General features: G+C 58.1%; 58 protein-coding genes and 3 tRNA genes (2 of these 61 cut by a window edge). 38 read left to right on the top strand and 23 right to left on the bottom strand.

The window, feature by feature from the left end:
* Positions 1-496, bottom strand: the 5' end (the start) of a protein-coding gene (gene epmB / locus G6041_RS13600; RefSeq protein WP_012123669.1) for an EF-P beta-lysylation protein EpmB. 533 nt of this gene lie to the left of the window's left edge; 496 of the gene's 1,029 nt are visible here — the first part of the coding sequence; its start codon is at positions 494-496; its stop codon lies beyond the left edge, outside the window.
* Positions 497-536: 40 nt separating this feature from the next.
* Here epmB and efp point away from each other — a divergent pair, with 40 nt between their 5' ends.
* The 3 genes from efp (at position 537) to ecnB (ending at position 1,542) form a co-directional block, all read left to right on the top strand.
* Entirely contained in the window at positions 537-1,103 is a 567-nt protein-coding gene (gene efp / locus G6041_RS13595) for an elongation factor P (RefSeq protein WP_004386068.1), read from the top strand.
* Positions 1,104-1,161: 58 nt separating this feature from the next.
* Positions 1,162-1,293 carry an entericidin A/B family lipoprotein gene (locus G6041_RS13590; RefSeq protein WP_004386069.1) on the top strand — a complete coding sequence of 44 codons (132 nt, stop codon included), beginning with the start codon at positions 1,162-1,164 and terminating at the stop codon, positions 1,291-1,293.
* Between the two features lie 102 nt (positions 1,294-1,395).
* Positions 1,396-1,542: a lipoprotein toxin entericidin B gene (gene ecnB, locus G6041_RS13585; protein WP_004386070.1), complete on the top strand. Its 147-nt coding sequence runs from the start codon at positions 1,396-1,398 to the stop codon at positions 1,540-1,542.
* A 40-nt stretch (positions 1,543-1,582) separates the two neighbouring features.
* Here the strand turns inward: ecnB and G6041_RS13580 are convergent, their stop codons facing one another.
* On the bottom strand, positions 1,583-2,188 hold the full coding sequence (locus G6041_RS13580; RefSeq protein WP_004386071.1) for a response regulator transcription factor: 606 nt from the start codon (positions 2,186-2,188) through the stop codon (positions 1,583-1,585).
* Between the two features lie 277 nt (positions 2,189-2,465).
* Here G6041_RS13580 and sugE point away from each other — a divergent pair, with 277 nt between their 5' ends.
* Positions 2,466-2,783 (top strand): quaternary ammonium compound efflux SMR transporter SugE, encoded by a 318-nt coding sequence (sugE, locus tag G6041_RS13575; RefSeq protein WP_007702160.1) that lies wholly within the window; start codon positions 2,466-2,468, stop codon positions 2,781-2,783.
* Here the strand turns inward: sugE and G6041_RS13570 are convergent.
* The 5 genes from G6041_RS13570 to frdA all read right to left on the bottom strand — a co-directional run bounded on the left by G6041_RS13570 (position 2,780) and on the right by frdA (position 6,730).
* Positions 2,780-3,319, bottom strand: a complete 540-nt coding sequence (locus G6041_RS13570; protein WP_012123671.1) for a lipocalin family protein — start codon at positions 3,317-3,319, stop codon at positions 2,780-2,782. The two genes, sugE and G6041_RS13570, sit on opposite strands and share 4 nt — an antisense overlap.
* Positions 3,320-3,435: 116 nt before the next feature.
* Positions 3,436-3,795, bottom strand: coding sequence for a fumarate reductase subunit FrdD (frdD, locus tag G6041_RS13565; protein WP_012123672.1), 360 nt, complete (start codon positions 3,793-3,795; stop codon positions 3,436-3,438).
* A gap of 10 nt (positions 3,796-3,805) precedes the next feature.
* A complete protein-coding gene (gene frdC / locus G6041_RS13560) occupies positions 3,806-4,201 on the bottom strand; it encodes a fumarate reductase subunit FrdC (RefSeq protein WP_041460362.1) in 396 nt (131 codons plus the stop codon).
* Entirely contained in the window at positions 4,201-4,947 is a 747-nt protein-coding gene (locus G6041_RS13555) for a succinate dehydrogenase/fumarate reductase iron-sulfur subunit (RefSeq protein ID WP_007887512.1), read from the bottom strand. The genes frdC and G6041_RS13555 overlap by 1 nt, the downstream gene beginning before the upstream one ends.
* Positions 4,940-6,730, bottom strand: coding sequence for a fumarate reductase (quinol) flavoprotein subunit (frdA, locus tag G6041_RS13550; protein WP_041460363.1), 1,791 nt, complete (start codon positions 6,728-6,730; stop codon positions 4,940-4,942). The genes G6041_RS13555 and frdA overlap by 8 nt, the downstream gene beginning before the upstream one ends.
* A 302-nt stretch (positions 6,731-7,032) precedes the next feature.
* Between frdA and epmA the strand changes: the two genes are divergently transcribed.
* Entirely contained in the window at positions 7,033-8,010 is a 978-nt protein-coding gene (gene epmA / locus G6041_RS13545) for an elongation factor P--(R)-beta-lysine ligase (protein ID WP_007887508.1), read from the top strand.
* Positions 8,011-8,172: 162 nt separating this feature from the next.
* Here the strand turns inward: epmA and mscM are convergent, their stop codons facing one another.
* The 3 genes from mscM to rsgA form a co-directional block, all read right to left on the bottom strand.
* Entirely contained in the window at positions 8,173-11,505 is a 3,333-nt protein-coding gene (mscM, locus tag G6041_RS13540; RefSeq protein ID WP_012123676.1) for a miniconductance mechanosensitive channel MscM, read from the bottom strand.
* A gap of 16 nt (positions 11,506-11,521) precedes the next feature.
* Complete coding sequence (asd, locus tag G6041_RS13535; protein WP_012123677.1) at positions 11,522-12,484, bottom strand: archaetidylserine decarboxylase; 963 nt, start codon at positions 12,482-12,484, stop codon at positions 11,522-11,524.
* 96 nt (positions 12,485-12,580) lie between these two features.
* Positions 12,581-13,627: a small ribosomal subunit biogenesis GTPase RsgA gene (gene rsgA / locus G6041_RS13530; RefSeq protein ID WP_004385283.1), complete on the bottom strand. Its 1,047-nt coding sequence runs from the start codon at positions 13,625-13,627 to the stop codon at positions 12,581-12,583.
* 111 nt (positions 13,628-13,738) lie between these two features.
* Here rsgA and orn point away from each other — a divergent pair, with 111 nt between their 5' ends.
* The 4 genes from orn to G6041_RS13510 all read left to right on the top strand — a co-directional run bounded on the left by orn (position 13,739) and on the right by G6041_RS13510 (position 14,746).
* Positions 13,739-14,284 (top strand): oligoribonuclease, encoded by a 546-nt coding sequence (gene orn, locus G6041_RS13525; protein WP_004385284.1) that lies wholly within the window; start codon positions 13,739-13,741, stop codon positions 14,282-14,284.
* A gap of 167 nt (positions 14,285-14,451) precedes the next feature.
* Positions 14,452-14,527: transfer RNA gene (locus G6041_RS13520), tRNA-Gly, on the top strand.
* Positions 14,528-14,561: 34 nt separating this feature from the next.
* Positions 14,562-14,637: transfer RNA gene (locus G6041_RS13515), tRNA-Gly, on the top strand.
* A 33-nt stretch (positions 14,638-14,670) separates the two neighbouring features.
* Positions 14,671-14,746 (top strand) — tRNA-Gly (locus G6041_RS13510).
* A gap of 269 nt (positions 14,747-15,015) precedes the next feature.
* Here G6041_RS13510 and queG read toward each other — a convergent pair.
* Complete coding sequence (queG, locus tag G6041_RS13505; RefSeq protein WP_012123682.1) at positions 15,016-16,155, bottom strand: tRNA epoxyqueuosine(34) reductase QueG; 1,140 nt, start codon at positions 16,153-16,155, stop codon at positions 15,016-15,018.
* Between queG and nnr the strand changes: the two genes are divergently transcribed.
* The 18 genes from nnr to G6041_RS13415 all read left to right on the top strand — a co-directional run bounded on the left by nnr (position 16,154) and on the right by G6041_RS13415 (position 36,245).
* Entirely contained in the window at positions 16,154-17,683 is a 1,530-nt protein-coding gene (nnr, locus tag G6041_RS13500) for a bifunctional ADP-dependent NAD(P)H-hydrate dehydratase/NAD(P)H-hydrate epimerase (protein ID WP_012123683.1), read from the top strand. The genes queG and nnr overlap by 2 nt on opposite strands.
* Complete coding sequence (gene tsaE / locus G6041_RS13495) at positions 17,676-18,134, top strand: tRNA (adenosine(37)-N6)-threonylcarbamoyltransferase complex ATPase subunit type 1 TsaE (RefSeq protein ID WP_012123684.1); 459 nt, start codon at positions 17,676-17,678, stop codon at positions 18,132-18,134. Before nnr ends, tsaE begins: the two co-directional genes overlap by 8 nt.
* 16 nt (positions 18,135-18,150) lie before the next feature.
* Positions 18,151-19,497, top strand: a complete 1,347-nt coding sequence (gene amiB / locus G6041_RS13490; RefSeq protein WP_012123685.1) for an N-acetylmuramoyl-L-alanine amidase AmiB — start codon at positions 18,151-18,153, stop codon at positions 19,495-19,497.
* A gap of 9 nt (positions 19,498-19,506) precedes the next feature.
* Positions 19,507-21,414, top strand: coding sequence for a DNA mismatch repair endonuclease MutL (gene mutL, locus G6041_RS13485; RefSeq protein ID WP_012123686.1), 1,908 nt, complete (start codon positions 19,507-19,509; stop codon positions 21,412-21,414).
* Positions 21,407-22,357 carry a tRNA (adenosine(37)-N6)-dimethylallyltransferase MiaA gene (gene miaA, locus G6041_RS13480; RefSeq protein ID WP_012123687.1) on the top strand — a complete coding sequence of 317 codons (951 nt, stop codon included), beginning with the start codon at positions 21,407-21,409 and terminating at the stop codon, positions 22,355-22,357. The genes mutL and miaA overlap by 8 nt, the downstream gene beginning before the upstream one ends.
* 100 nt (positions 22,358-22,457) lie before the next feature.
* Positions 22,458-22,766 carry an RNA chaperone Hfq gene (gene hfq, locus G6041_RS13475; protein WP_004385293.1) on the top strand — a complete coding sequence of 103 codons (309 nt, stop codon included), beginning with the start codon at positions 22,458-22,460 and terminating at the stop codon, positions 22,764-22,766.
* 73 nt (positions 22,767-22,839) lie between these two features.
* The gene (gene hflX, locus G6041_RS13470) at positions 22,840-24,120 is read left to right on the top strand and encodes a ribosome rescue GTPase HflX (RefSeq protein WP_004385294.1); all 1,281 of its coding nucleotides are present in this window, start codon (positions 22,840-22,842) and stop codon (positions 24,118-24,120) included.
* 171 nt (positions 24,121-24,291) lie between these two features.
* Positions 24,292-25,536 carry an FtsH protease activity modulator HflK gene (gene hflK / locus G6041_RS13465; protein ID WP_004385295.1) on the top strand — a complete coding sequence of 415 codons (1,245 nt, stop codon included), beginning with the start codon at positions 24,292-24,294 and terminating at the stop codon, positions 25,534-25,536.
* A gap of 2 nt (positions 25,537-25,538) precedes the next feature.
* On the top strand, positions 25,539-26,543 hold the full coding sequence (hflC, locus tag G6041_RS13460) for a protease modulator HflC (RefSeq protein WP_004385296.1): 1,005 nt from the start codon (positions 25,539-25,541) through the stop codon (positions 26,541-26,543).
* Between the two features lie 62 nt (positions 26,544-26,605).
* Entirely contained in the window at positions 26,606-26,803 is a 198-nt protein-coding gene (locus tag G6041_RS13455; RefSeq protein WP_004385297.1) for a DUF2065 domain-containing protein, read from the top strand.
* A gap of 102 nt (positions 26,804-26,905) precedes the next feature.
* Positions 26,906-28,204 (top strand): adenylosuccinate synthase, encoded by a 1,299-nt coding sequence (locus G6041_RS13450; RefSeq protein WP_012123689.1) that lies wholly within the window; start codon positions 26,906-26,908, stop codon positions 28,202-28,204.
* Positions 28,205-28,358: 154 nt separating this feature from the next.
* Complete coding sequence (nsrR, locus tag G6041_RS13445; RefSeq protein WP_004385299.1) at positions 28,359-28,784, top strand: nitric oxide-sensing transcriptional repressor NsrR; 426 nt, start codon at positions 28,359-28,361, stop codon at positions 28,782-28,784.
* Between the two features lie 36 nt (positions 28,785-28,820).
* Positions 28,821-31,286: a ribonuclease R gene (gene rnr / locus G6041_RS13440; protein WP_012123690.1), complete on the top strand. Its 2,466-nt coding sequence runs from the start codon at positions 28,821-28,823 to the stop codon at positions 31,284-31,286.
* Positions 31,287-31,367: 81 nt separating this feature from the next.
* Positions 31,368-32,099, top strand: a complete 732-nt coding sequence (gene rlmB, locus G6041_RS13435) for a 23S rRNA (guanosine(2251)-2'-O)-methyltransferase RlmB (RefSeq protein ID WP_004385300.1) — start codon at positions 31,368-31,370, stop codon at positions 32,097-32,099.
* 156 nt (positions 32,100-32,255) lie between these two features.
* On the top strand, positions 32,256-32,654 hold the full coding sequence (locus G6041_RS13430; RefSeq protein WP_004385301.1) for a DUF350 domain-containing protein: 399 nt from the start codon (positions 32,256-32,258) through the stop codon (positions 32,652-32,654).
* Between the two features lie 21 nt (positions 32,655-32,675).
* Positions 32,676-33,332, top strand: a complete 657-nt coding sequence (locus G6041_RS13425; protein WP_012123692.1) for a DUF1190 domain-containing protein — start codon at positions 32,676-32,678, stop codon at positions 33,330-33,332.
* Positions 33,333-34,520, top strand: a complete 1,188-nt coding sequence (locus G6041_RS13420) for a glutathionylspermidine synthase family protein (RefSeq protein WP_012123693.1) — start codon at positions 33,333-33,335, stop codon at positions 34,518-34,520.
* Between the two features lie 90 nt (positions 34,521-34,610).
* Complete coding sequence (locus G6041_RS13415; RefSeq protein WP_012123694.1) at positions 34,611-36,245, top strand: isovaleryl-CoA dehydrogenase; 1,635 nt, start codon at positions 34,611-34,613, stop codon at positions 36,243-36,245.
* Here G6041_RS13415 and G6041_RS13410 read toward each other — a convergent pair whose 3' ends face one another.
* The 3 genes from G6041_RS13410 to bsmA form a co-directional block, all read right to left on the bottom strand.
* Positions 36,246-38,177 (bottom strand): methyl-accepting chemotaxis protein, encoded by a 1,932-nt coding sequence (locus G6041_RS13410; protein ID WP_012123695.1) that lies wholly within the window; start codon positions 38,175-38,177, stop codon positions 36,246-36,248.
* A 147-nt stretch (positions 38,178-38,324) separates the two neighbouring features.
* The gene (locus G6041_RS13405) at positions 38,325-38,600 is read right to left on the bottom strand and encodes a DUF1471 domain-containing protein (protein ID WP_004385306.1); all 276 of its coding nucleotides are present in this window, start codon (positions 38,598-38,600) and stop codon (positions 38,325-38,327) included.
* Positions 38,601-38,735: 135 nt separating this feature from the next.
* Positions 38,736-39,044: a biofilm peroxide resistance protein BsmA gene (gene bsmA, locus G6041_RS13400; protein ID WP_007852316.1), complete on the bottom strand. Its 309-nt coding sequence runs from the start codon at positions 39,042-39,044 to the stop codon at positions 38,736-38,738.
* Positions 39,045-39,246: 202 nt separating this feature from the next.
* Between bsmA and yjfP the strand changes: the two genes are divergently transcribed.
* From yjfP to rplI, 5 genes are all read left to right on the top strand, one after another.
* Entirely contained in the window at positions 39,247-39,975 is a 729-nt protein-coding gene (gene yjfP / locus G6041_RS13395; protein WP_014728003.1) for an esterase, read from the top strand.
* A 171-nt stretch (positions 39,976-40,146) separates the two neighbouring features.
* Entirely contained in the window at positions 40,147-40,542 is a 396-nt protein-coding gene (gene rpsF / locus G6041_RS13390) for a 30S ribosomal protein S6 (protein ID WP_001216673.1), read from the top strand.
* A 5-nt stretch (positions 40,543-40,547) separates the two neighbouring features.
* Complete coding sequence (gene priB / locus G6041_RS13385; protein ID WP_004385309.1) at positions 40,548-40,862, top strand: primosomal replication protein N; 315 nt, start codon at positions 40,548-40,550, stop codon at positions 40,860-40,862.
* A 4-nt stretch (positions 40,863-40,866) separates the two neighbouring features.
* Positions 40,867-41,094, top strand: a complete 228-nt coding sequence (gene rpsR, locus G6041_RS13380; protein ID WP_000135199.1) for a 30S ribosomal protein S18 — start codon at positions 40,867-40,869, stop codon at positions 41,092-41,094.
* Between the two features lie 41 nt (positions 41,095-41,135).
* Positions 41,136-41,585, top strand: coding sequence for a 50S ribosomal protein L9 (gene rplI / locus G6041_RS13375; RefSeq protein WP_004385310.1), 450 nt, complete (start codon positions 41,136-41,138; stop codon positions 41,583-41,585).
* Between the two features lie 72 nt (positions 41,586-41,657).
* On the opposite strand, the gene G6041_RS13370 is transcribed toward rplI, so the two are convergent.
* A complete protein-coding gene (locus G6041_RS13370; protein ID WP_012123698.1) occupies positions 41,658-42,236 on the bottom strand; it encodes an OapA family protein in 579 nt (192 codons plus the stop codon).
* Positions 42,237-42,437: 201 nt separating this feature from the next.
* Between G6041_RS13370 and fklB the strand changes: the two genes are divergently transcribed.
* Both fklB and cycA read left to right on the top strand, forming a co-directional pair.
* Positions 42,438-43,058: an FKBP-type peptidyl-prolyl cis-trans isomerase gene (fklB, locus tag G6041_RS13365; RefSeq protein ID WP_007702034.1), complete on the top strand. Its 621-nt coding sequence runs from the start codon at positions 42,438-42,440 to the stop codon at positions 43,056-43,058.
* 289 nt (positions 43,059-43,347) lie between these two features.
* Positions 43,348-44,760 (top strand): D-serine/D-alanine/glycine transporter, encoded by a 1,413-nt coding sequence (gene cycA / locus G6041_RS13360; RefSeq protein WP_004385314.1) that lies wholly within the window; start codon positions 43,348-43,350, stop codon positions 44,758-44,760.
* Positions 44,761-44,829: 69 nt separating this feature from the next.
* On the opposite strand, the gene ytfE is transcribed toward cycA, so the two are convergent.
* The gene (ytfE, locus tag G6041_RS13355; protein ID WP_012123699.1) at positions 44,830-45,495 is read right to left on the bottom strand and encodes an iron-sulfur cluster repair protein YtfE; all 666 of its coding nucleotides are present in this window, start codon (positions 45,493-45,495) and stop codon (positions 44,830-44,832) included.
* Positions 45,496-45,737: 242 nt separating this feature from the next.
* On the opposite strand from ytfE, the gene G6041_RS13350 reads away from it, so the two are divergent.
* Positions 45,738-47,411 (top strand): methyl-accepting chemotaxis protein, encoded by a 1,674-nt coding sequence (locus tag G6041_RS13350; protein ID WP_012123701.1) that lies wholly within the window; start codon positions 45,738-45,740, stop codon positions 47,409-47,411.
* A gap of 31 nt (positions 47,412-47,442) precedes the next feature.
* Here G6041_RS13350 and G6041_RS13345 read toward each other — a convergent pair whose 3' ends face one another.
* The 5 genes from G6041_RS13345 to G6041_RS13325 form a co-directional block, all read right to left on the bottom strand.
* The gene (locus tag G6041_RS13345) at positions 47,443-48,411 is read right to left on the bottom strand and encodes a DMT family transporter (protein WP_041460677.1); all 969 of its coding nucleotides are present in this window, start codon (positions 48,409-48,411) and stop codon (positions 47,443-47,445) included.
* Positions 48,412-48,490: 79 nt separating this feature from the next.
* Positions 48,491-49,072, bottom strand: coding sequence for a DUF1349 domain-containing protein (locus G6041_RS13340; protein WP_012123703.1), 582 nt, complete (start codon positions 49,070-49,072; stop codon positions 48,491-48,493).
* A 12-nt stretch (positions 49,073-49,084) separates the two neighbouring features.
* Positions 49,085-49,942: an AraC family transcriptional regulator gene (locus G6041_RS13335; RefSeq protein ID WP_041460364.1), complete on the bottom strand. Its 858-nt coding sequence runs from the start codon at positions 49,940-49,942 to the stop codon at positions 49,085-49,087.
* Between the two features lie 85 nt (positions 49,943-50,027).
* A complete protein-coding gene (locus G6041_RS13330; RefSeq protein ID WP_004385319.1) occupies positions 50,028-50,399 on the bottom strand; it encodes a lysozyme inhibitor LprI family protein in 372 nt (123 codons plus the stop codon).
* Positions 50,400-50,496: 97 nt separating this feature from the next.
* Positions 50,497-51,351 (bottom strand): SDR family oxidoreductase, encoded by an 855-nt coding sequence (locus tag G6041_RS13325; protein WP_012123706.1) that lies wholly within the window; start codon positions 51,349-51,351, stop codon positions 50,497-50,499.
* Positions 51,352-51,439: 88 nt separating this feature from the next.
* On the opposite strand from G6041_RS13325, the gene G6041_RS13320 reads away from it, so the two are divergent.
* Positions 51,440-51,820, top strand: coding sequence for a winged helix-turn-helix transcriptional regulator (locus tag G6041_RS13320; RefSeq protein ID WP_004385321.1), 381 nt, complete (start codon positions 51,440-51,442; stop codon positions 51,818-51,820).
* A 244-nt stretch (positions 51,821-52,064) separates the two neighbouring features.
* Here G6041_RS13320 and G6041_RS13315 read toward each other — a convergent pair whose 3' ends face one another.
* The gene (locus tag G6041_RS13315) at positions 52,065-54,008 is read right to left on the bottom strand and encodes a bifunctional 2',3'-cyclic-nucleotide 2'-phosphodiesterase/3'-nucleotidase (protein ID WP_012123708.1); all 1,944 of its coding nucleotides are present in this window, start codon (positions 54,006-54,008) and stop codon (positions 52,065-52,067) included.
* 221 nt (positions 54,009-54,229) lie between these two features.
* Here G6041_RS13315 and cysQ point away from each other — a divergent pair, with 221 nt between their 5' ends.
* The gene (gene cysQ / locus G6041_RS13310; RefSeq protein ID WP_004387560.1) at positions 54,230-54,973 is read left to right on the top strand and encodes a 3'(2'),5'-bisphosphate nucleotidase CysQ; all 744 of its coding nucleotides are present in this window, start codon (positions 54,230-54,232) and stop codon (positions 54,971-54,973) included.
* Here the strand turns inward: cysQ and G6041_RS13305 are convergent.
* Complete coding sequence (locus tag G6041_RS13305; protein WP_012123710.1) at positions 54,963-55,520, bottom strand: YtfJ family protein; 558 nt, start codon at positions 55,518-55,520, stop codon at positions 54,963-54,965. The genes cysQ and G6041_RS13305 overlap by 11 nt on opposite strands.
* Positions 55,521-55,847: 327 nt before the next feature.
* Here G6041_RS13305 and G6041_RS13300 point away from each other — a divergent pair, with 327 nt between their 5' ends.
* Positions 55,848-55,936, top strand: partial view of a DUF1107 domain-containing protein gene (locus tag G6041_RS13300; protein WP_004387562.1) — the beginning only. 118 nt of this gene lie beyond the right edge of the window; the window shows 89 of its 207 coding nt (coding positions 1-89); it begins with the start codon at positions 55,848-55,850; its stop codon lies off the right edge, out of view.

Below are 55,936 nucleotides of genomic sequence, written 5' to 3'. Positions count from 1 at the left end.
CGCCGCCGGAGAAAATAATTTCATCCAGCTCCGGGTGCGCGGCGATGTAATCCAGCGCGGCCTGCCAGTTGCGTTTATTCCCCTGGTTATCCGCATACGGGAAATGACGGCGGAAGCAGTAGCGGCAATTCACCGCGCATCCGCCTTTTACCAGCAGCAGCGCGCGATTGTGGTACTTATGAAGGAGGCCTGGCACCACACTGTTTTGCTCTTCCAGCGGATCGGTGGTAAAACCGGGCGCCGCGACAAACTCCTCACGCGCGGTTAATACCTGGCGCAACAGCGGATCCTGCGGGTTACCTTTCTCCATCCGCGCGGCGAACGCGCGCGGTACGCGCAGCGCAAATAACCGGCGCGCGTCGCGACCTGCCAGCAATTCTTCACTGGCGTCTATATTGAGAAGGTGCAGGAGCTCATCGGGATCGGTGATAACATCGGCAAGTTGCGATAACCAATCTTCTCGGGATGGGGTATTTAGGGTTACAATATGCGCCATTTTGTGGCTTAGCTACCAGTTAACAATTTCAGAGGGCCTTATGGCGACTTATTCTAGCAACGATTTTCGTGCCGGTCTTAAAATCATGATGGACGGCGAACCGTACGCCGTTGAATCCAGCGAATTCGTTAAACCGGGTAAAGGTCAGGCGTTCGCGCGCGTTAAGCTGCGCCGTCTGCTGACCGGTTCTCGCGTTGAGAAAACCTTTAAATCCACCGACTCCGCTGAAGGCGCAGACGTTGTGGATATGAACCTGACTTACCTCTACAACGACGGTGAGTTCTGGCACTTCATGAACAACGAAACTTTCGAACAGCTGGCTGCGGATGCCAAAGCCGTTGGCGACAACGCGAAATGGCTGCTGGATCAGGCTGAATGCATCGTGACCCTGTGGAACGGTCAGCCTATCTCCGTTACCCCGCCGAACTTCGTTGAGCTGGAAATCGTGGATACCGATCCGGGCCTGAAAGGCGATACCGCAGGCACCGGCGGCAAACCGGCGACCCTGTCTACCGGCGCTGTGGTAAAAGTACCGCTGTTCGTACAGATCGGCGAAGTCATCAAAGTGGATACCCGCTCTGGTGAATACGTTTCCCGCGTAAAATAATCTCGACTGATATCTGCGGCGTGGTGTCGCCACGCCGCATATTTGCAGAGAACGTCCCATGAAAACCCCGCTGTTACGTCCCCTTTTGATTCTGCTGCTGTGCTCGCTTGTCAGCGCCTGTAATACGGCTCGTGGCTTTGGTGAAGATATTCAGCATCTCGGCGGCGCGATTGAGCGCGCAGTAAAATAGTTCTTCTGTTCCTAAAAATCGTTTCCTTCCGGCAGCTTGTCAGTTTTTGTCTATGCTTAAAAAGCTATACACAAATAACTTAGGCTATAAAAGGAAGAGATTATGGTTAAGAAAACAATTGCGGCGCTCTTTTCAGCACTGGTCCTTTCTTCACTGTTGACGGCCTGTAACACCACGCGTGGTGTAGGCGAAGACATTCAGGACGGCGGTAGCGCAATTTCTGGCGCAGCGACTCGCGCATCGCAGTAAGCTTTGCGACGACGGTACGACCCCTCCCGGTGTCGTACCGTTATCTTGCGCACATCTCTGGCAGCGGCACGAACAGCGAAAAGCGGTTATCGGCACCGAGTTTCATGCGAATGTTGCGTTTATAGGTGTAAACCGTTTTAACGGCGATCCCCATTTTCCGCGCGATTTCTTCATTGCTCATTCCCACGCTCCACCATTCCAGAATGCGTTCTTCACGCAGCGTCAGTAGCGGCGTAATGGTTTTAGGCTCGCCGAACGGCGGACGCGACATCAGCGCTTTACCAATCATCTGGCCAAGCTCGCGCAGTGGAATAGTTTTATCCACGATGCGCCAGGTTATTTGCTGTGAGCAATAATCATTCAGCACGTCTGAACTACCGCTTTGTAATAAAATAAGGCGCGTAGTATTGCCGCAGGCGGCGAAAATCGAGGAGAACTGATTTACGTGGTGAATATCTCCCATAAACCCGTGAAGATCGGCAATCACCATATTGGGTTGCCATTGAATAAGAAGCTCGCGCGCGCGCAGCAAGTGATCGGTTGCCGTCACGTGAAACGGCGCCGCGAAATCTTCAGCGTGGTTAAGCCAGCTTTCGAGCCCGGTACGGCTGAAATGACAGCGGTCAACCAGTAAAATTTTATACATGCTCGGATTCATTATGGAGAGAAAGACGCACCTGCTGACGCCAGCAGGAAAGTGTTTCATCATAGGAAGATTTATCGCTAACTGAACCCGTGATGTACGCGCACAATCGCGGCTATTTCCTGGCTTAACTCACGAGAATCCGTTGGTTTAGGAAAAACCTGGTTGCAAAACGCACACTAAGCAGGGATGATCGCGCTGTTTATCACCTGGCCTTGCGGGACGACCTGCAAGCGCGTCATGTTGAACGGGGACGGCCCCAAATAACCTGGAGCTGAATATGTCCTGGTTCGTTCTGTTTATCGCTGGTCTTCTGGAAGTGGTCTGGGCCGTCGGCCTGAAATATACCCACGGTTTTACGCGTGTTGTGCCAAGTCTCATCACCGTTTCGGCGATGATTGTCAGCATTGTGCTGCTCTCATGGGCGATGAAAAGCCTGCCGACCGGCACGGCTTATGCTGTCTGGACGGGGATCGGCGCGGTGGGCGCGGCCATTACCGGCATTCTGCTGTTAGGTGAGTCCGCAAGCCCCGCGAGGCTGATAAGCCTGGGGCTTATCGTCGCGGGGATTATCGGTCTGAAACTCAGCACGCACTAACCGGCGCGCTGGTTTACCCAAATCAGTTTTTCCACCGCGAAGCCCTGACGGATCGCGGAATCCAGCAGATCCTCTTTCACTTGCTTACTGATGGTTGGCGTGCGGGAGAGGATCCACAGATAGCTGCGATCCGGTCCGCAGATCAGTGCGTGCTGATAATCTTTATCCAGAGCAATAATGTTATACCCGCCGTAGAACGGGCCGAAGAAAGAGACCTTCAGCGCGGCGCGGCGGGTATCGCCGGTGAAATAGGCTTTACCTTCGCTCTGCTGCCATCTGTTACGATCCGGGTTGAAACCGCGGTTAATCACGTTCAGGCCGCCATCGCCACGCAGGCTGTAGGTCGCGGTGACCTGCTCAAGTCCGCGCTCAAAGCGGTGATCGAAGCGGGCGATTTCATACCACGTGCCGAGATAGCGGTTAACGTTAAAATCTTCCACCACTCTGACACCGCTCGGCGGCGTCGGGGTACTGCAGGCGACCAGCAGTGCCGCAGTCGCGACGGTAGCTATAACAGGGAGTAGTCGAATACGCATGGCGGGATCCTTCTGTTTTTACTGCTAAGTGTAGATGCCCGTAGCGGTTTTGTAACATCAGAGAAGGGAAATAGTCAGGAAGAAAAGCGCCGCTTCGTGAGAAGCGGCGACAGGGTTCAGAGTGTAACTACGCCAATCAGCGTCACGACCGTCAGAATGGCGGCCAGACCATAGAACACCCATTTCCCGGCAGGAACGTGGATTTTCAGGTCGTGCATACCGTGATGAATGCGGTGCAGGCCGCACCACAGCGGCAGCACAATCATCAGGAACAGAAACAGACGGCCCACCCAGCTCTGGGCGAACGCCAGCACGCGCTCGTAGCTGAATGCGCCTTCCGGCCCTATGCCGAGCGGCAGCAGAATGCCCACCAGCATGATGATGACCGGCGCGATAATCGCGCACCACATGCCGCCTGCGCCAAACAGGCCCCAGAATACCGGCTCGTCGGAGCGTTTCGGGTGTTGATTAATCACGATATCCTCCTTACCAGACCAGGGCGATAAACAGCACGATAATCGTGACAAGCACCGTCACGCCCCACAGCCCGCGGATCACCGGCTCTGGCCCCATTTTTTCGTCTTTCACCACCACGATGGCGGCTTTCGGCGCCAGTTCAAACCAGGTTTTGGTGTGCAGCAGCGCCGCCAGCAACGTGATGATGTTCAGTAACACGACGACAGGGTTTTGCAGAAAACCGACAAAACCGGCCCAGCTCTCCGGGCCATGCTTAAGCGCGAACAGGCCATAAATCAGTACAAGGCTGAACCAGACGGCAGGCACCGAGGTGCCTTCGCGCAGCATGTAAAAGCGGTAGAAGGGCAGTTGCTTCCACCAGCCTGTTTCCATCGTCCGTACATAAGGCTTACGTTTCGAGGTCATCATTCACTCCTTGCGCCGGGTTTTAGCATGGCGATTAAGAAATCCTTCGAGCTCTCCACTTTGCTCTGCTGGATAGCCGCGGCCGGATCGACATGTTTCGGGCAGACTTCCGAGCAGAAGCCAACAAACGTACAGGTCCAGACGCCGTTCTGGCTGTTAAGCTGCGGCATACGCGCCTTCTGGCCCTTATCGCGGCTGTCGAGGTTATAGCGGTGCGCGAGCGTGATCGCCGCCGGGCCGATGAACTCCGGGTTCAGGCCAAACTGTGGGCAGGCGGCGTAGCACAGGCCGCAGTTGATGCAGCCGGAGAACTGATGGTATTTCGCCATCTGCGCCGGCGTCTGGGTGTTTGGCCCTTGTTCCGGCTTTCTCGGGTTGCCGATGATATAAGGCTTAATGGCTTCGAGGCTCTCAATAAAGTGGGTCATATCGACAACCAAATCGCGCTCGATCGGGAAATTCGCCAGCGCCTCGACTTTCATACCGGAAGTGTAATCGCGCAGGAACGTTTTACAGGCGAGTTTCGGCACGCGGTTGACCATCATGCCGCAGGAGCCGCAGATAGCCATGCGGCACGACCAGCGATAGCTTAAATCCGGCGCCAGGTTGTCTTTGATATAGCCGAGCGCGTCAAGCAGCGAGGTTTGCTCATCCCAGGGCACGTCGTAAAACGCGCTGTGCGGCGCGTTATCGGTTTCCGGGTTATAACGCACGACTTCAATGCGCAGCGTTTTCATCTCAGCCATTCGCCGTCTCCTTTTTATCGGCCGCTTCCGACTCCGCGCCATAAACGCGTTTCGCCGGAGGCAGAGTGGTAATCTTCACGTCGCTGTAATCGAGGCGGGTGGTACCGTCGGCGTCGCGGAAGGCGAGGGTATGACGCAGGAAGTTCACGTCATCGCGCTCGGTACAGCCTTCGTCAAGACGCTGATGCGCGCCGCGCGACTCTTTTCGCGCCATCGCGGAGTGCGCCATACATTCAGCGACGTTCAGGCCGTGGCCAAGCTCAATGGTGTAGAGCAAATCGGTGTTGAAGACGCTGGAAGTGTCGCTAATGCGCACACGTTTAAAGCGCTCCTGCAATTCAGCAAGTTTATCGATGGTTTTCTGCATCAGTTCCGGCGTGCGGTAAATGCCGCAGCCTTCTTCCATCGACAGACCCATTTCATCGCGGATTTTCGCCCAGCTTTCATTGCCGTCCTGGTTCACCAGTGCGTGCAGACGCGCTTCGACATCCGCTGCCTGTGCGTTCAGTGCGTCGTCACGGGTGAATGTCACTTCCATCGCGCGTTCCATCGCCTGCGTGCCTGCCAGTCGGCCGAATACGACCAGCTCCGCCAGCGAGTTTGAACCAAGACGGTTCGCGCCATGCAGCCCCACGGACGAGCATTCGCCCACGGCAAACAGCCCCTTGATGCGGGTTTCGCACTGCTGATTGGTTTCGATGCCGCCCATGGTGTAATGCGCCGTCGGGCGTACGGGAATCGGTTCTTTGACCGGGTCGACACCCACGTAGGCTTTCGCCAGTTCACAAATGAACGGCAGCCGCTCCAGCAGTTTTTTCTCGCCGAGGTGGCGCAGATCGAGATAGACCACATCGCCGCGCGGCGTGGAGATGGTGTTGCCTTTGCGCCACTCGTGCCAGAAGGCTTGTGACACTTTGTCGCGCGGGCCCAGCTCCATATATTTGTTCTTCGGCTCGCCGAGCGGCGTTTCCGGCCCCATGCCGTAATCCTGCAAATAGCGATAGCCGTTTTTGTTGACCAGAATGCCGCCTTCGCCGCGGCAGCCTTCCGTCATCAGAATGCCGGAGCCGGGCAGGCCGGTCGGGTGGTACTGCACGAACTCCATATCGCGCAGCGGCACGCCGTGCGCCAGCGCCATGCCCATACCGTCGCCGGTGACGATGCCGCCGTTGGTGTTATAACGATAGACGCGCCCCGCGCCGCCGGTCGCCATCACTACTGCGTTTGCGCGGATCTGCACGAGTGTGCCTTCCATCATGTTCATCGCCACCAGGCCGCGCGCCTGGCCGTCATCCACCAGAATATCGAGGACGAAATGCTCATCGAAGCGCTGGATTTGTGGAAATTGCAGGGAGGTCTGGAACAGGGTGTGGAGCATATGGAAGCCGGTTTTGTCGGCGGCAAACCAGGTACGCTCGATTTTCATGCCGCCAAAGCGTCTGACGTTGACCGACCCGTCCGGGCGACGACTCCACGGGCAGCCCCACTGCTCAAGCTGAGTCATTTCGCGCGGGCAATGTTTAACGAAATAGTCCACCACGTCCTGCTCGCACAGCCAGTCGCCGCCTGCGACCGTGTCGTGGAAATGATACTCAAAACTGTCATGATCCTGGGCAACGGCCGCCGAACCGCCTTCAGCGGCGACGGTATGGCTACGCATCGGATAGACTTTTGAAATCAGTGCGATTTTAGCGTTGGGATTACGCTCGGCCGCCGCAATGGCTGCCCGCAGTCCCGCACCGCCGGCACCGATAATGGCGAGATCGGCTTGAAAAGTATGCACGACATTCCTCCGGGTTTTAGTTATTCCCACCGCGCGGTAACAAAGGCGAAAACTCGGGGCTGCGCGGGGGTAAAGCATTCCCCTGCTCCTTTTTGGGTAGGTGAGTATAACCTTAGCCCTAAAGGGGAAATTTGATGTGTTCGATTTTTTGGGGCGGTGCGGCGCGTTTTACACGCCGGGTTAATTGAAGTGGCTCACAAAACGCAAATCTGGTGTTAATAAGAGAAAAAGTGCGCAAAATTTGTCTGGCGAACGGGATACGAGTAGACTTCGTGCCCTTGTTTGACGACGGAGAAAGTACCATGAGCGAGACGGCCACCTGGCAGCCGAGCGCATCCATCCCCAACCTGTTGAAACGCGCCGCCATCATGGCGGAGATCCGCCGTTTTTTCGCGGACCGCGGCGTACTGGAGGTGGAAACCCCCTGCATGAGCCAGGCGACGGTAACCGATATCCACCTGTTCCCGTTTGAAACGCGTTTCGTCGGTCCCGGCCATTCCCAGGGGATTAATCTCTATCTGATGACCAGCCCGGAATATCACATGAAACGACTGCTGGCGGCGGGCTGTGGGCCGGTGTATCAGCTGTGCCGAAGCTTTCGTAATGAAGAGATGGGGCGTCATCACAACCCGGAATTCACGATGCTGGAGTGGTATCGCCCGCATTATGATATGTACCGCCTGATGAACGAGGTGGACGATCTTCTGCAGCAGGTGCTGGAGTGCCAGCCCGCCGAGACCATTTCCTACCAGCAGGCGTTCCAGCGCCATCTGGAGATAGACCCGCTGTCGGCGGATAAAACGCAGTTGCGCGAGGTAGCGGCGAAGCTTGACCTGAGCAATATCGCGGATACCGAAGAAGATCGCGACACGCTCCTGCAGCTCTTGTTCTCTATGGGCGTTGAGCCGCACATCGGTAAGGATCGCCCGGTGTTTGTGTATCACTTCCCGGCAAGCCAGGCGGCGCTCGCGCAAATCAGCACCGAAGATCACCGCGTGGCGGAGCGTTTTGAGGTCTATTACAAAGGCATTGAGCTGGCGAATGGTTTCCATGAGCTGACCGACGCGCGCGAACAGCAGCAGCGTTTCGAGCAGGATAACCGCAAACGCCTTCAGCGCGGACTGCCGCAGCAGCCGGTGGATTACAACCTGCTGGAAGCGCTGAAAGTGGGCTTGCCGGATTGTTCCGGCGTAGCGCTGGGCGTCGATCGCCTGATTATGCTGGCGCTGGGCGCAGAGAGCCTCGCTGAAGTTATCGCTTTTACGGTCGACCGGGCGTAACGGCTGAATGCTTACTTGTGGCGGGTGCGCTTCGCTTGCCCGCCCTACAAAAAATGATATCAGCCTTTGTAGGGTGGGTAAGCGCAGCGCACCCACCTTTACTAAACGACTTCAACAACAGAATTGCCGCCATAAAAAAGGAGCCTTGCGGCTCCTTTTTCGTTACATACTGCCCGGCGCGCGGCTGGTGCGCCCGGCTGAACTTAACGTTCGCGCCATGCGCTTGCCGTCGAGGCTCTCCAGACGCATCTGGAACGGCGGGAACGGCATCTCGATGCCATGCTCGCGGAAGCCCTGCAAAATCAGCTGATGGATTTCGTGGCGCAGCGGCATGCGGTGTCCCATCTCGGCGGCGTGAATACGCAGTTCAAAGAGCTGAATCCCCTGCTGCAAATCGACCAGGAACACTTCCGGCGGCGGGTTATCAATCACATACGAACACTTCTCAGCGGCACGATAGAGGATCTGCGTCACCTCTTCGCTGTTAGCATCTGCCGGAGCAGGCACCGTCAGCACCACGCGCGTGACCGAATCCGAGAGCGACCAGTTAATAAACTGCTCGGTAATGAACGCCTTATTCGGCACGATTATCTCTTTACGGTCCCAGTCGCTGATGGTCGTCGCGCGCGTGTTGATGCGCGTCACGCTGCCGGTTAGATCGCGAATGGTCACGGTATCGCCGATACGAATCGGCTTTTCAAAGAGAATAATCAGGCCCGAAATAAAGTTGGCAAAAATCTCCTGTAAGCCGAAACCGAGCCCTACACCGAGCGCCGCCACCAGCCATTGCAGCTTCGACCACTCAATACCAATCATGGAGAAGCCGACCAGGCCGCCTATCAGCATCAGCAGATATTTGGTGATAGTGGTAATGGCGTAACCGGTGCCCGGCGTCAGCTCCAGATGTTGCAGGACAACCAGTTCCAGTAGCGCGGGCAGGTTACGCACCAGCTGCGTGGTGACGATAAACACCAGAATGGCGATCAGCACCGCGCCAAGCGTAATCGGTTCAATGCTCTCAACGCCCTGAACGGTCGAGGTGACATCCCACAGCGAAATATTCTCAAGGAACCCGAAGGCCGAGTGGATTTCCGACCACAGCACAATCACGGACAGCAGCGCGATAAGCGTCAGGATCGAGCGCACCAGGCGCAGCGACTGGGCGCTGATCGCATCCAGATCCAGCTCCGCGACTTCCACTTCCACGCTGCCTTCGGTGCTGTGCCCGTGGTGCGGTTCTTCTTCGCCGCGGGCGCGCTGGGCGAGAATTTCCGCGCGACGCGAGCGGGCGCGATCAAAGGCCAGGCGACGGCGCTGAATGAGCATCCAGCGGCGAATGATGTGGTAAATCACTAGCAGCAGGAACCAGATGGCCACAGACGTTTCCAGACGTGCCAGCAGCGCCTGCGCGGTGGCGAGATAACCGACGGCCGCAGCGAGGATTGCCGTTAACGGCGCGCACAGCAGCAGGTTCCACAGCAGCCGGTTGACCCAGTTATCGCCGTTGCCTTCTTTATCGAGAAAGAGCGGGAGGCCTGCACGCTTGAGGCTGAGCGTGACGATCGCCAGCGCGCCGCAGATAAGCACAAAGCAGAGCCGCCCCAGCGAGCCGGAGAATTCGCGGTCGTTGAGATTATCGAAGGTAATCAATGCCATGATGAGCGGCACGATAAAGCCGATGCTCATCAGGTAGTAGCGCATCGCGCGGGCGACCCGGTTGCGCGGCCAGCCGAAATGCGTGATAAACAGGCCGTTCGGGCGTGCGAAGGTCGCAGAAATCATCACGACCCACAGCAGCGGCACCGTGGCGGTGACGCCGTCGCCGACCGCCACGGCGATAGGCCAGGGCCAGGCTTCACGAAGGCCATAGCCAAGCGTCGCCCACAGCACGGGCAGGGGAGAGGCCACCAGAATCGACCAGAACACCGTGCGCATCGTGAGCCAGAAATGGTCCTGCGTTACCTTCCCGACCCGCGCGCTGGAGCGCTCCAGAAACGCTGTAAAGTGACGCCGCGAACTGATACTAAAGCCCACCAGCAGCAGCGCGCCGAAGAGCGGCAGCAGCGTCTCTTTGCTGGTCACCATCATTATGGCGGCTTTACCGAGCTGGCCGAAAAAGTCGAGCGAGATAAGACGGCGCAGATCCTGAACGATATCCACCGGCCAACTGATGGTGAGCGGGCTGACGTCAGAGGTCCAGAACAGGTAGCGGTGCGTCGCCTCGTTCACTTCTTTCAGCGCGTCTTCAAGCTGGCTGTTTGCCACTTTCAGCTTGGTAAGCTCAAGGATTAACGTATCGCCGCCCTGCAACAGCGAGTTGAGCAGTTCGCGTTGGGTGCGTAACTGCGCGTCGAGAATACGGCTCTGCTCTGCCGTCAGCGGCTTGCCGTCCGCCTGCCGCAGCTGGCGCAGTTGCGGCTGCTTGTTGAGCTGATCTTCATAGCGCAGCCGATGAACGCGCAGCTGCGCCATCTCGGTATCGAGCTGCTGAAGCTTCGGCATCTCCGGCAGGCGCGCCACCTGCGCGCGCAGCGCCTCGCCAAGCACGTTCGACACACCAAGCCACTGTGACTGTTCACGCAGCGTGGTTAACGCCTGACGCACCTGCATGGTCTGACTGGTGGCCTGCCGCTGCTGGGACGCCACCAGATCCATACGCTGCGCCTGCTGGTTTAGCGCGCGCGACAGCTCGCGGTTTACGTTGAACTGCTCGACAATCGCCGGCGGCAGGTTGGCGCTGTTCTCGGCAAGCAGTTCGGTGCTCTCCAGCGCGCGCTCAGCCTCCTGCTGGCGCTGGCTGTTAAGCTGATTGCGCAGCGCCTGGAGGTAAGCATCAAGCTGTTCGCTCTGTTTTTGCGCCAGTTCTGCGCGCAGGCGCGCCAGCTCCTGGCGGTTGCTGGCGGAGAGCTGGGCGAGTTCGAGTTCGTCAACGCGGGCTTTCAGTTGAGACGATTCGGCCTGCTGGCTAAGCAGCTGCGCCGCGCCAAGCGCATTTGAGCCGGTCGGCGCGCCTGCGCGGCGTTCCATCTCGTTAAGCTGGCGGCGCGCGTCGGTTTGCTGCTGGGGAAGCTGGCTTAAGGAGTCGGCGATTTCACGCGCGCGATCCTGCTCCTGCTGCGCCTCGCGGCTCTTCTCCAGCAACTGACTGCTGACCTGGAGGATCTCCTGATTGAGCGCGTCGGTGGTAAGCCCGGTAGGCACCCGGCGCGGCTCATCGCGCAGATTGTTGAGTTGCTGGCGCAGCGACTGCGAAAGCTTAGGGAAGTTATCGATAACCTCCTGATATTGCTTTGCGCGCTCAAGGGAAGCTTTTCGCTCCTCAAGCGCGTTTTGCGCCGCCTGCAGGGCTTCAACCACTTGCGCCTGATCGGGCTGGTTTTTGGCCGCTTTGGCCTGCTCCAGCTCCTGCGCTATCTGTTTTTCATCAGGCGCGGTTGCGGCGTTCGCCCAAAAGCTCAGGCTCCAGGCCAGCAGCACGTAAAGGATCAGGCGCACGTCATTTACCTTTGAATTAACGGTTTTGGTCGTTATCTACCAGCGGGTTGGCTTCACGCTCGGCGTCGGCTTCTTCTTGTGAGATAACCGCAGGGGCGACGTCGGCTGCGACCGCCTCAACAGAGACCGCCAGCGGCTCGCCGAGACGCGTGACGGAGAGGCTTTGCAGATGCTCAACCAGCTCCACTTTGCCCGGCGCGAAGAGGTTGATAACTGTTGAGCCGAGCTTGAAGCGGCCCATCTCCTGGCCTTTCAGCAGCGCCACGGCGCCGTCGCTTTCGCCTGCCGGGTACGTCCAGCGCTTGATGATGCCTTCACGCGGCGGGGTGATGGTGCCAGCCCAGACGGTTTCGATGCTCCCCACAATCGTCGCGCCCACCAGAATTTGCGCCATCGGCCCGAATTCCGTGTCGAACAGGCAGATGACACGCTCGTTACGGGCGAACAGGTTTGGCACGTTCTGCGCGGTCAGATGGTTTACCGAGAAGAGATCGCCCGGCACGTAGATCATTTCGCGCAGGATGCCGTTGCACGGCATATGGACGCGGTGATAGTCGCGCGGCGAGAGATAAGTGGTCGCGAAGGTGCCGTTACGGAACAGATCGGCCATCAGATAGTTGCCTGCCAGCAGCGCTTCCAGCGAGTAGTTGTGGCCTTTGGCCTGCAGAATTTTATCGCCTTCGATGCGTCCGAGCTGGCTGATTACGCCGTCTGCCGGCATTGCCAGCACGTTCGGATCGGTGTTCAGCGGGCGAACTTCATCACGCAGCGGACGCACAAAAAATTCGTTAAAGGTGCGATAGCTGGCGGTATCGGGCTTCTGCGCCTCGCTCATGTTGACCTTGTAGTACTTCACAAACAGATCGATGACTAGTTTAGTCAGCCAGCCTGCGCGTTTGCTCGCGCCCCAGCCAGCCAGACGGGTGAGCCACTGTTTGGGCAGAATGTATTGCAGCGAAAGTTTGATTTCGTTTAACAAGGTAGCCTCCAGGCCAGTGTTTCGTCATTCCTGGCCCGGTTATATGCCGGGCCTGTCAGAAAAAGGGGCTGATTCTAACGACGCCAAGCGTAATTGTCAGTCGTCGCTTTCGGAAAAGTTTTTACGCGTTTTTACCTGCGCCATGCTTTCCAGAATCCGGTGATAATTGTCGAAGCGGGTTTCGGCTATCTCGCCGCGCTCGACGGCCTCGCGAATGGCGCAACCCGGATCGCTGCCATGTTTGCAGTCGCGGAATTTGCACAGGCCGAGATAATCGTGGAATTCGATAAAGCCGCGGGTGATCTGCTCAGGCTCCAGATGCCACAGGCCGAACTCGCGCACGCCCGGGGAATCGATGACTTCGCCGCCGCCGGGGAAGTGATAGAGGCGCGAGGCGGTCGTGGTGTGCTGTCCAAGCCCGGAGTTATCGGACACGTCGTTAACCAGAATCTGGTTATCCTTGAGGCCCAGCAGATTATTCAGCAGGCTCGATTTCCCGACGCCCGACTGCCCGGCGAAGATGCTGGTGCGGCCAATCAGCGCCTCTTCCAGTTCTTTCAGCCCTTCGTCTTTGTAGCTGGAAACCAGCAGGACGCGATAGCCGATACGGCGATAGATATCCATCTGCTCGTTGACGAAGGCCAGGTCTTTTTCATCAAGCAGGTCAATCTTGTTGAGCACCAGTAATGGCTCAATATCCAGCGTTTCACAGGCCACCAGATAGCGGTCGATAATATTCAGCGACAGCTCCGGCAGGATGGCCGAGACGATAATGATTTGGTCGATATTCGCGGCGATAGGCTTCACGCCGTCGTAAAAATCCGGGCGCGTCAGGACGGAGGTGCGCTCGTGCACCGCATCGACAATGCCTTTGCCCTGCACGTTTTCTTTCGCCGGACGCCAGACGACGCGATCGCCAGTCACCAGCGAGCGGATAGTGCGGCGAATGTTGCAGCGGTGCACCCCGCCGTCAGACGATTCGACGTCGGCATGCTGACCAAAACGACTGATAACGCGGCCGTCGCGAGGCTCACCAAACTGCGAGTCGTCGGGATCGGCTTTCTCCGGAGTCTGTTTGAGCCGGCGCTGATGATTCGCTGAGACGCGGCGTTGCTGACCTTTGGAGAGTTTATTTTTGCTCAATCTTAATGGCTCCTGGTCGCCCCTGGTGGGCAAAACCTCTATGATACCAGCTATTGTAAATGAATTAACTGCCTGTCACCCCAGCGTGACGCGATACGGATGGAAAATAGCATGAGTGCCAATGAAAACAACCTCATTTGGATCGATCTGGAAATGACCGGGCTTGACCCGCGACAGGATCGCATCATCGAGATCGCCACTCTGGTGACCGACGCCAACCTCAACATTCTGGCGGAAGGGCCGGTTATCGCCGTGCATCAGTCTGACGAGCAACTGGCGCTGATGGATGACTGGAACGTGCGCACCCATACCGCCAGCGGGCTGGTGGATCGCGTGAAGGCGAGCACGATGGGCGATCGCGAAGCGGAACTGGCGACGATCGAATTTCTTAAGCAGTGGGTACCGGCCGGAAAATCGCCCATCTGCGGCAACAGCATCGGCCAGGATCGCCGCTTCCTGTTTAAATATATGCCGGAGCTGGAAGCGTATTTCCACTACCGCTATCTGGATGTCAGCACCCTGAAAGAGCTGGCGCGCCGCTGGAAGCCGGAAGTGCTCGATGGCCTTAAAAAACAGAATACCCACCAGGCGCTGGACGACATCCGCGAATCGGTAGCGGAACTCGCCTATTACCGCGAACATTTTATAAAATTGTGATGCAAGCGAGGGGCTAAGCCCCTCTTTTGTTGATAAAGTGATCGCTTTGGCGAATAAAAGCGCAGTCAGACAAAAATCACGAAAAAAAGCGTTTAAGGGGTTGCGGTAGAAATCATTTCTCGTATAATGCGCCTCCCGTAACGACACAGAAATGTGAATTACGCAGAGCGGGAATAGCTCAGTTGGTAGAGCACGACCTTGCCAAGGTCGGGGTCGCGAGTTCGAGTCTCGTTTCCCGCTCCAAAATTTGAAATCGCCGAAAGGCAGCACCACCCAAGCGGGAATAGCTCAGTTGGTAGAGCACGACCTTGCCAAGGTCGGGGTCGCGAGTTCGAGTCTCGTTTCCCGCTCCAAAATTTGAAATGCCGAAAGGCAACACCACCCAAGCGGGAATAGCTCAGTTGGTAGAGCACGACCTTGCCAAGGTCGGGGTCGCGAGTTCGAGTCTCGTTTCCCGCTCCAAATCTCCTCGATTGTACAAATTATCCACAGCGATAACGCGCGCTACGGCGGGTTTTTCACGTTTGTGCCACACTTTTCTAAACAGACTTATCCACAGAATGCATAAAGTTATCCTGTGAGCAGAAATGATAACTTTGTTCACATCTTTTCTTTATCTTATTGATATTGATAATAAATAATTTATTACCAAATGTTAATTTTGAGGCTTTTTGATAATCATCGCCTTTGAATGACAAGACTTTTTTAATTTTATTCACAGCGAAACGCGTCTAGGCGTCGCGCGGTAAGCCTTTTTCAATCACTCTGACCAGCCGCTGTTTCTGCGGGAGCTGCACTTCCACCACGCAGGCATTACGTTTGTCTGTTTGTTGCGCAATGGCCCAGTCAATATGTTCATCAAGAAGTGGGTGCTCACCCTTGCGCTGTTGCAGCGCCATGATATTGGCCTCGTCCCAGGGCGCGTTGCCGAGCGCGACCGCGATATTACGCAGCCAGCGTAAGTGACCAATGCGGCGAATCGCCGATCCTTCCGTGACTTTCAGAAAGTGCGCTTCGCTCCAGCTAAACAGCTCAATCAGCTTTGGCGCGTGCAGCGCCTGGCGCGGGCTGAAATCCGCTTCATCGGTGAGTTGTGAAAAACGGTTCCACGGGCAAATTAACTGGCAGTCGTCGCAGCCATAAATGCGGTTGCCCATCAGCGGGCGAAACTCTTCAGGGATCGCGCCTTCAAGCTCAATGGTCAGATAGGAGATGCAGCGGCGCGCATCGACCGTGTACGGCTCGACAATCGCGCCGGTGGGGCAGATGGTCATGCAGGCCACGCAGCGCCCGCAGCCTTCTTCGACAGGCTTATCCACTGGTAGCGGTATATCCACCAGCAGTTCGCCAAGAAAGAAAAACGACCCTGCGTCGCGACTTAAAATCAGCGAATGCTTGCCGGTCCAGCCGAGACCCGCTTTTTCGGCGAGCGGGCGCTCAAGGATGGGCGCGGAGTCGACAAAAGGTCTAAAATTCAGCGATGCGCAATGCTGTTGCAGCGTTTCGCCGAGTTTTTTCAGCCGGTTTCTCAAAAGCTTATGGTAATCGCGCCCCAGGGCGTAACGGCTCACGTAGCCGAGCGAGGGATCTTTCAGCGTGCTGGCAAAGGCCGCCCTTGCGGGCAGATAGTTCATGCGCACGCTGATAACGCGCAGCGTGCCGGGCAGCAGCTCATGCGGGCGGGCGCGCAACATACCGTGACGCGCCATCCACTCCATTTCGCCATGGTACTGTTTATCCAGCCACGCCTGTAACGCGCCTTCGCTGGCGCTGAGATCGGTATCGGTAATACCGACCTGCTGGAAACCGAGCTCGGCACCCCATTGTTTAATTTTTTGCGCTAACTGATTGAGATCGAGGGGTTCAGACATGACGGACCACGGGATGAACAAAAACGACGCCAGTATACCACACTCCATCTGGCCCGCAGACTGGCTGCGCACGGCGGAACGCGAGGCGGCGGACAGCCTCGGGTTGACGCTCTATGAACTGATGCAACGCGCGGGCGATGCCGCGTTCCAGGTGGCGCGCGCGGCGTATCCGCACAGCCAGCGCTGGCTGGTGCTGTGCGGCCACGGCAATAACGGTGGCGATGGTTATGTGGTGGCGCGTCTGGCGCAGGCGGCGGGCATTGACGTGACGCTGCTGGCGCTGGAAAGCGACAAACCGTTACCGGAAGAAGCACAGGCCGCGCGCGAGGCCTGGCTTAACGCAGGCGGTGAAATCCATGCGCCGCACACGCCGCTGCCGGAGACGTGCGATCTGATTATCGATGCATTGCTCGGCACGGGGCTTTCTCAGGCTCCGCGCGAGAACGTCGCCACGCTGATTGAACACGCGAATAAACACCGGGCACCCGTAGTGGCGCTGGATATTCCATCCGGCCTGCTGGCGCAAACCGGCGCTGCGCCGGGCGCGGTCATTCATGCCGCGCACACCGTGACGTTTATCGCGCTGAAACCGGGCTTGCTTACCGGCCGCGCACGTGACGTCGTTGGGCAGCTGCATTATCACGCGCTGGGGCTTGAGGCGTGGCTTGCCGGGCAACAGGCACCGTATGCGCGCTTTGACGAAACGCAGCTCTCCCGCTGGCTCCGGCCGCGCCGTCCTGGTTCGCATAAAGGCGATAACGGCAGGCTGGTGATTATCGGCGGCGATCATGGCACCGCCGGTGCCATCCGCATGACCGGCGAGGCGGCGCTGCGTGCGGGCGCAGGCCTGGTGCGAGTACTTACTCGCGCGGAAAACATCGCGCCGCTTGTGACTGCACGCCCGGAGCTGATGGTGCATGAGTTGACCCTCGACGCGCTCGACGCCAGTCTGGAATGGGCCGACGTCGTGGTTATCGGGCCGGGGCTCGGGCAGCAGGAGTGGGGCAAATCGGCACTGGCGAAAGTACGCCAGTGCGACAAACCGATGCTGTGGGATGCGGACGCGCTTAACCTTCTGGCAATCGCTCCCGATACCAGTCACAATCGCATTCTTACGCCGCATCCCGGCGAGGCCGCGCGGTTACTTAATCGTAGCGTGGCAGAAATTGAGAGTGACCGCTTACTTAGCGCCAGAGAACTGGCGCAGCGCTACGGGGGTTGCGTGGTGCTGAAAGGCGCGGGAACGGTGGTAACAGGGCCGCAGGATGAATGCGGCATTATCGATGCCGGCAATCCCGGCATGGGCACGGGCGGCATGGGCGACGTGCTTTCCGGTATTATCGGCGCGTTGCTGGCGCAGGGGCTTCGCCTTTTTGATGCCGCCTGCGCAGGCAGCGTGGCGCACGGCGCGGCAGCGGATGCGCTCGCGAAGCGCTTTGGCACGCGCGGCATGCTGGCAACCGATCTGTTTTCCACGCTCTATCGTTTTGTTAACCCGGATATAGACACAGACCAGAATCATGATTAATCGCGTTATACCTTTACCCGAAGAGCAGGCCACCCTCGATCTCGGCGCACGCGTGGCGCGTGCCTGCACCGGCGCGACCGTTATCCATCTGTATGGCGATTTAGGCGCGGGCAAAACCACATTCAGCCGTGGCTTTCTGCAGGCGTGCGGTCATCAGGGCAACGTGAAAAGCCCGACGTACACGCTGGTTGAGCCTTATACGCTGGAAAACAGAATGGTCTATCACTTCGATCTCTATCGTCTGGCCGATCCAGAAGAGCTGGAGTTCATGGGCATTCGCGATTACTTCACCGACGACGCCATTTGCCTTGTCGAGTGGCCGCAGCAGGGCGCGGGCGTGTTGCCGTCGCCCGATATCGAAATCCACTTGTCATGGCAGGAGCAAGGGCGAGAAGCGCGGGTGAAAGCGGTCTCCGCCGCTGGTGACGCGCTGCTGGCCCGCCTCGCCTGAACGCAAGGACGACAGGATGATCACACGCATGAAAAACTGGGTAGTGGCGCTTCTGCTGGCGGTATGCGCGCCCGCGTTCGGAGCGACGCTGTCTGATATTCAGGTGTCCAACGGCGACGGCCAGGCGCGGATCACCTTAAGTTTTATGGGCGATCCTGAATACGCTTACTCGCAGCAGGGTAAGCGCAGCGTCGCCCTTGATATTAAACAGACCGGCGTGATTCAGGGCCTGCCGTTGATCTTTAGCGGCGAAAACCTGGTCAAGAGCATTCGCGCCGGGCAGCCGAAAGATAATCAGTCGCTGCGTCTGGTGGTCGATTTAACCAAAGATGGCAAAGCGCGCGCGGTGAAGCAGCAAAAGGGCGCGGGCTATAACGTCGTCTTTACGATCGACGCCGACGAGCCGCCGCCGCCACCGCCGCCACCGGTTGTGGCGCAGCGCGAGCCCGTCGCCGCTCCCGTTCGATCGTCCGAGCCTGCGCGCAACCCGTTTCGCACCGATAACGACCGTATCACCAGCGTCGTCGGCAGCAATACCGTGACGCGGCCGGGGCGCAGCGTCAGTCGGACCGCGACATCCGATCGCGTGGTGGTGGCTATCGACGCCGGGCATGGCGGGCAGGATCCCGGCGCTATCGGCCCCGGCGGCGTGCGCGAGAAAAACGTCACCATCGCTATCGCCCGGAAGTTGCGTACGCTGCTTAATGACGATCCGATGTTTAAGGGCGTGCTGACCCGCGACGGCGACTATTTTATCTCCGTCATGGGCCGCTCCGATGTGGCGCGTCAGCAAAACGCGAATCTGTTGGTCTCCATTCACGCCGACGCCGCGCCTAACCGCGACGCCACCGGCGCGTCTGTCTGGGTGCTCTCTAACCGCCGCGCCAACAGCGAAATGGCGAGCTGGCTGGAGCAGCATGAGAAACAGTCGGAACTGCTGGGCGGCGCGGGTGACGTGCTCGCGAACAGCCAGGCGGACCCGTATCTGAGCCAGGCGGTGCTGGATTTGCAGTTCGGCCATTCACAACGCGTCGGGTATGATGTCGCCACCAGCGTGCTCGGGCAGCTTCAGCGGGTGGGCGCGCTGCATAAGCGCAGGCCGGAACACGCAAGCCTCGGCGTGCTGCGCTCGCCGGATATCCCGTCGCTTTTAGTCGAGACCGGTTTTATCAGCAACACCGGCGAAGAGCGTTTGCTGGCAAGCGATGATTATCAGCAGCAAATTGCCGAAGCGATTTATCAGGGGCTGCGCAACTACTTTATTGCGCATCCGCTCCAGGCCGCGCCAAAGGGTGACGGCGGAACGGGGCAGACCGCCCGCTCCGCTGACAACGCCACAAGTCAGGTCACCGTGATTCAGTAAGGAGAGTTCATGCCGATTCAGGTTCTGCCGCCGCAGCTTGCGAACCAGATCGCCGCGGGCGAGGTAGTGGAGCGCCCTGCGTCGGTCGTGAAAGAGCTGGTGGAAAACAGCCTTGATGCGGGCGCCACGCGCATTGATATCGATATCGAGCGTGGCGGCGCGAAGCTTATCCGCATCCGCGATAACGGCGCTGGCATTAAGAAAGATGAGCTGGCGCTGGCGCTGGCGCGTCACGCCACCAGTAAAATCGCCTCGCTGGACGATCTCGAAGCCATCATCAGCCTCGGCTTTCGCGGCGAGGCGCTGGCCAGTATCAGCTCGGTATCGCGTCTCACGCTCACCTCGCGCACCGCCGATCAGCAGGAAGCCTGGCAGGCGTACGCTGAAGGCCGCGATATGGAGGTGACCATCAAACCGGCGGCACACCCGGTCGGCACCACGCTGGAAGTGCTGGATTTGTTCTACAACACCCCCGCGCGGCGCAAATTCATGCGCACCGAGAAAACCGAATTCACGCACATCGACGAAGTGGTGCGGCGCATCGCGCTGGCGCGCTTTGACGTGACGATTAATCTCAGCCATAACGGCAAAATGATGCGTCAGTACCGGGCCGTGCAGGGCAACGCGCCGCGTGAACGCCGTCTTGGCAGCATTTGCGGCCCGGCATTTCTGGAGCACGCGCTGGCTATCGAGTGGCAGCACGGCGATCTGGCGCTGCGCGGTTGGGTGGCGGAGCCGAAAGGCACTACGGCGGCACTGGCCGAAATCCAGTACTGCTATGTAAATGGCCGTATGATGCGCGACCGGTTGATTAACCATGCGATTCGCCAGGCCTGTGAAGATAAGCTCGGCATCGATCAGCAACCTGCGTATGTGTTGTATCTGGAAATCGATCCGCATCAGGTGGATGTGAACGTGCATCCGGCCAAGCATGAAGTGCGTTTTCACCAGTCGCGCCTGGTGCACGATTTTATCTATCAGGGCGTGGTAAGCGTGCTGCAGCAGCAGGCGGCAAATCCGCTCTCTCTCAATGAACCGGCCGAGGACGCGCCACGCTTTCAGCCTGAAAACCGCGTCGCGGCGGGGAAAAATCAGTTTGCCGACCCAGCGCCGCGTGAGCGTGTGAGCGCACGCGAGAACGACGCGCCGCGCTATTCATCCGGCGGGGCGTCGGCAGGCAGCAACGCAGGGCGCAGCGCTGCCAGCAACGGCGGCTGGCCGCATGCGACACCGGGCTATCAGAAACAGCAGGGCGCGCTGTATAAACAATTGCTGGAGACGCCCGCGGTGACGCCGCCGCCTGCCGCGCCTTCGGTGACAAGCGCGCGTGAAGTTATGCCGTCCGCGCCTGCGCTGGACGGCCATTCGCACAGTTTTGGACGCGTGCTGACGCTGGTGTCTGAAAACGTGGCGCTGCTTGAGCGCGACGGTAAGCTCATGCTGCTGGCCTTAAGCGTGGCGGAGCGTTATCTCAAACAGGCGCAACTGTTGCCGCATGATGAAGCGCCCTGCGCACAGCCGCTGCTGATTCCGGTTCGTCTGAAAATTTCCGGCGACGAGCGCGATATTATGACCCGCGCGCAGCCGCAACTGGCGCGCCTGGGTATCGAAATCGTCCTCGACGGGCATCACGTGACAATTCGTGCAGTGCCTTTACCCTTACGCCAACAAAATTTACAAATCTTGATTCCCGAACTGATAGGCTACCTGGCGCAGCAACCAAATGCTGACGACGCCGCTATTGCCGGATGGCTTGCCCGCCATCTGGTTATCGCGCAACCGTGGAGTGTCGCGCAAGCCATCGCGACGCTGGCAGAGCTCGAAAGGCTGTGTCCGCAGATGGTGAAAACGCCGCCGGGTGGTCTATTACAACCTATTGATCTACAACCGGCGATGAATGCCCTGACACATGAATGATGTAAGTAAAACAGGCCTTCCGAAGGCGATTTTTCTGATGGGGCCGACGGCATCCGGCAAAACGGCGTTAGCCATTCGCCTGCGCCAGACGCTGCCGGTGGAGCTGATTAGCGTGGATTCCGCGTTGGTCTATAAGGGCATGGATATCGGCACCGCCAAGCCTGATGCGCACGAATTGTCGCAGGCGCCGCACCGCTTGCTGGATATTATCGATCCCGCGCAGGCGTATTCCGCGGCCGATTTCCGCCGCGATGCGCTACAAGCGATGGCGGAGATTGTCGCCGCCGGACGCATACCGCTGCTGGTGGGCGGCACCATGCTCTACTTTAAGGCGTTGCTGGAAGGGCTTTCGCCGCTTCCTTCAGCGGATCCGACCATCAGAGCGGAGATCGAACGGCAGGCAGCAGAGCAGGGGTGGGACGCATTACACCGCAAGCTTCAGGATATCGACCCTGTCGCGGCGCAGCGAATCCATCCCAACGATCCGCAAAGGCTTTCCCGGGCACTGGAAGTTTTTTTCATTTCGGGTAAAACTTTAACGGAACTGACGCAAACGTCAGGAGAAGCTCTGCCCTATCAGGTGCATCAGTTCGCCATCGCCCCGGCGAGCCGTGAACTGCTCCATCAGCGCATTGAGCAGCGTTTTCACCAGATGTTGGCTTCAGGTTTTGAGGCAGAAGTCCGGGCGTTATTTGCCCGTGGAGATTTGCATACGGACATGCCTTCCGTTCGTTGCGTGGGATACCGTCAGATGTGGTCTTATCTGGCGGGTGAAATCTCATACGACGAAATGGTTTATCGAGGTATTTGCGCCACGAGACAGTTAGCGAAGCGGCAAATAACCTGGCTGCGCGGTTGGGAAGGCGTACACTGGCTCGACAGTGAGAAGCCTGAACAAGCGTACAGCGATGTGTTACAGGTTATTGGTGCGAAGCAACAATGAATGTGTACAATTGAACCGTATCGTGCGCGGATTTTTACGCAGTTTTTCAGAGCCCAAGGGTTCAAGAGTATAAACAACAAGCATATAAGGAAAAGATAGAATGGCTAAGGGGCAATCTTTGCAAGATCCGTTCCTCAACGCGCTGCGTCGGGAACGTGTTCCAGTTTCTATTTATTTGGTGAATGGTATTAAGCTGCAAGGTCAGATTGAATCTTTCGATCAGTTCGTGATCCTGTTGAAAAACACGGTCAGCCAGATGGTTTATAAGCACGCGATCTCGACCGTGGTGCCGTCTCGTCCGGTTTCTCACCATAGTAACAACGCGGGTGGCGGTTCCAATAACTACCATCACAGCAACAACGCACAGCCATCTTCCGCTGCCTCTCAGGATAGCGAAGACGCCGAGTAAGGCCTGGCTGTTGCTCCATGTCGGGGGACCAGTTCGTCTGTGTTCCCCGCTGGTATTTTAAGAGGGTTTACGCTTGTTTGACCGTTATGATGCCGGTGAGCAGGCGGTGCTGGTACACATCTATTTTACGCAAGACAAAGATATGGAAGACCTCCAGGAGTTCGAATCTCTGGTCTCTTCCGCCGGTGTCGAAGCATTACAGGTGATTACCGGTAGCCGTAAAGCGCCGCACCCAAAGTATTTTGTTGGTGAAGGTAAAGCCGTTGAGATTGCCGATGCAGTCAAAGCCACTGGGGCGTCTGTTGTCCTTTTTGATCATGCGTTGACCCCGGCTCAGGAACGTAATCTTGAGCGCCTGTGCGAGTGTCGCGTTATCGACCGCACCGGCCTGATTCTTGATATTTTCGCCCAGCGTGCACGCACCCATGAAGGGAAGCTGCAGGTTGAGCTGGCGCAACTGCGCCATTTAGCCACGCGACTGGTGCGCGGCTGGACCCACCTTGAGCGCCAGAAAGGCGGTATCGGCCTGCGCGGCCCGGGTGAAACCCAGCTGGAAACCGACCGTCGCTTACTGCGTAACCGTATTACTCAGATCCTCTCGCGCCTGGAGCGCGTCGAGAAGCAGCGAGAGCAGGGACGTCGGTCGCGTACCAAAGCCGATATTCCCACCGTCTCTCTGGTGGGCTACACCAACGCCGGCAAATCCACCCTGTTTAACCAAATCACCACGGCTGAGGTGTATGCAGCGGATCAGCTGTTCGCGACACTCGACCCGACGCTGCGCCGCATAGACGTCGCGGACGTCGGCGAAACGGTGCTGGCGGATACGGTCGGGTTTATCCGCCATCTGCCGCACGATCTGGTCGCGGCGTTTAAAGCCACGCTGCAGGAGACGCGTCAGGCGACGCTGCTGCTGCATGTGATCGACGCGGCGGATGTCCGCATGGCGGAGAATATCGAGGCGGTTAATACCGTGCTCGAAGAAATCGACGCCCACGAGATCCCGACGCTGCTGGTGATGAATAAAGTCGACATGCTGGAGGATTTCGAGCCGCGTATCGACAGGAACGACGAGAATGTGCCCATCCGCGTGTGGCTTTCCGCGCAGACGGGGGCGGGCGTGCCACTGCTTTTCCAGGCCCTGACGGAACGTCTCTCCGGCGAAATAGTCCAGCGTGCGCTGCGTCTTCCGCCGGAAGCGGGGCGTCTGCGGAGCCGGTTTTACCAGCTTCAGGCGATCGAAAAAGAGTGGATGGAGGAGGACGGTTGCGTCGGACTGCAAGTTCGCATGCCGATTGTTGACTGGCGTCGCCTCTGTAAACAGGAACCGGCATTGGTTGACTACGTGGTCTAACCGGCCGGCCGAAGCCTGAAAATATTCCCCTTTGGGGGGTACCCGGATGAACTCAGGCGGCGTGATGACGCCTGCGCTTTTTCGCATTAGCACAATGAATGAAAGCGCACGCCATCACGCCATCTGAAGGACGAAAGGTATATCACCGCATAACAAATATGGAGCATAAACATGGCGTGGAATCAGCCCGGTAATAACGGACAGGACCGCGACCCGTGGGGAAGCAGCAAGCCTGGCGGCAACTCTGGGGGAAATAAAGGCGGTCGCGAGCAGGGGCCGCCGGATCTGGATGATATCTTCCGTAAACTCAGCAAAAAGCTGGGCGGCATTGGCGGTGGTAAAGGCGGCGGTGCTTCGCAGGAGCCACGTAGCCCGGTCGGCGGTCGTATTGTCGGTATCGTCGCGGTCGCTGCGGTTGTCTTATGGGCCGTCACCGGATTCTATACCATCAAAGAAGCTGAGCGCGGCGTTGTGACGCGTTTTGGCAAATTCAGCCATCTGGTTGAGCCGGGTCTTAACTGGAAGCCCACCTTTATCGATGAAGTGGTGCCGGTCAACGTAGAGGCCGTGCGTGAGCTGGCCGCCTCCGGCATCATGCTGACGTCTGATGAAAACGTCGTGCGCGTTGAGATGAACGTCCAGTACCGCGTGACCGATCCGCAGCGCTACCTGTTTAGCGTCGCCAACGCGGACGACAGCCTGCGTCAGGCCACCGACAGCGCCCTGCGCGGCGTCATCGGTAAATACACGATGGACCGCATTCTGACGGAAGGCCGTACCGTTATCCGTAGCGATACCCAGCGCGAGCTGGAAGAGACCATTCGTCCGTACAACATGGGCATTACGCTGCTCGACGTTAACTTCCAGGCCGCCCGTCCGCCGGAAGAGGTAAAAGCCGCGTTTGACGACGCGATCGCCGCCCGTGAAAACGAACAGCAGTACATCCGTGAAGCGGAAGCGTACAGCAACGAAGTGCAGCCGCGAGCGAACGGTCAGGCGCAGCGTATTCTGGAAGAAGCCCGCGCGTATAAAACGCAGACTGTCCTGGAAGCTCAGGGTGAAGTGGCGCGCTTTGCGAAGATCCTGCCGGAATATAAAGCCGCGCCGGAAATTACCCGCGAGCGTCTGTATATCGAAACCATGGAAAAAGTGCTTAGCCACACCCGTAAAGTGCTGGTCAACGATAAAGGCGGAAACCTGATGGTGTTGCCGCTGGATCAGATGCTGAAAGGCGGCTCCGCGCCTGCCGCGAGCGACGACAATAACAGCGGCAATCCGCTGCTGCGTCTGCCGCCGGCCTCCGGCAGCGGCAACAGCGGCGCGAGCAACAGCGCGTCCTCTGGCCGTGGCGATATTATGGATCAACGCCGTGCCAACGCGCAGCGTAACGATTACCAGCGCGAAGGGAGTGAATAACGATGCGTAAGTCAGTCATTGCGGTAATCATCATCGCGTTGGTGGTGCTTTACACCTCGATTTTTGTGGTGAAAGAGGGTGAGCGCGGCATCATCCTGCAGTTCAGTAAAGTGGTGCGCGACAACGATAATAAGCCGAAAGTGTATGAGCCTGGCCTGCACTTCAAGCTGCCGTTTATCGAGTCGGTGAAGACACTGGACGCCCGTATCCAGACCATGGATAACCAGGCGGATCGTTTCGTCACCAAAGAGAAGAAAGACCTGATCGTCGATTCTTACATCAAATGGCGCATCAGCGATTTCAGCCGTTACTACCTTGCGACAGGCGGTGGCGATCTCTCTCAGGCGGAAGTGCTGCTGAAACGTAAGTTCTCTGACCGTCTGCGTTCTGAAATTGGTCGTCTCGACGTGAAAGACATCGTGACCGATTCTCGTGGTCGTCTGACGTCTGAAGTGCGCGAAGCGCTGAACTCCGGTTCTGCGGGCACTGAAGATGAAGTCGAAACCCCGGCGGCGGATGACGCTATCGCCTCTGCGGCGAAACGCGTGACCGAAGAGACCAACGGCAAAGTGCCGGTGATCAACCCGAACAGCATGGCCGCACTCGGTATTGAAGTGGTTGACGTGCGTATCAAGCAGATCAACCTGCCGGCGGAAGTCTCGGAAGCTATCTTCAACCGTATGCGCGCCGAGCGTGAAGCGGTCGCCCGTCGTCACCGTTCACAGGGTCAGGAAGAGGCTGAGAAATTGCGCGCGGCGGCGGATTACGAAGTGACCCGTACGCTTGCGGAAGCGGAGCGTCAGGCGCGTATCCTGCGTGGTGAAGGCGATGCCGAAGCCGCGAAACTGTTCGCCGACGCGTTCAGCCAGGATCCGGATTTCTACGCCTTTATCCGTAGCCTGCGTGCCTATGAGAGCAGCTTTAACTCCAATCAGGACGTGATGGTGTTAAGCCCGGACAGCGATTTCTTCCGTTATATGAAAACGCCGGCCAATAGCACACGTTAAGCCATTATCCTAAACAAGAGCCGGTCATTGCCGGCTCTTTTTTTATGCAGGTTTTACGCACAATGAATACAACGGTTTTGCTGGCGCTGGGTCTGGTACTGGTCGTTGAAGGGCTCGGCCCGCTGCTTTTTCCACGTCTGTGGCGGCGGATGATCCTCTCTGTGGCGCAAATGCCGGACACCTTACTGCGCCGTTTCGGTGGCGGTCTTGTGGTTGCCGGGATTGTTATCTACTACATGTTGAGGAAAACGATTAACTGAATAAAAATCGGGCAAAATCGACGAAATTTGTATACAAAAAGGGCTGAACATCAGCAAAGCTGGTGTTAGAATCCTTTTTTAAGCAAACGGTGATTTTGAAAAATGGGTAACAACGTCGTCGTACTGGGCACCCAATGGGGTGACGAAGGTAAAGGGAAGATCGTCGATCTTCTGACTGAACGGGCTAAATATGTTGTACGCTACCAGGGCGGTCACAACGCAGGCCATACTCTCGTAATCAACGGTGAAAAAACCGTCCTCCATCTTATTCCATCAGGCATTCTTCGCGATAACGTCACCAGCATCATTGGTAACGGCGTTGTGCTGTCGCCTGCCGCGCTGATGAAAGAGATGAAGGAACTGGAAGACCGTGGTATCCCGGTTCGCGAACGTCTGCTGTTATCTGAAGCCTGCCCGCTGATCCTCGACTACCACGTCGCGCTCGACGTCGCACGTGAGAAAGCGCGCGGCGCTAAAGCCATCGGCACCACTGGTCGCGGCATCGGCCCGGCCTATGAAGATAAAGTCGCACGTCGCGGTCTGCGCGTGGGCGATCTCTTTGATAAAGCCACTTTCGCTGAAAAACTGAAAGAAGTACTGGAATACCACAACTTCCAGCTGGTGAACTTCTACAAAGTCGAAGCGGTTGACTACCAGAAAGTGTTGGACGACGTCATGGCGATTGCCGACGTGCTGACCAGCATGGTGGTGGATGTTTCCGATCTGCTGGATCAGGCGCGTAAACGTGGCGACTTCATCATGTTTGAAGGCGCGCAGGGTACGCTGCTGGATATCGACCACGGCACCTATCCGTATGTCACCTCCTCCAACACCACCGCAGGCGGCGTCGCGACCGGTTCCGGCATTGGCCCGCGTTATGTGGATTACGTGCTCGGCATCATCAAAGCCTACTCCACCCGCGTGGGCGCAGGCCCGTTCCCGACCGAGCTGTTCGACGATATCGGCGAGTTCCTGTGCAAAAAAGGCAATGAATTCGGTGCCACCACCGGTCGTCGCCGTCGTACCGGCTGGCTGGATGCGGTTGCGGTACGCCGTGCCGTGCAGATCAACTCCCTGTCCGGCTTCTGCCTGACCAAACTGGACGTCCTGGACGGTCTGGAAGAGGTGAAAATCTGCGTCGCTTACCGTATGCCGGATGGCCGCGAAGTCACCACCACCCCGATGGCGGCGGATGACTGGGAAGGTATCGAGCCGATTTACGAAACCATGCCGGGCTGGTCTGAATCCACCTTCGGCGTGAAAGAGCGCAGCGGCCTGCCGCAGGCGGCGCTGAACTATATCAAACGTATTGAAGAAGTCACCGGCGTGCCGATCGACATCATCTCTACCGGTCCGGATCGTACCGAGACCATGATCCTGCGCGATCCGTTCGACGCATAATATGACCAGGGGCGCGGCAAACGCGCCCTTTGTTTTCCCGGTTTTTACCCGCCTTTTTCAAATAAATTAGCCGCCTGACATGTGGCTGGTTTATCATCAATATATCGCCCACTGGGCGAACCGCGTTTTTCCCCTCCCATATTCTGAGGTTGATGTGCAGTTAACGAGTTTTACCGATTTCGGGCTACGGGCTTTGATCTATATGGCGTCCTTGCCGGAAGGCCGCATGACCAGCATTTCTGAAGTCACTGAGGTGTACGGCGTCTCCCGCAATCATATGGTCAAAATAATCAACCAACTTAGTCGTGCGGGCTATGTGACCGCCGTGAGGGGTAAAAACGGCGGGATCCGCCTTGGCAAACCAGCCGCAACCATCCGTATTGGTGATGTCGTGCGTGAGCTGGAGCCCCTGTCTATAGTGAACTGCAGTAGCGCGTTCTGTCACATCACCCCCGCGTGTCGCCTGAAACAGGTGCTGGGCGACGCGGTGGCGCGCTTTCTTCAGGAACTGGATAACTACACGCTGGCCGATTTAGTGCAGGAAAACCAGCCGCTTTACAAATTACTGCTGGTGGAATGACGCATTCGCGCCACTGATGACAACGGAGGAACCGCTATGTCACACGATCCTTTTCAGGAACGAGAAGCTGAAAAGTACGCCAATCCCATCCCGAGCCGGGAATTCATCCTTGAACATTTAACCAAACGTGAAAAACCGGCTAACCGCGATGAACTGGCGTCTGAACTCGGCATTGAAGGCGAGGAACAGCTGGAAGCGCTGCGTCGCCGCCTGCGCGCCATGGAGCGCGACGGCCAGTTAGTCTTTACCCGCCGCCAGTGCTATGCGCTGCCGGAACGTCTTGATCTGCAAAAAGGCACCGTCATCGGCCATCGCGACGGTTACGGGTTTTTACGCGTCGAAGGACGCAAAGACGATCTTTATCTCTCGTCTGAGCAGATGAAAACCTGCATTCACGGCGATATCGTGCTGGCGCAGCCGCTCGGTTCAGACCGCAAAGGCCGCCGCGAAGCGCGTATCGTGCGCGTGCTGGTGCCGAAGCAGAGCAATATCGTCGGGCGCTATTTCACCGACGCGGGCGTCGGCTTCGTGGTGCCGGACGACAGCCGCCTGAGCTTTGATATCCTCATTCCGCCGGAAGAGGTGATGGGCGCGCGCATGGGCTATGTCGTGGTCGTTGAGCTGACACAGCGCCCGACGCGCCGCACCAAAGCTATCGGTAAAATTGTTGAAGTGCTCGGCGACAACATGGGCACCGGCATGGCCGTCGATATGGCGCTGCGCACCCATGAAATCCCTTACGTCTGGCCGAAAGCCGTCGAAGAACAGATTGCGCACCTGAAAGAAGAAGTGCCGGAAGAGGCCAAAGTGGGGCGCGTCGATTTGCGCAACCTGCCGCTCGTCACCATCGACGGCGAAGACGCCCGCGACTTTGACGACGCCGTATTCTGTGAGAAAAAACGCGGCGGCGGCTGGCGCCTGTGGGTGGCTATCGCCGACGTCAGCTACTATGTACGTCCGCCGACTCCGCTTGATAACGAAGCGCGCAACCGCGGCACGTCGGTTTACTTCCCGTCGCAGGTTGTCCCGATGCTGCCGGAAGTGCTCTCCAACGGCCTGTGTTCGCTGAATCCGCAGGTGGATCGCCTCTGTATGGTCTGTGAGATGACGATCTCCGCCAAAGGCCGTCTCACTGGCTATAAATTCTATGAAGCGGTGATGAGCTCGCACGCCCGTCTGACCTACACCAAGGTGTGGCATATTCTGCAGGGCGATGAAGATCTGCGCAGCCAGTATCAACCGCTGGTGAAGCATCTTGAAGAGCTGCACACGCTGTATAAAGCGCTGGAAGAGGCGCGCACCGAGCGCGGCGGTATCTCGTTTGAGAGCGAAGAGGCGAAGTTCATCTTCAACGCCGAGCGCCGTATCGATCGCATCGAGCAGACCCAGCGTAACGACGCGCACAAGCTTATCGAAGAGTGCATGATCCTCGCCAACATTTCGGCGGCGCGCTTTGTCGAGAAGCACAAAGAGCCGGCGCTGTTCCGTATTCACGATCGCCCGACGAATGAAGCGATCACCTCGTTCCGCTCTGTGCTCGCAGAGCTGGGTCTGGAGCTGCCGGGCGGCAACAAGCCGGAACCGCGCGACTACGCCGAGCTGCTCGATTCTATCGCCGATCGTCCCGATCACGAGATGCTGCAAACCATGCTGCTGCGCTCGATGAAGCAGGCGATTTACGATCCGGAAAACCGCGGCCACTTTGGCCTCGCGCTGCAATCCTACGCGCACTTTACCTCGCCGATTCGCCGCTACCCGGATCTCACGCTGCACCGCGCGATTAAGTACCTGATCGCCAAAGAGCAGGGCCACGAAGGCAACACCACCGAGAGCGGTGGCTGGCACTACACCATGGAAGAGATGCTGCAACTGGGCCAGCACTGTTCCATGACGGAACGCCGCGCCGACGAAGCCACCCGTGAAGTAGCGGACTGGCTGAAGTGCGACTTCATGCAGGATCAGGTCGGCCAGACCTTCTCCGGCGTGATATCAAGCGTCACCGGCTTTGGTTTCTTCGTGCGCCTGACCGATCTCTTTATCGATGGCCTGGTGCATGTCTCGTCACTGGATAACGACTACTACCGCTTTGATCAGGTCGGTCAGCGGTTGATTGGCGAATCCGGCGGCCAGACGTACCGTCTGGGCGACCGCGTCGAAGTCAAAGTCGAAGCGGTTAACATGGACGAGCGCAAAATCGATTTCTCGCTCATCTCCAGCGAACGCGGGCCACGTAACGTGGGTAAAACCGCGCGCGAGCGCGAGAAGCGAGGCGGCGGCGCTAAAAACCGCAGCCGTCGTCAGGTCGGCAAACGTCAGAATTTCGAACCTAACGAGGCATTTCGCAGTGAGAAAGGCCGTGGAAAGGTGAAGAAAGACGGCGCGGCGCGGGCAGAGAAGAGCGACAAACCGGCGAAAAGCAGTAAAAAACCGTCGGCCAAAACGCAGAAAATCGCGGCCGCTACTAAAGCGAAGCGCGCAGCGAAGAAACAGCGCGACAACTAATCGCGGGGCCTGCGAGCCAGGCCCGATTTATTACGTATTGCCTAACACCGGGCGGCTTGCCGCCCATAACGAGTACCATTCATGAGTGAAATGATTTACGGCATCCACGCGGTGCAGGCCCTGCTGGAGCGCGCTCCTGAGCGCTTTCAGGAAGTGTTTATTCTGAAAGGGCGTGAAGATAAACGTCTGCTGCCGCTGATCCACGCGCTGGAAGCGCAGGGCGTGCCAGTGCAGGTGGCAAACCGCCAGTGGCTGGATGAAAAAGCGGATGGCGCGGTGCATCAGGGTATCGTCGCGCGCGTCAAGCCGGGGCGTCAGTATGGCGAAAACGATCTGCCGGATCTGCTGGCGGCGCACGCGCAGCCATTCCTGTTGATCCTGGACGGCGTGACCGATCCGCATAACCTCGGCGCCTGCCTGCGCAGCGCTGACGCGGCGGGCGTGCATGCGGTGATCGTGCCGAAAGATCGCTCCGCGCAGCTTAACGCGACCGCTAAAAAAGTCGCCTGCGGCGCGGCGGAAAGCGTGCCGCTGATCCGCGTGACCAACCTCGCGCGCACCATGCGTCTGTTGCAGGAAGAGAATGTCTGGATCGTCGGCACGGCGGGCGAGGCGGATCATACGCTCTACCAGAGCAAAATGACCGGCCCGCTGGCGCTGGTGATGGGCGCGGAAGGGGAAGGGATGCGTCGTCTCACCCGTGAACACTGCGACGAGCTTATCAGCATCCCGATGGCGGGCAGCGTCTCCTCGCTGAACGTCTCGGTGGCGACAGGCATCTGCCTTTTCGAGGCCGTGCGTCAGCGCAGCTAATCGTAAAACCCTCTGCGGAGGGTTTTTTATTGCCCCCGCTCCCTGTGTAAAGTTTTATTAAAGCGCCAGAAACCCTAAACTCCGCTGCTACTATAAGCGCCACAGGCTATTTGCCTGTTTAATCAATACCTCTAACTGGACTCAGGAGATGCAACCGTGCAGACATTCCACGGACTGATGGCGTTTTGCGCTTACTTTTTTATCGGGCTGGCGATGATCAACTGTTTCATGTTCATCTACACCCGCATCACCGCTCACGACGAGTGGAAATTAATCAAAGAAAATAACAGCGCGGCGGCGATTACCTTCGGCGGCGCGATTTTAGGCTACGTGGTGCCGCTCGCCAGTGCGGCGATCAACTCCGTCAGTATCACGGACTATCTGATTTGGGGGGCGATCGCGCTCGTCGTCCAGCTTATAATCTACGGCGGCGTGCGTTTATATATGCCGAAACTGAGCGAGAAAATCATTAACCGCAACGTCGCGGCCGCTATTTTCATGGGCGTGGCGTCGCTGGCGGGCGGTATTCTGAACGCGGCCTGTATGACCTGGTAAAACGAAATAACAAGGAAGGCTATGTCGGCAGCAAGGAAAAGACGTGGAAAGAAAAATGGCGGTCATCCGGTTGCGAATACCTCGGATCTGAAATTTCTTCCACGCCCGGAGCCGGAACGAAAAGGGCCGAAAATACTCACGCTCGCCATCATGGGCGGCGCGGCGTTTTTCGGCCTCAAAGCCTGTCAGGATACCGGCGATAACGACAATGACGGCGATGGCGTCTATTACTCGACGCCCGACGAGTGCCGTGAGGACGGGAACCCGGCAGATCTCTGCACCAACGCCTGGAATACCGCCAAAGCCGAGTTTGAAAAAGATATTCCGCCGAAGCTCACCTGGGACGCCTGTAGCACCGCGTATGGCAATAACTGCTATTACGACGGCGTGGCGAAAACCTGGGTGCCGATGATGGCGGGCTTCCTGCTGGCGAGCAACAGAGACAAAAAGCGCGAGCTGGATGACTCCTCGTCGTCGTATTACACCTCAGGCTCCGGCTATCACTACTACTACACGCGCCCCGTCTGGCAAAACGCGTCCGGTGATTATGTCTGGCGCGGCGGCAATCGCTCCGGTGCCAGCGCCAACAGTCACAGCCTCGTCACCCGCAGCGCCACGACGATTTCCCGCGGCGGCTTTGGCCGTTCATCCAGCTCCCGCAGTAGCTGGGGAGGCTAAATGCTGCGCCATCACACGCCGGTGCGCCCGGATCTCGCGCGTATCGCCCACGAGCACGGCTTTCACTTTCATATCATCGACGATGAAATCTACTGGGATGAAAGCCGCGCCTACCGCTTTACGCTGCGCCAGATTGAAGAACAGATAGAATCGCCCACCGCGGAGCTGCACGAGATGTGCCTTGACGTGGTGGATCGCGCCGTGCGCGATGCGCGCCTGCTTGAGCAACTCGCCATTCCTGAGCTGTACTGGGATGCCATCGCCCAAAGCTGGAAAGACCGGGATCCGTCGCTTTACGGGCGCATGGATTTTGTCTGGACCGGGCAGGGGCCGGTGAAGCTGCTGGAGTACAACGCCGATACGCCCACCTCGCTGTACGAATCCGCGTATTTCCAGTGGCAGTGGCTGGAGGATGCGCGCCGCCAGGGCGTTATCCCGCGCGATGCCGATCAGTTCAACAGCCTTCAGGAGAAGCTCATCGCGCGTCTGGCTGAGATAGCGACGCCTGAACCGTTCTACTTCAGCTGCTGCCAGGAGTCTGAAGAGGATCGCGGCACGGTGCTGTACCTGGAAGACTGCGCGCGCCAGGCGGGCCTTGAGACGCGTTTTATCTATATCGAAGAGATTGGCCTGGGCCTTGGCGGCGTGCTGACGGATTTGGACGATAACATTATCCGGCAGGCATTTAAGCTCTATCCGCTGGAGTGGATGATGCGCGACGACAACGGCCCGCTGCTCTGTAAGCGCGCCGAACGCTGGTATGAGCCGCTGTGGAAAAGCATTCTCAGCAATAAAGGGCTGCTGCCGCTGCTCTGGGCGCAGTTTCCGGGCCATCCGAATCTGTTACCGGCGTGGTTCAACGACGATTTCGCGCGCGAGCGGCATGATGTCGCGCAGGCGCTTGCGGGCTACGCAGGGTACGTTCGCAAACCGCTGTTCTCACGCGAAGGCGGCAATGTAACGCTGTTTGATAAAGAATCGCAGGTGCTGGCCCACGAAGAGGGTGATTACGGCAACGAGCCGGTTATCTGGCAGGCATTTCAGGCGCTGCCGCGTTTTGGCAACAGCTATACGCTCCTCGGCAGCTGGATTGTCGGCGATGAGCCCGCGGGTATTGGCATCCGCGAAGATGTCTCGCTTATTACCAAAGACACCTCTCGTTTCATTCCTCACTATATCGCCGGCTGACGGGTTTTCACTTTTGTGAAGCACGCAGGCGGTTTCTTTTTCCTCTCCTTCCATACTTAACGCGGTTGTCACAGGTAAGGAGAGGGATTTATGCACTGGCAAACCCATACGGTGTTTAACCAGCCCGTCGCGCTCAATAACAGCAATCTGTATTTATCCGATACCGCGCTGCGCGAGGCGGTGCTGCGCGAAGGCGCAGGCTGGGACGCTGAATTGCTCGCAAGCATTGGCCAGCAGCTCGGCACCGCGGAATCGCTGGAATTAGGGCGACTGGCGAACGCCAATCCGCCAGAGCTGTTGCGCTATGACGCGCGCGGCGAGCGTCTTGACGACGTGCGCTTTCATCCGGCGTGGCACCTGCTGATGCAGGGGCTGTTCGCTAACCGGGTTCATAATCTGCCGTGGCTTGAGACGGCGCGCGAAGGCGCGCTGGTCGCCCGCGCGGCGCGCTTCGTTCTGCACGCGCAGGTGGAAGCAGGCACGTTATGCCCGATTACCATGACGTTTGCCGCGACACCCCTGTTACAGGCTCATCTGCCGCCGCTGTTCGCCGACTGGCAGACCCCGCTGGCAAGCGATCGCTACGATTCCCACCTGCTGCCCGGCGCGCAGAAACGCGGACTGCTCATCGGCATGGGCATGACGGAAAAGCAGGGCGGTTCGGATGTGCTCAGTAATACCACCCGCGCGGAACCCGTAGCAGGGCGCGGCCCCGGCGAGGCGTACCGGCTGGTGGGCCATAAGTGGTTTTTCTCGGTGCCTCAAAGCGACGCGCATCTGGTGCTCGCACAGACAAAAGGCGGTCTTTCGTGTTTCTTCGTGCCGCGCTTTCTGCCGGATGGCCAGCGCAACGCGGTGCGCCTTGAGCGTCTGAAAGATAAACTCGGCAATCGCTCCAACGCCAGCAGCGAGGCGGAGTTTCTCGACGCGCTCGGCTGGCTGCTTGGCGAAGAGGGCGAAGGCGTGCGCCAGATCCTGCGTATGGGCGGCATGACGCGCTTTGACTGCGCGCTCGGCAGCCACGGACTGATGCGCCGCGCCCTGGCGGTGGCGCTTTATCACACCCATCAGCGTCAGGCGTTCGGCAAGAATCTTATCGATCAGCCGCTGATGCGTCAGGTGCTCGGACGCATGGCGCTGGAGCTGGAAGGGCAGACCGCGCTGCTGTTTCGTCTGGCGCGCGCCTGGGAGCAGCGCGAATCGCCGCATGAAGTGGCGTTCGCCCGCCTCTTTACGCCTGCCGCGAAATATGGCGTCTGCAAGCGCGGCATTCCGTTTGTGGCGGAGGCGATGGAAGCGCTCGGCGGCATCGGGTATTGCGAAGAGAGCGAGCTGCCGCGGCTTTACCGCGAAATGCCGGTCAACAGTATCTGGGAAGGCTCCGGCAACATCATGTGCCTCGACGTATTGCGCGTGCTGACGCGCCAGCCGGGCGTGCTGGAGATGCTGAGCCATGAATTTGATGCGGTAAAAGGGCAGGACAGGCATTTCGATCGCGCATGGCGACAGCTCGCCGGGCAGTTGCGCAGGCCCGATGAAGCGGCCGGGCGCGCCATTACCACGCAGCTCTTTTTACTGGCGAGTGGCGCTCAGGTGCTGCGCTCGCTGACACCGCCGCTGGCGCAGGCCTGGTGCCGGATGATGCTGGATACCCGTGGCGACAGCCCGCTACCAGAGCCGGTGCTGGCGCAGGCGCTACTGCGCGCCACGGGTGGGGCGGGCTGATTACGCCTTCAGGCGGAACAGGCTCACCAGTTCGTTCAGGTGGTTGCCTTTCTCACGCAACACCTGCGCGGTCTGCTCGCTGCGCGTCACGCGCTCGGCGTTGATGTGGGTGGCTTCGCCAATCTGGTGCATGGCGATATTCACCTGGCCAATACCGGCAGACTGCTCGTGCGAGGCATGGTTGATCTCAGTCACCAGCTGATTGATCTGACCGATGCGGCTGATGATCGCTTCCATCGCCTTACGTGTCTGCTCAGAAAGCGCGTGGCCTTCGCTGACTTTCGCCAGCGTGTCGCTGATGAGCTGCTCTATCTCTTTCACCGCATTGGCGCTGCGCGCCGCCAGCGCGCGGACTTCCTGCGCCACGACCGCGAAGCCTTTACCGTGCTCTCCCGCGCGGGCTGCTTCCACGGCGGCGTTCAGCGCCAGAATGTTGGTCTGGAAGGCGATAGATTCAATCACATGCGTGATATCCGCGATGCGCTGTGAAGCGCTGCGAATGTCGTTCATGGTGGTCACTGCGTTGCTGACCGTTTCGCCGCCGTGCTGCACGGCGTCAGACGCCTCTTTCACCAGACTCTGGGTCTGCTCCATGTTGGCGGCATTTTGCGACACCGTGGCCGCCAGCTGTTCCATACTTGCGGAGGTTTCCTCCACGCTGCTGGCTTGCTTGTTGATCTGCTCGCTGATTTCACCGCTGTCGGAGGCCAGCGCGCGGGTGCCGTGGCTGATATCGCCCGCGGCGTCGCGCACCTGGGTCACTATCTGCTGTAAGCCGTTGCCGATGCCGTTGATGGCGTCGATAAGCTGGCCGACCTCATCCTGGCGACGCGTGTCGATGGTCTCACGCAGATCCCCTGCGGCGTACTGGCGCGCAAGCGTAATGACATTACGCAGCGGCGCGGTAAGCCAGCGGCGAACGGTCCAGACAAACACGGCGGCAAACAACAGCGAGACGATAACGCCTGCGGCAAGGAACTGATTACGCATGCTCGTTACACCGCTCAGCAGCGTCGCTTTATCCACTTCGCCGACAATCACCCAGTTCCAGCCCGGCAGTTGCGTGAAGCTCAGCAGGGCGGTGCGGCCATCTTCTTTTTCCATCTCAAGCGTCCCCTGCGGCTCGCTCAGCACCGGTTTTAAAATAGCGTCCGGCCATGACGGGCGTTTGCCTTCATCGCTCGAATGGAAAAGGAACTGGCCGTAGGTTTTGCCCGGCGCGCGGTTAATGACATAAAAATGTCCGCTTTCGCCCAGACGGCGATTGAGGATTTTATTGCGCATCACTTGCCATGAGTTGGTGATATCCACCCCGACAAACAGAATCGCGATCACCTTGCCACTGGCGTCTTTCACCGGTTCGTATTGCGTGATGTAGCGTTTGCCGAACAGCAGCGCCAGGCCGCGGTAGGTTTCACCTTTCATCACAGGCGCGAACGCCGGACTTGCGGTATCGAGCTGCGTGCCGATAGCGCGGCTGCCATCCTCTTTACGCAGCGAGGTCGCCACGCGCACGAAGTTATCACCGCTGCGGACAAACAGCGTGGCGATAGCGCCGGTGCGGGTCAGGAAATCATCGGGCAGCGCGTTGTTTTCATGCAGCGACGTTTCGCCGCCTTTTAGCATTGGCACGCTGATGCCATTGATGCTTTGCATCTGGCTTTCGTCACGGCTGATGGGTTGCGGAATAAAACTGTTGAAGAGTTTAGTAAAGCTTGCCACTTCCTCACTGAGGCTGCTGTCGAACATCTGCGCCATATCCACCACGCTTGTGGTCTGGTTATGGAGATCTTCAAGCGCCAGCGCTTCCAGCTGTTCGCTGGCTTTGTGACTTAATGCAAACGTGAACAATAAAAAAAGGGCCGCGACCGCGACGCCTGTGAGGAATGAAAGCTTCGCGCCCAGTCCCCAGCGTTGAAATGAGAGTGTCATAAAAGAGCCCAAAAGTGCCAGTATTTGGCACCTTCAACGGCAGTTGAGCCCTAATATTTAGTGGGTAAATGTAACTATTTGTTTCAATCTATTTTGATTTGGATCATGGCAAGGCCAAATAAAAACCAGAATTTAGCTAAAGAACGTTCAACTATAGATAATTGCCTGCACGTGCCAGTTATCGGCCCGCTGATTTTCATGCATCTGAATAATTCGATAATACGCCGCGCCCTGTTCGTCCGCTTTATAGGCGATGACTTTTTCAATCTCCTGCGGCGTGCCGGAAATATCGTTTACCGAAATGACGCCAATTTCATTTAAGCCCGTCACTCTGTCAGCATTCACCTCTTCGGCAGACTGCGCAGAAGTGGAAATCAGACCCGCCGATAACAGCAGTGACGTTAAAGCCAGCGATCGTTTCATTGTCAGCTCCCTTACACCTTTTCGATAGATGCAGCGCGCCGGTTCCGGGCGCAGTCCGAAAGTTATTGTGCAGCAGGTACGATCAATGCACGCAAAGGCAGTGTAAATTTCGCTAAATAAAACGACGGCTTACGCTTACTTTCGGTACAAAATCGCGCGGGCGTGCCAGCGGCCAGGCAGCAGAGAGTCATCATTGGAGATGACCTGATAGTAATCTGCGCCTGCGGCACCTGCCTGTGCGGCGATATCGCGCAGCGCGTCATCCGGTGACCCATACTGCAGCGTCGTGACGGTGCCCATTTTGACAAGCCCCTGCGTCTGGTAGCGCTGGATCTCCTGCGGATGATCCGCCACCGGCGGCGCGGGCTGCGGCGTGCCTTCAAGCGCGCTACAGGCCGTCAGTGTCGCCACCATTAATAAAGGGATGAGCCGTCGCATATGCATTCTCGTTACCTCAGGGATTAATTGTAGTAAGTGTAAGGGGATAGGCGTTCGCTATATCCCGGTTCTGCCGACGAAGGCGCGCTTTTGGCCGTAGAAAATCGTAAAAGCGTAATCTGGCTCGCAACACGATAAAAATCCATGCGTTGCACGGGTTTTTGGCATCATGGCGTCTGTGCCTAAAGACGTTTTGCAGGAGATAAGTATGATCGAAATTTCGACCCGGCGTTTTGCGGGGATTGAGGCGCTGCACGCGGTGCCTGCGGGAGAGCATGACAAGCCGTTGCCGACGGTCATGTTTTATCACGGCTTTACCTCATCCAAAACGGTCTACAGCTATTTCGCCGTCGCGCTGGCGCAGGCCGGGTTTCGCGTCATTATGCCGGACGCGCCTGACCACGGCGCGCGTTTTAGCGGCGATGCATCACGGCGGATGACGCAGTTCTGGCAAATCCTGCACGCGACGCTGACAGAATACCCGGCGCTGCGCGACGCGGTTCTCAATGAAGGGCTGGTGGCGGACGGCAGGCTCGCCGTTGGCGGCGCGTCGATGGGCGGCATGACCGCGCTTGGCATCATGTCCCATCATCCGGAAGTGAAATGCGTCGCGAGCCTGATGGGCTCCGGCTGGTTTAGCTCGCTCTCGCAAACACTCTTTCCGCCGCAGGCCGCCGACGCTGACGCGGTGAGAGCCGCGCTGGCACCCTGGGAGGCGAGCGCGCGCCTGCCATCTCTTTCGGATCGCCCGCTGTTTTTATGGCATGGCGAAGAGGACGACGTTGTGCCGGCGGCGCAGAGCCTGCGTTTAGCCGACGCGCTGCGCGAACGGGCGCTTGATAACAATCTCACCTGCCAGTGGCAGCCTGGCGTGAAGCACCGCATCACGCCTGAAGCGCTCGATGCGACGGTTGCGTTTTTCCGCCGCTCTCTTTAAAAGCCGGGCAAACCGGGATTGCGGCTTTTTTTACCAGCGGCCTTGTGTTTGTCATGGTCCGCCATTAGAATGACGCGTCAATTTTTCAGCCGCCCTTTAATCACGTTCCTTGCCTCCCCGGGCCGCGGCTGACCCAGACAGGAGGCTGAATAATCCGTAAGGAGCAATTCGATGCGTCATTACGAAATCGTTTTTATGGTCCATCCTGACCAGAGCGAACAGGTTCCGGGCATGATCGAGCGCTACTCTGCTGCCATCACTGGTGCAGAAGGCAAGATCCACCGTCTGGAAGACTGGGGCCGCCGTCAGCTGGCTTACCCGATCAACAAACTGCACAAAGCACACTACGTTCTGATGAACGTTGAAGCGCCGCAGGAAGTTATCGATGAGCTGGAAACTACCTTCCGCTTCAACGATGCCGTTATCCGCAGCATGGTTATGCGCACCAAACACGCCGTAACTGAAGCCTCTCCGATGGTTAAAGCGAAAGACGAGCGCCGTGAGCGTCGCGATGATTTCGCTAACGAAACCGCTGATGATGCTGAAGCTGGGGATTCTGAAGAGTAATTCTGATGGCCAACCGTCTGGTGTTGTCCGGCACCGTGTGCAGGGCACCCCTTCGTAAGGTCAGCCCATCAGGAATTCCTCATTGCCAGTTCGTGCTTGAGCATCGTTCTGTGCAGGAGGAGGCCGGTTTCCACCGGCAGGCGTGGTGTCAGATGCCTGTAATAATCAGCGGGCACGAGAACCAGGCCGTTACTCACAGTATAACGGTCGGCACGCAAATCACCGTTCAGGGGTTCATCAGTTGCCACAAGGCAAAGAACGGACTGAGCAAAATGGTGTTGCATGCCGAGCAGATTGAATTGATAGATTCTGGAGACTAGCCAAATGGCACGTTATTTCCGTCGTCGCAAGTTCTGCCGTTTCACCGCGGAAGGCGTTCAAGAGATCGACTATAAAGATATCGCTACGCTGAAAAACTACATCACCGAAAGCGGTAAGATTGTCCCGAGCCGTATCACCGGTACCCGTGCAAAATACCAGCGTCAGCTGGCTCGCGCTATCAAACGCGCTCGCTACCTGTCCCTGCTGCCGTACACTGATCGTCATCAGTAATCGGTCACGGTCCATTAATACGACTTTGAGAGGATAAGGTAATGCAAGTTATTCTGCTTGATAAAGTAGCAAACCTGGGCAGCCTGGGCGACCAGGTAAACGTTAAAGCGGGCTACGCTCGTAACTTCCTGGTTCCGCAGGGCAAAGCTGTGCCGGCTACCAAGAAAAACGTTGAGTTCTTCGAAGCACGTCGCGCTGAACTGGAAGCCAAACTGGCTGACGTTCTGGCCGCTGCTGAAGCTCGCGCAGAGAAAATCAATGCGCTGGGCTCTGTTACCATCGCGTCCAAAGCGGGCGACGAAGGTAAACTGTTCGGTTCCATCGGTACTCGCGACATCGCTGACGCTGTAACTGCAGCTGGCGTTGACGTGGCTAAGAGCGAAGTTCGTCTGCCGAACGGCGTTCTGCGTACCACTGGCGAACACGAAGTGGACTTCCAGGTTCACAGCGAAGTATTCGCTAAACTGACTGTAAACGTGGTTGCTGAGTAAGTTTTTACTCAACTACACGTAAAGACGCCGGCCTTGTGCCGGCGTTTTGCTTTTCTGAGATGCTGAAAAGTCTCAGCGCACGCGCAGGAAACTGCCGTCCGGCTGGCGGATAAACAGCACCTGCTGGTTATCACCGGTATCAATGGTCAGCGCCGTCACCACGCCGCTGGCGTTCTGACGAACCTGCACCATCTGCCCCTGCTGAAGATTACTGAGCGGCTTGCCGTCGCCTTCCACTTTCGCCATCGCGTACACATCTTCCGGCGGCAGGCCGTGATCGCGGAACAGTTGCGCCAGCGTTTTGCCCGATTCCACGCGATAAGTGCGCCACTGCTGCTCGATGTCATTATTCTGGAACGGCTGCACCGGCGCGCTGGACGCAGGCTGCTGGACGTTCGCTTCCGGCGTTTCCACAGGTGCTACCGCCTGCGGCTGCATCGGCGCTTCCGGCGTAGGCGTTAAATCGAGCTGCGCGTCGCGACGCTGCGGCGTTTCCGGCTCGTTGGAAGAAGGCCATAAAAAGCACAGCGCGATAACGACCACGCAAAGAATAATGCCGCGTCGGTGCGCAGGCGGCAGCGGGTCCATCAGCCGGATATGATCCGGGGCGTGCCATACCTGCGCCAGCAGCGGTTTAATTCGTCCAGGCATGTCTTCTCCTCATTCACTCAAACGCATCGCCGCGCCAGTGTACCATTATAGCGTTCTAACTGTTTGATGCCGGTAGTAAAGCGCGCATTCGTGAGCGCGCTGACATCCCTGACCTTATCACCTTGCCGGAGGATTATTTTACCCAACGTGGCGCTGCTGTTATGCTGCCCGCTAATTTTCCCATTGAGAAAGGATAACCCCATGACAACCCCTTCTTTTGACACCATCGAAGCCCAGGCAAGCTACGGCATTGGCTTACAGGTCGGACAGCAACTGCGCGAGTCGGGCTTACAGGGTCTGCTGCCGGAAGCGCTGGTGGCGGGGCTGCGTGACGCGCTGGAAGGCAACCAGCCAGCCGTTCCTGTTGACGTGGTGCATCGCGCGCTGCGTGAAATCCACGAACGCGCCGACGCCGTGCGTCGCGAGCGCCAGCAGGAGATGGCGGTAGAAGGCCAGAAATATCTGGATGAAAACCGCGAGCGCGAAGGGGTGAACAGCACCGAATCCGGCCTGCAATTCCGCGTGCTGACGCAGGGTGATGGCCCGATCCCGTCCCGTAAGGATCGCGTGCGTGTGCACTACACCGGTAAACTTATCGACGGCACCGTGTTTGACAGCTCCGTCGCGCGTGGCGAACCCGCGGAATTCCCGGTCAGCGGCGTAATCGCAGGCTGGATCGAAGCGCTGACGCTGATGCCGGTCGGCTCCAAATGGGAACTGACCATTCCGCACAATCTGGCCTACGGCGAGCGCGGCGCGGGTGCATCCATTCCGCCGTTCAGCACGCTGGTCTTTGAAGTCGAACTGCTGGAAATCCTGTAAGGCTTTTCCTTTCCCCGCTGCGGCGGGGAATTGTTTTCCCGTAAGCGAAATGACGCGATTTTATTTTGATAATAAGCGGAATGCGGGTATTTTTGTGATGCATTTCGCGAAGTGAAAGTGATTTGCCACCCATTTTAAACATAAAATTAACATTATATTTAAATCTTAGTATTCAACCCTCCGATTCTTACCTAATATCGATGTTGCTTTCGCCAAGGACATCGTCATTTCAACACGTAAATAGAGGCCAGCAGAGCCTCCACAACACAGACAGGTACAGGAAACGAACATGTCAGAACAGATCAAAGTGGCTGATGCTGCTGAGGCACCGGCTGAGCAGTCGCTACGGCGCAATCTAACCAATCGTCATATCCAGCTAATCGCTATCGGCGGCGCTATCGGCACCGGGTTATTTATGGGTTCCGGCAAAACCATTAGCCTCGCCGGCCCGTCGATCATTTTTGTCTATATGATCATCGGCTTTATGCTCTTTTTCGTCATGCGGGCGATGGGCGAGCTGCTGCTCTCTAATCTCGAATATAAATCGTTCAGCGATTTCGCCGCCGATTTACTCGGCCCCTGGGCGGGGTATTTTACCGGCTGGACATACTGGTTCTGCTGGGTGGTCACCGGCATGGCGGATGTCGTGGCCATCACGGCTTATGCGCAGTTCTGGTTTCCTGGGCTTTCGGACTGGGTCGCGTCGCTGGCGGTGGTCGTGCTGCTGCTCTCCCTTAACCTCGCCACCGTGAAAATGTTCGGCGAGATGGAGTTCTGGTTCGCGATGATTAAAATCGTCGCCATCGTCGGGCTTATCGTGGTCGGGCTGGTGATGGTGCTGATGCACTTTAAATCGCCGACCGGCGTTGAAGCGTCCTTTACGCACCTGTGGAATGAGGGCGGCTGGTTCCCGAAAGGGCTGAGTGGGTTCTTCGCGGGCTTCCAGATTGCGGTCTTCGCGTTTGTGGGGATTGAGCTGGTGGGCACCACCGCCGCCGAAACCAAAGATCCGGAGAAATCACTGCCGCGCGCGATCAACTCGATTCCGGTTCGTATCATTATGTTCTATGTCTTCGCGCTGATTATTATTATGTCCGTGACGCCGTGGAGTTCCGTCGTGCCGACCAAAAGCCCGTTCGTGGAGCTGTTTGTGCTGGTGGGGCTGCCGGCGGCGGCGAGCCTGATTAACTTCGTGGTACTGACCTCTGCGGCCTCTTCCGCCAACAGCGGCGTCTTCTCCACCAGCCGTATGCTCTACGGTCTGGCGCAGGACGGCGTGGCGCCGAAAGCGTTCGCGAAACTCTCTAAACGCGCCGTACCGGCGAAAGGGTTGACCTTCTCCTGCATCTGCCTGCTGGGCGGTGTGGTGATGCTCTATATCAACCCGAACGTCATCACCGCGTTTACGATGATCACCACCGTGTCGGCTATCCTGTTTATGTTCGTCTGGACCATCATCCTGTGCTCTTATCTGGTGTACCGGAAGCAGCGTCCGCAACTGCATGAGAAATCGATCTATAAAATGCCGCTCGGTAAACTGATGTGCTGGGTCTGCATGGCGTTCTTCGTGTTTGTTATTGCGCTGCTGACGCTGGAAGACGACACCCGCCAGGCGCTGATGGTGACGCCGCTGTGGTTTGTGGTGCTGGGCGTGTGCTGGTTGTTTATCGGCAAGAAACGTCTGGCGAACTTCCGCCGCTAAGCCATAAAAAAAGGGCCCACGTATCGGGCCCAAAAGGTCAAGTTACTGAGGCGCTCGACAGGGCGCCTTTTATTTTTCGCCTGCGAGGGCACGCGGGAAAAGGGTGTTGTTCTCAAGGCTGATGTGGTTCATCAGATCGTCAATCAGCTCATTGATGCCGTTATACAGCGCGCGCCAGGTCGTGCAGGCCTCCGGCGGCGGCGTCACGTTATTCGTGGTGTGCTTAATCACCTCCAGCAATTCTCCCGCCTCGTCGTGCTCGCTCTCCATCACGCTAACCGGCCCCGCCGCCTGGCTGCCCATGCCCTGTTTAATCATCGGGAACAGTACGCGCTCCTCTTTCATCATGTGGCTCGTCAGCTCTTCATGCAGCAGGCTCAGATACTTCGCGAGCCCCTTCGGCACGCCCGGTTTATCAGCGTGAACACGTTCCACTTTGGTGGCCTGCAAAATCAGCTCTGGTAACTGCTCACGGTGGCGGTCGTGGTAGCGCACGAGGATGTGCTCGATGATTTCAGCAAGCGGCGCGGCTTGCCAGTCCTTCTCCAGCGGTGTTTCAGCCAATGCCGCCAGTTCGCTTTCAATCACATCCAAATCGAGCGCCTGGCGCGTCGCCGCGCGCAGCAGCGTCTGTTTGCCGCCGCAGCAGAAATCTAGGTTGTATTTACGAAACAGCGCAGAGGCGCGCGGGATGGTTAACGCCAGTTCGCCAAGGGGTTGGTCACGGAAGGCCATAGCAGTACCTCACTCAGGATTTATTAAGATGCATATTAAATGCATCTTTAAGGCGAGGCTATAACCCTTTCGGGGAGGGGGATTAAAATGTGAGGTGTGTCACAAAAATATTTTGCCAGCTAACTGGCTGATCGCTATCAGGAAATAACTGGAAACCGCGCTCCACGCCGCTTTGCTGATTAAACAACCTGAATGACCTGCCGATAGATACACCCTGGATTACACCTGCAAAAAGGTCTTTCATGTTTAAACGTATAAAAGTCATAACCCTTTTAATTACCGTATTGATCGTTCTGGGCGCGATGCAGCTTATCGCGGCAGGCGTTTTTATCTCTGCGCTCAATAACGACAAAGACAACTTTAACGTCTCGCAAATCTCCAGCCAGAACGTGGCGGAATTTACCGACGCCTGGATAAGCCTCAACCAGACGCGCGTCACGCTTAACCGCGGCATGCTGCGTCTGCAGGGCAACATGGCGAACCAGATTAACGGCGGCCAGCTCAGTCAACTGGTTGATACCGCGAATAAACTGCTGGCGGAAGCGCAGAGCCATTACGACAAATACTATGGCCTGCCGGAAACGCCGGGCATGGACGAGCGTCTGGTCGATCGTCTGGAAGAGCAGTACCGCGTCTACTCCTCAACGCTTGCGCAAATGAACAAATTCCTGGCCGAAGGCAATCTGGAAGGGATGTTCAAGCAGAATGCCGAGCAGAAGCAGAACGCCATGCAGGTCGTTTATCGCGAATGGCGCGCCGAGCAGGCGAAGCTTGCCAGTAAAGGCGTGAAAGACAACGAAAGCGACTACGAGCGCATTCTGTGGATCCTGTCGGCGATTATGGTAATGGTGCTGGCTGTGATTATTATCAGCTGGGTGGCGATGCGCCGTGTGCTGCTGCTGCCGCTGCATGACGTCATGGGTCACATTCGTGCGATTGCCGCAGGCGATCTGACGCAGCCTATCGATGCGCAGGGCCATAACGAAATGGCGCTGCTGGCGCGCAACGTTCACGAGATGCAGCAGGCGCTGGCCCGAACGGTCAGCACCGTGCGCGACAGTACCGACACTATCTTCACCGGTGCCAGCGAAATTTCCGCAGGTAGCAACGATCTCTCTTCACGCACCGAGCAGCAGGCCGCGTCGCTGGAAGAGACCGCCGCCAGCATGGAACAGCTGACCGCGACCGTGAAACAGAACGCCGACAACGCCCGTCAGGCGACGCAACTGGCGCGTACCGCGTCGGAAACCGCGCTGAAAGGCGGGGAAGTGGTGGATGGCGTCGTTCGCACCATGGACGAAATCGCCGCCAGCTCTAACCAGATCGCGCAGATAACCAACGTGATCGACGGCATCGCGTTCCAGACCAACATCCTCGCCCTCAACGCGGCGGTGGAAGCGGCGCGCGCAGGCGAGCAGGGCCGTGGTTTTGCGGTGGTGGCGGGCGAAGTCCGTACGCTGGCAAGCCGCAGCGCGCAGGCGGCGAAAGAGATCAAAGCGCTTATCGAAAACTCCGGCAACCGCGTCGATGCGGGCTCGCAGCTGGTGCGCGAAGCGGGCGAAACCATGAAAGAAGTGGTCGGCGCGGTGACGCGTGTGACCGATATCATGGGGGAAATCGCCTCGGCGTCCGATGAGCAGAGCCGCGGTATCGATCAGGTGGGCCTGGCGGTCTCCGAGATGGATAAAGTGACGCAGCAGAACGCCGCGCTGGTGGAAGAGTCCGCCGCCGCCGCAGCAGCCCTTGAAGATCAGGCCGGCAAGCTCAATGAAGCGGTCGCGGTGTTTAAACTCAACCGCGCCCAGGCGCGCGCGGCGAGCGTTGCGCCGCAGGCGTCATCCTTCAGCGCGCCAGCGCCGGTGGCGAGCCTCAAAGCCGCACCGGCTGGCGGCAGCGACAACTGGGAAACGTTCTAAGCCTGAAGGCCCGTCACCGACGGGCCTTTTTTTATGACGCCTCCTGCGTCACGCGCTCCGCGACCGGCACGATTTTCACCCGCACCGCCATCACCACGCCTGCGGCCAGCAGAGCGATGCCGGTCAGGGTCAGCAGTGGCGGCAGACTCTGGCGCAGCAAAAAGGTATAGAGCAGCCCGGCCAGCGTTTCAAAGACGATAAGCGGGCCGAGGATCACGGTCGGCAGGCGCTGGCTTGCGATATTCCAGCACAGCGCGCCAATCCACGAGCAGCAGAGCGCAATGGCGATCATCAGGCCAATAAACACGCCAGGACGCGGGCCGAAGGGCAGCGCGAAACCGCTGTTATTGGCCGAAAGCCACAGGCACGCGGCGATATAACCCACCAGCGAGACGGGCAATGTCACCAGCCCCTGCGCGGTCGCCCACATCATCGGGTGCTTGTCGGGGTTTTCCCGCAGCCAGCGGGCGTTACGCAGCGCATACCACGCCCAGCAGACAACCGACACGCTTGCCAGCGCGATGCCGCTTGCGTAACGGCCCGGCGTAAAGCCCGGCAAACCGTGGCGCAGCTCGGCGAAATTGACGCAGACCAGCCCGCAGAAAATCGCCGCCAGCGCCGGGCACAACCGCCGCCAGGGCAGCCTGCCGTCGCGACGGCTGTAGAGCAGATTGGCGAAGACCGGGATGACCACCGGCAGCGTGCCGATGATCATCGTGGAGACCGGCGCGCCGGTGCGCTGAATGGCGCTCGCAAGGCAGACGTAATAGATAAGATTGCCCATCATGGTCAGCGCCAGCGCGGTCAGCCAGTCGCGCGCGGTAAGCTGTTTTAACCGCCCGCGGCCGGCCCACGCCAGCGGCAGCGCCAGCAGGCCCAGCGCCAGGTAGCGCCCCATCGACTGCAATACCGCCGGGTATTCCGGCACCAGCAAAGGGCCGACGAAAATCAGCCCCCACATCATCCCCGCCAGCAGGGCATACAACACACCCGTTAACATCATCACCACCCACGTCGCTGTTTATTGCCTGAGTGTAGCGGCGGGTGAAAACGGGCGTCTTGTACCAGCTTGCTGCGCATCAGCTCAGATCGTGCAGATCTTTGCCGTTGGGTGGCCCGAGATGAAAATCGGAAAAGACGATCTCAAGCCCGGCGCGCGACGGCGAACAGCACATCGCGCCGAGGAAATAGCGCTCCGCTTGCGGAAACGGGCACAGGCGCAGCAGCGGCCAGGTGTCGCCGTCGGTGGAGTATTGCAGGCGCAGGCTCTGGTTCTGGTGCGTCAGGCGCAGCCAGAAGTGCTTCTGTGCGGCGGGGAAAATGCCGGTCGCCCAGTCGGAGCGCTCAAGCGTCAGCACGCTGCCTATCATCGGCTGCGCGTCGTTATACTCAATACCCGCTTTCAGCCAGTGTTGCTCATCCGCCATCAGGAACAGCCCCGCCTGATCATATAGCGTGGTGAAATCGCCCTCGACGCGCACCTGGAAGGTAAACTCACCGGCAACCTCCGTACCGAACACGTGCCCGGAATGGCGCTGAAAGCCATACCAGGTGGTTTGCCAGAAATCGGTTTGCGCATCGGTGGTGACATGCAGCGCGTCACTTTCGCGCCGCCAGCGTGCGGGTTCATTCAGCCAGCGCCAGTTCGCCAGATTTTCCATCACTCTTCTCCCTTACAACGGTGTCTGAATTATAGCCGGGCTGAAGATCTGGCGAGCCACCTGTTTCTGGTAGCGTGCGGGCGTAATGCCGTAGCGGCGGGTGAAGGCGCGGGTGAGGTGCGGCTGATCGGTAAGGCCCACGGCCGCCGCGACATCAGCGGCGGGCAGGCCAGCGGCGAGAAACTGCTTGGCGCGCCACAGGCGCACCGCCATCAGCATCTGGTGCGGCGTGACGTCATAGCACGCTTTGAACTGGCGCTGGAAATGATAAGGGCTTAACGCCGCTTCGGCGGCAATCTCATCGAGCGTCAGCGGCAGCATGTAGTTTTCGTAGAGAAACTCGCGTACCCGGTCGAAGCGGTGCGCGCCTTCGGCAGCCTGCGGCGCATGGCGCGCATACGGACGGAAGGTGTCGATAAGATCGAGCAGCAACCCCTGCTGCGCGAGCGTATCCGGCGCGGACCAGAGTGCGGCGATAAGCTGGCCGGTCTGGCGGGCGCGTAGCGGATCGTGACGCTCCACCTCGGCAAACCACCAGTGACGCTCGCCGGTGAGCTGCGCCAGCGTCTCGGGCTCCAGATAAATCATCCGGTAGCGCCAGCCCTGCTGGGTCGCCGCTTCGCCGGTGTGCAGTTCATCGGGGTTCATGGTGACGAGCGAATTCACCGCCGCCACGTGCTGCGCGCCGCGGTAGCGAAAGCGCTCGGCGCCAAGCTCAATCGCGCCGATGCCAAAGGCTTCATGGGTGTGGGGCTCAAAAGCGTAATGCGCGATATGGGCGTGATAAAGCTCCACGCCCGGCAGCGCAGGCAATTGCCGGAAGCGGGCGCTGTCGCGTTCGTCGGTGAACTGATCGGGTACGCCGTGCACAGGAGCTCTCCACGAAGGGTAAGTCCCCATTATAAGAACAACGGTGGCCTTCGCCACCGTAATTAACAATTAATTAACCTGGCGGTTATTCGATGCGGGAGAGGTCGGCGTCGTTGCAACCGGCGTTGCGGCACTCGCGCTCAATGCTTTTCAGCAGCGCAATACGAGCGGCCATTTTTTCGTTGGCGCAGCCGAGCAGCAGCGTGGAGCCTTCCGCGCACTCGTGATCGCGCACTTTCAGCCAGGAGATCTGGGCGTTTTTCACGACCTGTTTCTGCGCAGGCGAGAGCACGGACATGGTGTTTTTATATTGCTGGTTGAGGTCGCGGTCGCCCTGAACCATTTCCAGCGCGGCGCAGTAGGTGGTGTCATACGGGCTGCGCGGATTGTCACAGCTCATGGACCACGCGGCGGCGCTGCACAGCAGCAGCGGAAGTGCGAGAAGGTGTGCTTTCATGAGGATCCCTGTTTTCGGTTTATTGTTTTGAGCGCCTGTGGCAGGCGCTCGCATTGTATCCGGCAGGCACAGGGAAAGCAGCCTGCCAGATTTAATATTACGGTTTGAGGCTCTCACGCAGGCTCGCTTCAAGCGAGGTGGTCGGGCGGCCAATGAGCGCGCTGAGCTGGTGGCTGTCATCAAACAGGCCGCCTTTGGACGCGCCGATATCGGAATCCGCGAGCAGTTTCGCAAAGCCTTCCGGCAGGCCCGCGCCCGTGAGCGCCGCGGCGAAATCCGCCTCGCTCAAATTCTGATACGCGACCGTTTTGCCGGTCTCTTTACTTAACAGCGCGGTTAAATCGCGAAGCGTCCAGGCGTGGTCGCCCGCCAGTTCGTAGACGCGCCCGGCCTGGTTATCGAGCGTCAGCACTTTGACGGCGGCTTCGGCGTAATCCTGACGGCTGGCGGACGCAATTTTCCCGTCGCCTGCGCTGCCGATAAACACGCCGTGCTCAAGCGCGGGCGGCACGCTCGCCAGATAGTTTTCGGTGTACCAGCCGTTACGCAGCAGCACATAAGGAATACCGGCATCCGCGAGCATCTTTTCAGTAGCGACATGTTCTTCGGCAAGCCCCAGCGGCGAGCGATCGGCATGCAGCAGGCTGGTGTAAGCGATGAGTTTCACGCCTGCGGTTTTCGCGGCGTCGATAACATTACGGTGCTGCGTCGCGCGCTGGCCGATTTCACTTGATGAGATGAGCAGCAGCTTTTCCACGCCCGCGAGTGCCGCGGTGAGCGCCGCCGCGTCATTATAATCAGCCGCGCGGACCTGGACGCCTTTGGCGCTGAGCGCGGCGGCTTTCGCCGGGTTGCGGACAATCGCGACAATCTCCTGTGCCGCAACGGTGTTCAGCAGGGTATCAATCACGCGCTGGCCAAGCTGGCCGGTAGCGCCGGTAATCGCAATCATGGTCTTTTCCTTTGTCTCGGTTGGGTGTTGTGGCACACTATCACTCAAACTAACTTTTAGTAAGTACGTACAAAAAGGTAAGTATGAAATGACCCGTTCTACCCTGAGTGAGCAGTTACGCGACGGCAATCTGTTCGCCGAAGAATGCCCGTCACGCGATGTGCTGAAACATGTGACCAGCCGCTGGGGCGTGCTAATCCTGGTGGCGCTGCGCGACGGCACGCACCGTTTCAGCGATCTGCGCCGGAAAATGGGCGGCGTGAGCGAGAAGATGTTGGCGCAGTCGTTACAGGCGCTGGAGCAGGATGGTTTTGTCGATCGCGTCTCGTATCCGGTGGTGCCGCCGCATGTGGAATACAGCCTGACGCCGCTCGGCGTGGAGGTGAGCGAGAAGGTGGCCGCGCTGGCCGACTGGATTGAAGTTAATCTGCCGCAGGTGCTGGCGAACCGTGGGGAGCAAGCGGCCTGAGCGCCGGGTTTTGGCGATGAAAAAAAGATGCCGGGTGCGGCTGCGCCTTACCCGGCCTACGGGGGGAGTGGTTGGCCTGAGTGCCGGGTGCGGCTGCGCCTTACCCGGCCTACGGGGGGAATGGTTTGCCTGAGTGCCGGGTGCGGCTGCGCCTTACCCGGCCTGGGAGGGGATTGGTTGGCGTGAGTGCCGGGTGCGGCTGCGCCTTACCCGGCCTGGGAGGGAATGGTTGGCGTGAGTGCCGTTACTTCGACAGATCCAGCTGATACACCGCAAAACCGATATCGTCTTTGCCGACGCTGGTCATCGGGTATTGCGCTTTCTCTTTGATGAACGCCGCCGCTTTGTCAGAAGGCGAGGTTTCAAAGCGGATATCCAGCTTGTGGTTGCCTGCAATCGGCGCGAGACTCCAGTTGTTATCCGCCGCCGGGTGAATTTCACCCGCGCGTTTGGTTTCGGCACCAATCCACGCCGCCAGCACCGCGCGGTTCTCGTCCGGCGATGCAAACGCGATATGGCTGTCGCCGGTGCCGGCAAACTTGCCGCCATAAGCGCGATAGTTATTGGTGGCGACCAGGAACGTCGCGTTCGGATCGATAGGCTTGCCGTTAAACGTCAGGTTTTTGATGCGTTCCGCTTTCGGGTTGATCGTCTGGCATTCACCGTCATAGCGGGCGGGCTGCGTCACGTCTATCTGATAATTTACGCCGTCGATAACGTCGAAGTTATAGGTGCGAAAACCGTCCCAGTTCAGCAGCGACTGCGGCTTCGTGCTGTTGACGTCAATCTGATTAAACTGCCCGGCGGAGCACTCCAGCCACGCTTTTACTTCCGCGCCCGTTGCCTTCACCACCACCAGCGTGTTGGGGTAGAGGTAAAGATCGGCGGCGTTACGCAGCGTCAGCTGGCCTTTTTCCACTTCCACAAAGCTTGCCGGATCGTTTTTACGCCCGCCCACTTTAAACGGCGCAGCGGCGGAGAGCACCGGTAACTGCGCCAGATCCGGATCGCCCTGAATAAAGTGTTCCACGTAAGCTTTCTGCGCGTTGTTCACCACCTGCACGGTTGGATCGTCCTGCACCAGCGCCAGATAGCTGTACATCGGATCGGCGGATTTCCCGACCGGCTGGCTAACAAATTCGCGCGTGGCGTCGTGATCCGCTTTCAGCACTTTCACCAGCGCCGGATCTTCAGCGGCGAGCGATTTCTTCGCCTGGGTGTCGTAGATCGGGCGGGCTTCGGCTTTGCTTTGCGTCACTTTCCACTTGCCGCTGTCGTTATTCAGCACCAGATCGACTATCCCCAGATGATCGCCCCACATGCCCGGCATTACCGCCGGTACGCCGTTCAGCGTGCCTTTGGCGATATCCGCGCCTTTGATGGCGGCGAAATCTTTACCCGGGAACACCGCGTGCGCATGGCCGAAAAGAATGGCGTCCACGCCCGGCACCTGGCTTAAGTAGTAGACCGAGTTTTCCGCCATCGCTTTATATGGCTCGGCGGAAAGCCCCGAGTGCGCCACCACCACCACCAGATCGGCGCCTTCCGCGCGCATTTGCGGCACATATTTACGGGCGGTTTCGGTGATATCGTTGACGGTGACTTTGCCGCTGAGATTCGCCTTATCCCAGGTCATTATCTGCGGTGGCACAAACCCGATGTAGCCAATTTTCAGCGTATGCGGTTTGCCGTCTTTGTCCTTTACCTGAGTTTCTTTAATCAGATACGGCGTAAAAAGCGGCTTTTGGGTTTTGGCATCAATGATGTTCGCGTTGACGTAGGGGAATTTTGCGCCTGAAAGCGCTTTATGCAGGTAATCGAGGCCGTAATTGAATTCATGGTTGCCGAGGTTGCCGACGGCGTAATCCAGCGTGTTCAGCGCTTTGTAGACCGGATGCACGTCGCCGTCTTTCAGGCCCTTCGCGGCCATGTAATCGCCAAGCGGGCTGCCCTGAATGAGGTCGCCGTTATCCACCAGCACGCTGTTGGCGGCCTCCTGGCGCGCGGCTTTGATTAAGCTTGCGGTACGCACCAGACCGAATTTTTCAGTGGGCGCGTCTTTGTAATAGTCAAAGTCCATCATGTTACTGTGCAGGTCGGTGGTTTCCAGGATGCGCAGGTCCACCGTGGCGGCGTTCACGCTGGCGGCAACCAGCGTGGCTATCATCGTTGCACTAAACTTAATCATCAGGCAGGTCCTTTTTTTCAGAGCGAAGCCACAAAAGTTTATGTATCTATCGTTTGTTGCTTACAAAAATGTGAATCCTGCCAGAAAAACGGGCAGGGAAACCGGAATCGCTTCACAGATAGCGGAACAAGACGCAATGCGATATAAAAATCATATCGATAAAACAAGGTGTTAAATCCGCAGCCGGGACGGACTGCGAAACGAGAAAGAGGTGGATGACAATGTTAGAACAGATTTGCCAACTGGCGCGCGAAGCCGGCAGCGCCATCATGGAAGTCTACGAGGGTCACAAACCGCTGGAAGCCACCCAAAAGGTTGATGATTCGCCGGTGACGGCGGCGGATATCGCAGCGCACGCGGTGATTGTCGCCGGGCTGAAAGCGCTGACGCCGCAGGTGCCGGTGCTCTCCGAAGAAGATCCGCCAGGCTGGGACGTGCGCCAGCACTGGCGGCGCTACTGGCTGGTGGACCCGCTCGACGGCACCAAAGAGTTTCTCAAGCGCAACGGCGAATTCACCGTTAATATCGCGCTGATTGAAGACGGCAAGCCGGTGCTTGGCGTGGTCTACGCGCCGGTGCTGAACGTCATGTACAGCGCGGCGGAAGGCAAGGCGTGGAAAGAAGAGTGCGGCGTGCGCAAGCAGATCCAGGTGCGCGACGCGCGTCCGCCGCGCGTGGTGATAAGCCGCTCGCACGGCGATAACGCCGAATTGCAGGACTATCTGCAGCAGCTTGGCGAACACCAGACCACGTCGGTAGGCTCGTCGCTGAAGTTCTGCCTGGTGGCGGAAGGAGAAGCGCAGCTTTATCCGCGCTTCGGGCCGACGAATATCTGGGATACGGCTGCGGGTCACGCCGTGGCGGTCGCCGCCGGGGCGCAGGTTCACGACTGGCAGGGCAAAACGCTGGATTACACGCCGCGTGAGTCGTTCCTGAACCCCAGCTTCCGGGTCACTATTTACTGAGTAACTGTTGCAGCAGGTTCATGACCTGCTGCACTTCTTCCTGGGTCAGGCCGCCATCTTTCGCGTACCGTACGCGCCCGTCTTTATCCAGCACCACAATCGCCGAGCTTCCCGGCTCAAGCTTCCAGGCTTTCTGGGCCACGCCGTTACTGTCGACGATAAACTGCGACCACGGATACTGCTGTTTATTGCTCTCTATGCTGTTGCGAACAAACATGCCGGTGCCGGGAATGGCGTCGTCGCTGTTCACAATCGTTGTGGTCTGGTAGCGGTCGTGCGGGAATTTCGCGGCTTTGATGGCTTCAATCAGCCCCGCATTTTTCTCTTTTGCCGAGGTGCGCCCGGCAATATGTTGCAGCACTCGCACTTTTCCAGGTAACTGCGCGCTGTTCCAGTTTTTGTAGCTAAACTGATCTTTATTCAGCATCAGCTCGCCTTTGTCGTTAATGCCGATGGGCGGCACGCGGTCGTTCTCTTTGAAGTTATGTGCCGAGGCCATCAGCGGCAGCAGCAGGCAGCTCAGCGCCAGCATTCCGCGCAGGGTCATAGGTGGCTCCTTTTTCGATTTTGCAGGTGATCGGACCACTTGGGCCCATTGCTTTTTAGCTTAATTGTTAATTTTCTGTTTTCACGCAACCACAGTGCCAGTTTGCGGGCGAACGCACAGAAACCGTTAAAAAAAGCGGCATTCTCCTGCGCTCCGTAGAGTTTTGAAAAGAAAATTCTGAAAGAATGTAATAAAAGCGTAAATAAAGTCAGGCAGAGTGGGTGCTCCCGAACTTCTGGTCTATAGTCATCTGGCAACAAATTTTGCGTCTTAATCATGATGGTCCAAATGTGGCACCACGAGGGCGTAATTCAGCAGGAGAGAACAATGAAAATTTTCCAACGTTACAACCCGCTTCAGGTGGCGAAGTACGTGAAGATCCTGTTTCGTGGACGGTTGTATATCAAGGATGTTGG

It is taken from the genome of Cronobacter sp. HA18003 (assembly GCF_011605905.1).
Taxonomy (GTDB): domain Bacteria; phylum Pseudomonadota; class Gammaproteobacteria; order Enterobacterales; family Enterobacteriaceae; genus Cronobacter; species Cronobacter sakazakii.
This window is presented reverse-complemented; position numbering and strand designations above follow the sequence as displayed.

Bases quoted from the DNA above. Each gene is read 5' to 3' on its own strand.
- efp (WP_004386068.1), top strand. From the start codon at position 537: ATGGCGACTTATTCTAGCAACGATTTTCGTGCCGGTCTTAAAATCATG.
- G6041_RS13590 (WP_004386069.1), top strand. From the start codon at position 1,162: ATGAAAACCCCGCTGTTACGTCCCCTTTTGATTCTGCTGCTGTGCTCG.
- ecnB (WP_004386070.1), top strand. From the start codon at position 1,396: ATGGTTAAGAAAACAATTGCGGCGCTCTTTTCAGCACTGGTCCTTTCT.
- G6041_RS13580 (WP_004386071.1), bottom strand. From the start codon at position 2,188: ATGTATAAAATTTTACTGGTTGACCGCTGTCATTTCAGCCGTACCGGG.
- sugE (WP_007702160.1), top strand. From the start codon at position 2,466: ATGTCCTGGTTCGTTCTGTTTATCGCTGGTCTTCTGGAAGTGGTCTGG.
- G6041_RS13570 (WP_012123671.1), bottom strand. From the start codon at position 3,319: ATGCGTATTCGACTACTCCCTGTTATAGCTACCGTCGCGACTGCGGCA.
- frdC (WP_041460362.1), bottom strand. From the start codon at position 4,201: ATGACCTCGAAACGTAAGCCTTATGTACGGACGATGGAAACAGGCTGG.
- G6041_RS13555 (WP_007887512.1), bottom strand. From the start codon at position 4,947: ATGGCTGAGATGAAAACGCTGCGCATTGAAGTCGTGCGTTATAACCCG.
- epmA (WP_007887508.1), top strand. From the start codon at position 7,033: ATGAGCGAGACGGCCACCTGGCAGCCGAGCGCATCCATCCCCAACCTG.
- orn (WP_004385284.1), top strand. From the start codon at position 13,739: ATGAGTGCCAATGAAAACAACCTCATTTGGATCGATCTGGAAATGACC.
- nnr (WP_012123683.1), top strand. From the start codon at position 16,154: ATGACGGACCACGGGATGAACAAAAACGACGCCAGTATACCACACTCC.
- queG (WP_012123682.1), bottom strand. From the start codon at position 16,155: ATGTCTGAACCCCTCGATCTCAATCAGTTAGCGCAAAAAATTAAACAA.
- tsaE (WP_012123684.1), top strand. From the start codon at position 17,676: ATGATTAATCGCGTTATACCTTTACCCGAAGAGCAGGCCACCCTCGAT.
- amiB (WP_012123685.1), top strand. From the start codon at position 18,151: ATGATCACACGCATGAAAAACTGGGTAGTGGCGCTTCTGCTGGCGGTA.
- mutL (WP_012123686.1), top strand. From the start codon at position 19,507: ATGCCGATTCAGGTTCTGCCGCCGCAGCTTGCGAACCAGATCGCCGCG.
- miaA (WP_012123687.1), top strand. From the start codon at position 21,407: ATGAATGATGTAAGTAAAACAGGCCTTCCGAAGGCGATTTTTCTGATG.
- hfq (WP_004385293.1), top strand. From the start codon at position 22,458: ATGGCTAAGGGGCAATCTTTGCAAGATCCGTTCCTCAACGCGCTGCGT.
- hflK (WP_004385295.1), top strand. From the start codon at position 24,292: ATGGCGTGGAATCAGCCCGGTAATAACGGACAGGACCGCGACCCGTGG.
- hflC (WP_004385296.1), top strand. From the start codon at position 25,539: ATGCGTAAGTCAGTCATTGCGGTAATCATCATCGCGTTGGTGGTGCTT.
- G6041_RS13455 (WP_004385297.1), top strand. From the start codon at position 26,606: ATGAATACAACGGTTTTGCTGGCGCTGGGTCTGGTACTGGTCGTTGAA.
- G6041_RS13450 (WP_012123689.1), top strand. From the start codon at position 26,906: ATGGGTAACAACGTCGTCGTACTGGGCACCCAATGGGGTGACGAAGGT.
- rnr (WP_012123690.1), top strand. From the start codon at position 28,821: ATGTCACACGATCCTTTTCAGGAACGAGAAGCTGAAAAGTACGCCAAT.
- rlmB (WP_004385300.1), top strand. From the start codon at position 31,368: ATGAGTGAAATGATTTACGGCATCCACGCGGTGCAGGCCCTGCTGGAG.
- G6041_RS13425 (WP_012123692.1), top strand. From the start codon at position 32,676: ATGTCGGCAGCAAGGAAAAGACGTGGAAAGAAAAATGGCGGTCATCCG.
- G6041_RS13420 (WP_012123693.1), top strand. From the start codon at position 33,333: ATGCTGCGCCATCACACGCCGGTGCGCCCGGATCTCGCGCGTATCGCC.
- G6041_RS13415 (WP_012123694.1), top strand. From the start codon at position 34,611: ATGCACTGGCAAACCCATACGGTGTTTAACCAGCCCGTCGCGCTCAAT.
- G6041_RS13410 (WP_012123695.1), bottom strand. From the start codon at position 38,177: ATGACACTCTCATTTCAACGCTGGGGACTGGGCGCGAAGCTTTCATTC.
- G6041_RS13405 (WP_004385306.1), bottom strand. From the start codon at position 38,600: ATGAAACGATCGCTGGCTTTAACGTCACTGCTGTTATCGGCGGGTCTG.
- bsmA (WP_007852316.1), bottom strand. From the start codon at position 39,044: ATGCATATGCGACGGCTCATCCCTTTATTAATGGTGGCGACACTGACG.
- yjfP (WP_014728003.1), top strand. From the start codon at position 39,247: ATGATCGAAATTTCGACCCGGCGTTTTGCGGGGATTGAGGCGCTGCAC.
- rpsF (WP_001216673.1), top strand. From the start codon at position 40,147: ATGCGTCATTACGAAATCGTTTTTATGGTCCATCCTGACCAGAGCGAA.
- priB (WP_004385309.1), top strand. From the start codon at position 40,548: ATGGCCAACCGTCTGGTGTTGTCCGGCACCGTGTGCAGGGCACCCCTT.
- rpsR (WP_000135199.1), top strand. From the start codon at position 40,867: ATGGCACGTTATTTCCGTCGTCGCAAGTTCTGCCGTTTCACCGCGGAA.
- rplI (WP_004385310.1), top strand. From the start codon at position 41,136: ATGCAAGTTATTCTGCTTGATAAAGTAGCAAACCTGGGCAGCCTGGGC.
- G6041_RS13370 (WP_012123698.1), bottom strand. From the start codon at position 42,236: ATGCCTGGACGAATTAAACCGCTGCTGGCGCAGGTATGGCACGCCCCG.
- fklB (WP_007702034.1), top strand. From the start codon at position 42,438: ATGACAACCCCTTCTTTTGACACCATCGAAGCCCAGGCAAGCTACGGC.
- cycA (WP_004385314.1), top strand. From the start codon at position 43,348: ATGTCAGAACAGATCAAAGTGGCTGATGCTGCTGAGGCACCGGCTGAG.
- ytfE (WP_012123699.1), bottom strand. From the start codon at position 45,495: ATGGCCTTCCGTGACCAACCCCTTGGCGAACTGGCGTTAACCATCCCG.
- G6041_RS13350 (WP_012123701.1), top strand. From the start codon at position 45,738: ATGTTTAAACGTATAAAAGTCATAACCCTTTTAATTACCGTATTGATC.
- G6041_RS13345 (WP_041460677.1), bottom strand. From the start codon at position 48,411: ATGTTAACGGGTGTGTTGTATGCCCTGCTGGCGGGGATGATGTGGGGG.
- G6041_RS13340 (WP_012123703.1), bottom strand. From the start codon at position 49,072: ATGGAAAATCTGGCGAACTGGCGCTGGCTGAATGAACCCGCACGCTGG.
- G6041_RS13330 (WP_004385319.1), bottom strand. From the start codon at position 50,399: ATGAAAGCACACCTTCTCGCACTTCCGCTGCTGCTGTGCAGCGCCGCC.
- G6041_RS13325 (WP_012123706.1), bottom strand. From the start codon at position 51,351: ATGATTGCGATTACCGGCGCTACCGGCCAGCTTGGCCAGCGCGTGATT.
- G6041_RS13320 (WP_004385321.1), top strand. From the start codon at position 51,440: ATGACCCGTTCTACCCTGAGTGAGCAGTTACGCGACGGCAATCTGTTC.
- G6041_RS13315 (WP_012123708.1), bottom strand. From the start codon at position 54,008: ATGATTAAGTTTAGTGCAACGATGATAGCCACGCTGGTTGCCGCCAGC.
- cysQ (WP_004387560.1), top strand. From the start codon at position 54,230: ATGTTAGAACAGATTTGCCAACTGGCGCGCGAAGCCGGCAGCGCCATC.
- G6041_RS13305 (WP_012123710.1), bottom strand. From the start codon at position 55,520: ATGACCCTGCGCGGAATGCTGGCGCTGAGCTGCCTGCTGCTGCCGCTG.